We start from the raw sequence: 57,671 nt of genomic DNA, 5'->3' as shown, positions 1-57,671 counted from the left end.
GGGCAAGGTGGCATTCACAGGACTGTTCTACAATAAGGAACTCTTCGCAAAATATAATCTGGAAATCCCTACAACCTGGGATGAATTGCAACATGTTATCAAAGTGTTCAAAGACAATGGTGTCGAAGCGCTGGGTCTGGCGGGTAAAGATGTATGGCCAATAGGTCTTGCGGTGCAAGGGCTTCAGGCCTCTATTCATGAAGATCAGCTTGCTTATATCAAAGGTCTATGGACTGGTGAAACCAAGCTGACTGATCCGGTTCAACTTGAAGTCTTGCAGAAATCTCAGGATCTGATGAACAATGCAATGCCTGGTTTCATGGGTATTGACTACGGAACATTGCCCAGTTTGTTCGCTACAGGCAAGGTGGCTATGATTGCTGACGGTACTTGGGATGCAACAACAATTCAAACGGCCAACCCTGATCTGAAGTTTGGATATTTCCCAATTCCAGGTAGCAATGATGCAGCCAAGAACAAAAATCTGGCGGGTAAATACGATATGACCTGGATGGTGGTGGATAACTCACCGAACAAGGATTACGCAATGAAATGGCTTGATATGTTATCGGAGAAAGAGAACTACACGGAATTTGTGAATGCAGCCGGCTTCCTGCCTACACAGCCTGATGTGGAGATGACAAGTGAGTTTATCCAAGGCATTCAGCCTTACCTGGAGGACTTTAAACTATCTTGGGATCAGTTGTTCATTAACCGTCAGAATGTAGGACAGTACATTTCGGAGGCCAGCGTTCACGCAGAGATGCTCAAGCCAGCCGGACCGATTGCAACACCGGAAGAGCTTGCAGGTAAATCCCAAGCGGACTGGGATGCTGCTGCTCCAAAGTAATTCATAATCATTCATATTCATGGCACAAGTTGGCCGCATGCGCCGGAATAGCGCTCGGGTCTGAGCCTTCAGGCCAGACAAGGCTGTTATTCCGGTTTTCTTATGTCTTAGTTTTACCCCATGAAAGGTGTGAGGACGATGTATCCGTTTGGGAAAGGTAAGGCAAGACTTATTCCTTATCTGTATTTGAGCATTCCGTTGTTACTTTACGTCGTGTTTGGCTTCGGTCCATCACTTGTGACGATACTGTTTTCGTTTACAGATGCTACTGGTGTTCGGGGCCAGGAATGGAGCTTTATCGGCTTTGAAAACTATAAAACATTTTTTGGTGCATCCAATGCTGGAGACCGAATGGATGCTATTGGGCGATCCTTATACTTTGCGTTTGCTGTTGTGATCATACAAAATGCAGTGGGTTTGTTTATAGCGATTTTGATCAATAAAAAGCTTAGAGGCGATAAATTATATCGCGCGGTATTCTTTTTGCCAGTGGTGCTGGGGGTTACTGTGTCTGGGCTCATTTGGCAACTCGTTGCAAATCCGCTGGGCGGACCAGCCCAGTCCTTTCTGAATTTCTTGGGTACCAGTTCCAACTTTTTTGGTGATTATAATATCGCCTTTGAATTGATTATTTTTGTTCAGATCTGGATGTACATGGGTTACTCCATGACGATTTTTCTTGCAGGTCTGCAGTCCATTCCAAGCGATCTGTATGAGGCGGGTTACATGGATGGTGCTTCGGGGTGGAAAGCATTTACGAACATTACATTCCCCATGATTGCTCCTGCATTCACGGTTAACATGCTCTTGTCTATCATAGGGGCATTGCAAACCTTTGATATTATCTATGTACTTACAGGCGGCAAGTTCAATACAACGACGCTTGCGTTTGATGTTTATGCTACGGCATTTGGCACAGGAACGGCTGATTATGGTTTGGCTTCTGCTGTGGCGATGATTCAGTTCCTCTTTGTATTTACCATATCGATGGTCGCTTTATTTTACCTTCGCAGAAGAGAGGTGGAAGCGTAATGAAACAGAGCCAAACGTCCAGAATGGTCAGCTACGTTATCGTTCTGCTCATGCTTGCGTTGTACGTTTTCCCTCTATTCTATCTGTTCAATGTATCCATGAAGACACAGACAGAGTATCTGCTCGATCCTGTAGCTCTTACTGAAGGGATTCGGCTTGAGAACTTTTCCGAAGCATGGAACAAAGGGAACTTCTCTCAGTATATGTGGAACAGTGTGCTCTATACAGGGATGTCCACCCTGCTGACGTTGATTTTATCTATATTTGCTGCATTCCCGCTCGCACGCAGATATGTTAAATTCAGCACAATCATTTATATTTTCTTTCTAATTTCCATGTACCTTCCCAACCCGCTCATTCCGCAGTTTTCCCTGATCAATAATCTGGGTCTTTACAATACCCAAATCGGGTACATCTTATTGAAGACGACAGGTACGGGCATTGCCTTTCTCATGTTTGTGGGTTATATCAAATCAATATCGCGTGAACTGGATGAGGCCTCTGCCATGGACGGGTGCGGGTATACAAGGTATCTGTTCACCATCCTTGTTCCGTTAATGAAACCAATCCTGGCAACAGGTATTATTCTTACCGCGATTGGTGTATGGAACGATATTATCGGGCCGACCATTTATTTATCTGATCCGAATTATCAGCCGGTAACCAAAGGACTCTTTACATTTTATGGACAGTACATGAACAACTGGCCGCTGCTCGCGTGTGGCATTCTGATTGTTACCTTGCCACTGGTTGTTCTGTACGTTGCTTTGCAACGTTTCATTGTTGGAGGTGCTATGGCAGGGGCTGTTAAATCGTAAGTTAGAATCACTCCGCTTTAACTGAAAAGAAAAAAAGGCAAGCGACCCAAAAAAACATCATAAGAAAGCCACCCTCAACGCAATGAAGGTGGCTTCTATTATTTTCATCGTTATTTTGGTTTTATAACTCCACTAACATCAGAATAATGGAGGATAGACACAGACATGTGCTGACTAGATACAGCACACCCACCACCTGATTTTGATTCAATCCGGCACGCAGCAACCGATAATGGGCTTGACTTGCATCGGCCTGATAGATCGCTTTACCTTGAATGAAACGTTTGATAACGACAAAGATGTTGTCGAAGATCGGTACACCCAGCGCCAGAATCGGAATGAAGATGGACAACATGGTTGCTTGTTTGAATGCACCATCCAGAGCGATAACCGCCAGAATGAAGCCAAGGAACGTAGCGCCTGCATCACCCATGAACACTTTGGCAGGAGCTTTGTTGTACTTCAGATAACCAATCGTTACACCGACCAGAATGATCGACATGAGTGCGGAATCACTTTGACCTTTGGCAAGCGCCACGATGAACAGGGTAATTGCCGAGATGGCCGATAACCCGCCAGCCAGTCCGTCCATGCCGTCCGAGAAGTTGATGACTGTTGTCACCCCGAAGATCCACAGGATCGTGAGAATGAATTGCAGCCAGATCGGAAGCATGACATATTCCGCGTTGAAGGGATTCACAAATCCGGTGAACGCAATGCCAGAAGCAAATACGAGTACTGCCGCAGAGACTTGTACGAGCATTTTGGGCAGGGCAGGAAAATCTTTGCCTTTTGTTTTGTACCAGTCGTCGACGGTACCAATCGTTAGCAGAAGCATACCACCAGCGACCAGAGCCGCTGTTTCCCATGTGATTTCTTTCGTCAGAGCAATGTATGTCAGGAAAAATCCAGTAAATATCGCGTAACTCGCCGTGAGCGGGATAGGTTGCCTGTGTAGCTTACGCTCCACATCTTCCCGAGGCTTGTCCACAAAATCGAGCCGGTGAGCCAATCGACCAAGCGGTGGAATAAGCAGAACCACGACAGCAAAAGACACTATAAAAGCCAGTATGTATACCATAAACTCGCTTGTTTCACTCCCATCTACCAATTTCCCCTTATTATACGAGTTAAACAGGAAATCTGTCGATGTCATTATTGTAACCAGACGTATGCAAAGGTGAGCAAAAGTTCAGGTTTTATTGCATGTGAGGAAGATAGGAGCCGAAATAATGTTTTACGGCTTCTGTATGATATCCATCATCACCTTGCCAGGTTGCTGCAAAGACAAAATCGCTGGAACCACCTTTGCGTTTTCTCGGTTTATCTCCAGGAGCCAGTATGCCGGCTGCCGCCCAGATTTCCAGCAGGGCATCCCGCTCCTGTTTGCTGGAAGGGAAGAGATCCTTCCACTTCTTCTCAAGTGAGCGAGCACTGTCTTTGGGGTCTTCCGTCTGAGCTGCTTCAAGCAGGTTGACCAGGATGGCTTGGTCTTCAGGAGTTACTTCATAGTTCGCATCGTTGTCCTGAAGCAGTAATTCCAGATCCATCAGGCAATAGATAAGCCAGCCGTGACGCACGCCGCCCCACTTGATCCGTTCAAAATTAAGGACGTTTAAGTCGACATTGGAATATTCCTTGTCTGACTGCAAACGCAGGAAGTTACAATCTCCACAGGAACTGGTGTTAGGGTGAAGGGCAGGGCGCTCTGCATAGGTGTGTAAAGGCATGTTCGATGTTAAAGCCCAGCTGGATAATGCGCTGCGTAGATAGGCTTTTTTGGTGGACAGACTATGTAGAAATGCCGAAATCACCCGTTCCTTAAACGAGTCCTCCTGATGCATGTCGTATAGACGCTGGACAATCTCGTCATGCGTGATCGTGAGTGGATCGAACATGACACCTTTGCTTTTGGCATATTCAAATTCCTCCCCGGAGAAGGGTAGAGAGGTTGTTTTCCAGCCCCCACCTCCCCAGAAGGTGCTCAGCAGTATCTTTGCTGCCTTTTTGTCCATATGGTTAGCCTCCTTTATGGGAATTGCAATTATGATGAATGTGATGCTTTGATCTATAAGATTGAACTAAAGAGTTTTTATCCTTGCCACTTCGATGACAGAACAACCTTCCGATCGCTGTTATCGCCCGAATTTTCGATTTACTTTTAAAAGGTGAAATTCTGGTAATAGCGTATGCTTACGATGCAGCTTTCTTGCAGAAAGCTTTTAGCTCCGCTTCTTCAGGTTATTTCTGCCCTCTACGTTCTTGTCTAAAGGGTTAATTCAATTTATCTAGGGCCTATGTTACGTATTCCTCGTTTGTATTCAGAATCATGTCGACGAGGCCTGGAAAACGTACGTTTAGCTCTTCCTTTCGTAGGGAATAAAAGTGCTGTTTACCTTCAATGCGTGGCTGGATTACGCCAGCTCCACGTAAAATTTTGATGTGATGGGACAACGTGGATTTGGAAATATGGTCTACTTCGAAAGCGGAACAGTTTTTCTCGCCAGAACTGGCCAAACAGTGTGCAATTTTCATGCGGATCGGATCACCCAATGCATTGCAGACCGTGGTCAGCTTCAATTCCGAAGCCATAGGTATCGTTGGAATTCTCATATCTATGACGTTAGCATATTCGGCTTTCTCTTTCAATGTTTGAAGAATTTCGAACTATAGAAGTTGAACTACAACTATTACACATGGTTACTCCGATTGCAGTACCATCTTTCGATCGCTCTTATCCCCAGATTTTCTTTATTCCCTTGGTCCAAGGGAAAAATCCGGTGATAAATGCGCACGCTTCGCTTCTTCAGATTGGTTCTGCACTCTCCGTTTTAGTGTAAAAGTCGGTCTCAACTTATATATTTCTTGCGGGCAGTATAAGAAGTATGATACATTTCTTTTCAATTAGTTCGAAAATATTCGAACTGAAAGATTGGAAAATGGCTTTTTATTCTAGGAGGAATATAAATGAGTACCACTACACTGTTGAACAACTATTTCCGTTTATTTGATGCTTCACGCACAGACGAGCGCGCCATGCAGGATTTATTGTCCCTGTTTACACCGGACGCAGAGATTGTGCTTAACGGCACCAGCCGAACGGGATTCGACGGTTTTATGAAAGCTTTCTACGAGTACAATAAGGATGTAAAACATATGTGGGACGCGTGGGTGCAACAGCCTGACGGCAGCTACCAAACGAACTGGGCGGTATGCGGACAAGCGGCAGACGGAACGGTATATGCCAAAGCAGGCATCGATATCGCACGTGTAAATGATGCGGGGCAGATTGTATATCTGGAGAATGTACAGGCCGATCAGAATGCGTTCAGCAAGTATAATCAGTAATTAAAATCTAGGATTTCAGTTCTATAGTTGTTAGAAATCTGAATCAATAAAAGATAGGAAACCTTAACTCCACCGCTTTTTCATGCTGTGGGGTTTTGTTATACCCAACATGCTCAATCATTCTTTTTAGGGTAGGATTAGAATAAAGGGATGAACATTATAATTCTTATTTGTTGGAATAAAGAGGAGTGAACTACATGAACGAAGTTGGGAACCGAAACGTTATGGAACCTTTAGAGGTCATACCGATGGTCGGTATTGGACCATTTAAGTTGGGAATGAGTAAATCAGAGGTAGAAGAGATCATTGAGTGCATCACCCCGGAGATTAGTCAGCTCTACAACCAAATGGAGTATGATTTGGAACATAAACTCTATTTCATTGAAGTAACTAATCCACACGATTATCCACCTGATGAATCTGATGTTGTCCTTACATATGATAATATTGATGTTTTTCGAACAAAGGCTGATGATCTCGTTAAGCTAATAGATAGTAAGACACCATATACTCGAGACATCGATGCGGAGTTGGGATTTTCTTTTATTTTCAAAGACATCCAATTGGCTTTGTGGAGACCTAGCGTGATGACCGAAGAAATGATGAATTCAGTTGAGTTTCTGACCGAGTTTACGCCAGAGAATCAGGAACTTGAAAAGAGATTTTTCTATTTTAGGACGGTTGCTGTGGCGGCCCCTGGATACTTTAATAGAACATAAAGGGAAGCTCCAAGTATGATGAGAGATAAATTTGATCCAATCTAAATAGAGTTTATATAGTCTGTGCATGAAAAAAAGCCCATTCCCATATGGACATAACCATGGCGGGGTGGGTCTCTTTAACTTACGATATCTCGTATTAATTCTAACGAACCTGTGACGCGCTATTGGAGGATATTTGGAGAAAATAAATTTCTAACGAACCACATGGACCTATGTCAAAAAAGTAGACACTACGCTGCGGATTTGTCCGTAAATTTCATCGCAAAACGAGCAGGGGAAAGATACCCTAGCGCGCCATGCATTCGCTTGCGGTTGTAATAGAACTCGATGTACTGGTAGATGGCAGTATAAGCCTCTTCCGGTGTCTTAAAACGAGGGGTGCAGTAAATGAGTTCCTTCTTTAAAATACTGTGCCATGACTCAATACAGGCGTTATCATAACAGTTTCCTCGGCGGCTCATGCTTGATTCCATTCCGTATGATTTCAGTTGCTCCACGTATTCTTTGGACGTGTATTGAGAGCCGCGATCCGAGTGATGGAGTAATCCCGGAGCGGGGCGTTTGGCCTTGTAAGCTTCCTCCAGTGCACCCATCACCAAACTGGTTTCCATATGGTTATATAGACGCCAGCCTACAATTTCACGTGTGCACAAATCCAGAACGCTGGCGAGATATAGACGACCTCCTCGGCAAGGAATGTAGGTGATGTCGGTAACCCATACCGTATTCGGTTTGGACGTTTTAAATTGCTGATTCAGCGTATTTGGTGCAAGGGGATGGTTGTGTTTGGAATCCGTCGTCTGAACGCGATATTTGGGCATGACCACAGAACGTAGATTCATTTGACGCATGTATATACTGACGGTACGTGAAGAGATTCGCAACCCTTCTAAATGGAGCAGATACGTAATTTTAGGACTTCCACACCGCATCTGGTGGTCGTAAAAATGATAGCGAATACGCTTCATGACCTCTCCTTTGCGGTCCTGCCGCTTGCTGGTTCGGTCCATTCGCCATTTGTAATATCCGCTCCGTGATACTTGAAAGGTTCTGCACATCTTCTCCAAAGAAAACTCGGAGCGATGGTCTTCCACAAACTGAAATCTTAGCTCTTTGGTTTGCTGAAGATGTGCACTGCTTTTTTTACAATCGCCAGTTCTTCTTGTGTATCCGCAAGCGTGTGCTCTTTCTCTTGAAGCAACCGGCGCATCTCTTGGAGCTCTGCTTCCAGTTCCTTCACTCGATCTACGCTTGCAACAGGCTCATGTTTTAGTTCGCGGTACTTACTCATCCATTGGTGCAACGTACTTTTTGGAATGTTGAGTTCTTCTGCCAAATCTCCAAGTGTCTTCGTCTGCTCTTGAATAAATTTGACCGTTTGTTTCTTGAATTCTTCGTTATATCGTTGCCGCTGTTCTCCCATGTGGACACCTCCGTTAGTCTTATTATCCTTCCGTCCGTTAACGGGTGTCCACTTTTTATTCTAGCTCCAACAGACACGTTAATTGGCTACATATTAGGTTCTAGAGCAGTTTTGTGCCCATGTAAGCCGATATAAGGTGGCTCAGGTTCGTTAGATTTTGAAAACATGCTATAAACCTCATATAAGATGTCTACGATTCGTTAGCGTATTCCATGTTCGACTTTTTGAATCTCCGACGTGTAACATCCCACGCCTTCCCTACCCCTGCATCGTCTTATTTTGAAAGGCAGCGATATCCGCATACTCTTCTTCGAATTTGCGGGAGATGCGGATGAAGATCGGCAACAGTTCACGGTACACGCGGACACTGTCCGGGTCTGGTTGGTGCCGATGCGTTGATCCGATCATGCCGGAGACGGCACTCAGGGAATCGATGCGGCCAAGAGCGTACAAGCCCAGTACAGCAGCGCCGAGACAGGAGCTTTCAATACTTTCGGGGATGATGACATCCTGATCGAAAATATCGGCCATCATCTGGCGCCATAACTCAGAGCGGGCGAAGCCGCCTGTCGCCTGAATTTTTTTCGGACGGCCAATCTTTTCTTCGATCGCCAGCATGACCGTGTACAGGTTAAACAACACACCTTCGAGCGCAGCGCGAATCATATGTTCTTTCTTATGATGCAGCGTCAGGCCGAAAAACGAACCCCGTGCATTGGGATTCCAGAGCGGAGCCCGCTCACCTGTCATATACGGATGGAACAAGAGACCTTCCGAACCCGGAGGTACGTTTTCTGCGACACGAGTAAGCACTTCATATGGATCGATGCCAAGTCGTTTCGCAGTCTCCACCTCGGAAGCTGCAAACTCGTCCCGAATCCAGCGGAAAATAACACCGCCATTGTTCACCGGTCCGCCAATGACCCAGGCATCCTCCGTGAGCGCATAACAGAAGAAGCGTCCTTTGGGATCGGTCACTGGTTTATCTACGACTGTACGAATCGCTCCACTGGTACCAATGGTCACGGCCACGACGCCCGGATCAATGGCGTTCACGCCCAGATTGGAGAGCACACCATCACTTGCACCGATGACAAATGGTGTGGTGACCGCAATGCCCATCTCCTTGGCGTACTCCGGGTGCAACCCATGTTTCAGCACATGTGTGGTTGGGACCAATCGGGACAAGTGTTCCGGCGTAATGCCCGCTACATGCAGCGCTTCAGCATCCCAGTCGAGTTTCTCCAGATTCATGAGTCCGGTTGCGGAGGCCATGGAGTGATCAATGACGTATTCAGAAAATAATTTATAGAAAACATATTCTTTCATGGATATGAATTTGTGCGTCTGTCTGAACAATTCAGGCTGATCCCGGGTGAGCCACATGATCTTGGTGAGAGGGGACATCGGATGAATCGGCGTACCTGTTCTCAGATAGATTTCGTGACCATTCATCTCCGATTTGAGTACTTCCGTCCATTCTGCACTGCGATTATCTGCCCAAGTCATGGCCCGCATCAGCGGTGTGCCCTGTTGATCGACTGGCAGAATGCTGTGCATGGCCGAACTGAAGGATACAAACAGGATGTCCTCTGGCTTCACTCCCGCTTTGGAAGTGGCCTGTTTAACGGACTCGATGACTGCTTTGAAAATATCTTCCGCATCCTGCTCCGCAATCGCAGGTGTGGGGGTGTGCAGCGGATAATCGGCACTGCCTTGAGCCACAATGGTTCCGTTCTGTTCGAACAAGACGGCCTTGGTGGAGGTCGTGCCGATATCTACGCCGATCATATAGGGTGAAGAAGCCATTTTGTCATCCCTCTTTCTTAAATATATAAGTGAATGAATGCTTTTACACGTTAACACTTTGGGTACAGAAAGCCTTCCGATCGCCGTTATCCCCAAATTTCTTGATTCCCTCTTCAAAGGGAGAAATTTGGTTATAAATGCGAACATTCCATTTCTTCAGGCCCTTTCTGTCCCCTTCGTGCACGTGGTGCTATTCATCCAACTTATATGGCATCTGTTATTTCATCTATAGATAAGAATATCAGACTTGAGGGATGGATCAAAATGCCACAATCTTAGTCCTTCACCGCCCCTGCGGCAATATCCGAAATAAACTGGCGGCTGATAAACAGGAACATAACGATGAGCGGAATGACGGCAAGCAACGTACCAGCGATAACCATGGCATAGTCTGTGTTATACAACCCGTTTAATTGAGACAACGCAATCTGCAACGTGTATTTGCGTTCATCCGTCAGGACGATCAAAGGCCACAGATAATCATTCCATACGCCGATAAAGGTGAACGCGCCGAGGAAAGCAAAGGCAGGTCGCAGAATTGGCAGCGCCACGTTCCAATAGAGTCGGAAGAAATTACAGCCGTCGATGCGGCCCGCATCCAGCAGATCGTTGGGAATGGACTCTGTGGCATACTGGCGAATCCAGAAGATGCCGAAGGCGTTCACCATGCCCGGAATAATGAGAGCTTTGAAGGAACCGACCCAACCGAACGTAGCCATGAGTACGAAGGAAGGCACCAGCGACAGCTGGGAAGGTACCATCATGGTTGCGAGCAGCAAGATGAAGAGCCACTTTTTGCCGGGAAATTCAAACTTCGCAAACGCAAACCCCGCCAGTGAGTCAAAAAACAGCACCAGAATGGTCACGAGGCCTGACACAAACAACGTATTCAGAAAGGCGCCCCAGAAATCAATCTGCTGCAACACCCGCGTGATATTATTCCACAGTTCGCCCCCGAACCAGAGCTGGGGTGGAAACTTGTAGATATCGGACGTTGTCCGGGTAGACATTACAATCAGCCAATAGAACGGGAACATGGATATGAGCATGCCCCCGATAAGACCGGTATACAACACCAGCGATTTGAGGTGTTTGGTCGCCATGTGCGCTCCCCCTTATCACATCAGGATGATTTGCCTTGAACAAGCTTCCAGTTCACAATCGAGAACAGGGCGATAATGAGGAACATGCCCCAACCAACGGCAGCGCCATATCCGAAATAATTGTTAATGAAGGATTCACGGTAGAGGTACAGTACAATCGTCATGCCTGCTGCACCTGCGCCACCGTCATTGCCTACCAATACTTGTGGCTCGGTGAACAGTTGCATACCGCCAATCGTTGATGTAATGACCGTAAACAGAATCACAGGACGCAACATCGGAATTGTAATTCGGAAAAAGGACTGTATCGCTGATGCGCCATCAATCTTGGCCGCTTCGTATAATGTCTGCGGAATACTCTGAAGTCCGGCCAGATAGATGACGGCGTTATATCCGGTCCAGCGCCAGACCACCATGGAGGAGATTGCGACTTTAATGCCCCATGGTGCATTAAGCCACTCCACAACCGGTAACCCGACCGACTGCAACAGATAATTGAGAAAGCCATAATTGTTGGCAAATAAAGCACCGAAGATAATGGCTACCGCCACGATGGATGTGACGTTTGGCAGAAAATAACCGACCCGAAACAGGGTACGAAACTTCACAAATGGTGCATGTAGCAAAAAGGCAATAATCAGGGCGAAAAAGAGCATCGGAATCGTCGAATAGATCCAGATCATGAACGTGTTGCCCACGGCTTGCCAGAACTCGGCATCGGTCAGCATGTATTTGAAATTGTTGAGTCCGTTAAACGTCATGACACCGATGCCATCCCATTTATGAAAAGCCAGATAGAGTGAGAACCCAATCGGGAACAGCCCAAATACCGCAAACAGAATATAAAACGGCGATATCGCAACATAAAGTGCACGATGCTCCCACATTCTGGCCCACAGTGACTTCTGCCGATCCAGATCAGGTCTTGCATTTCCGGGATCGGGAGTAAGACGAGGTTCAGTTACAGCCATATGAATTCCTCCTTTGCGGATAACGAAACCACACGTTGTTCAGGTTAACGCTGCAATTCCCGCTCGACGCGGTGTACCGTATCCGTCCAGACCTGCTGTGGATCGGCATTTTGCTTCGCGACATCATTCAGCCGTCGAGTGATAATGTTGTGTACGGATGGGTATCTTTCGCCAAAGAAAGCATCCGGCACATCCTGTGCCGATTCGGCAAATACAGGCCCTGTCGCCTGTCCACCGAAGAAAGGTTCTTTTTCTTTCATGGCAGGATCATCAAACACACCTGGTGCAGAAGGGAACAGGTTCAGTGTCTGATATTGCTCCAGTTGATTTTCGGGACTTTGCAGCCAGCGAACCAGTTCAAAGGCTTCCTGAGGATGTTCACTCGACTTCAGGATGGACAGGAATGATCCTCCGTTGTTGCCATCTCCCTCTGGTGCTCGAGCGACCCGCCACTTCCCGGATGTATCCGGAGCGGCTTCCTGAAGAACTTGTTTCATCCAGACAGCGCCCACGAAAGAGGCGATTTCGCCATTATTCATCGCGGCGTTCCAGCTTGGAGTCCAGCCATCTGCATTGGCTAGCAGTCCCTTCTCTTTGAAAGCAACGGCCGTATCCCAGCTCTTGCCCACAATAGGGGAATCCATGCCGATAAAGGACCCGTCCGGCCGGAAATAACGCTCCGCAGACTGCGATATGACTTGATTGTAAACGGTTGCAATATTGTCGGTTAGAAAAACCTTGCCTCCGAATTTTTCCTTGAGCTGTTCTCCGGCAGCAACATATGCATCCCAACTGTTGATCTGGCGTGTAACGTCCTCGGGATCAGATGGCAATCCGGCCTCCTTGAACAGATCTTCTCGGTAGAAGAGGGCTGTTGGGCCCGTATCCATCGGGAAACCAATCATCTGTCCGCTTGGCGTAACGCCTTGCTTCCATTTCCACGGCAGATATTGGTCTTCAATATCTCCTGCACCGAGATCATACAGATTATAGAAACGGTCCTCACTGGGGAATAGCTCCATGATCCAGTCGTTCAATGCTACAATGTCTGGTTCACCTGAGCGTGCAGCGAGTGTTGTTTTGAGTTTTGCTTTGAAATCACCGCCGATTTTCTGAGCTGTCAGTTCGATATTGGGGAACTTTTCCTTAGCCCTGGCAATCAACTTATCATCGATGGAACGATTCCAGTACCATAATGTAAGCGCTACCTTTTTGTTGTTCGCTGAATCGTCCTGTCCGGGCCAGATGGAGCATCCGCTTATGAGCAGGACGCAGACCATCAGTATGGCTGTCCAGCATGTTCTTTTCCGGCGGATCATGTGTATTACCCCCTCATCATTAAGTTCGAGGCATGAAGTGCTTTGGACTACAACATTAGTGTATGAGCAGTTTATAAACTCATACCCAATATTCCTAAAATGAAACACATATTTGTGTCAATTGCGTAACATAAATTGGGTAGTTACTTTAAAAATAAAAGTTACTTGACACATTATAATTTTTATTCTAAACTAACTTACATAAAGTAACTAATGATGATGAGAATAATATAGATACGTACTATATAACGTCCAAGTGATCCATTTTCGCTTTGGATGCGAATCAATCAACAGACAAGTTGGCCTAAACAGGAGGAACGACAATGATCAATTCACATATTATTCAACTGCTTGCCCCCAAAATTCAGACTTTTCCGAGTGGAAAAGAGTTCATATACCTCGTGGGACCGATTAAGCTCCCGGTAAACCTTGATGGGGAGACCAAGACATTCCAGTGGTATAGCTGGATGAAGTCAGACAAAGCAATGGAGAGCGGCGAGTTAATCGAATCCCTTGCTGAGGCTGAACTGGCAGAGCGTCAACAATCCAGTGTTCTGGTGTATGGTGACTTTGCTGAAGCACAAGAAGCGCTGATCCGGATGCATAGCATCTGTCATACAGGCGACATCTTTGGCAGCAAACGCTGTGATTGCGGCTTCCAATTGGAGCAATCCATGAAAATGATCGCCGCTCACGGAGCGGGTGCACTGTTCTATCTTGCGAACCATGAGGGACGTGGCATTGGTCTGTTCAGCAAAGCCATGGCGTACATTTTGCAAGAAGAAGGTCTGGATACGGTAGATGCAAACTTGCAACTCGGATTCACAGACGATGCTCGTAATTATGACGATGCGATTGCTGTGCTGCGTACACTTCGCTCCGCACCGGTTACATTGATCACCAACAATCCACGGAAGCTGGCTGCTTTGCAGGAAGCGGGATTAAATGTGGGCGGACGTGTGCCACTATGGGGAGATCGCTCTGCTTTCAACGAGAAATATCTGCAAACGAAAGTGAACCGTTCCGGTCATTTGGCAGAAAGTGATGGTTGGGCTGGGGCAGAGACGCTGCTTCCGCATGCGCAGGGTTAATCATTATTTATAGACGTATACGAATAGATGGCTAGCCGTTGATGTACTCTCTGTTATGGAGAAGTACAACAGCGGCTTTTTGCTATGGATGATAGGGTAGCGATCAGGTTTTCCTGATTCACGGAATGGCTTGCCGTTCCCGCAGTGCGGATTATACAATATAGTCATCTGATGAATGCGGGAGGAACCAAGGTGCCATTTGAGGGACAACGTATATTGCCGGCTGCAAAGAGCATGAAGCAGTTTGAAGCGATGATTGAAGGCCCTTATACCTATGGGGTGATGCTGGAAACGCATATTGCACAGCTTCAGAGTGTAATGGACGAGGCTCGGCGGTACGACAAAAAGATACTTTTGCATGCAGATCTGGTCCAAGGATTGAAGAATGATGAGTATGCGGCAGAGTATCTGTGTCAGCACATTCGCCCGGCAGGACTGATCTCTACGCGAGCGAGTGTCATTCAGAAGGCAAAGCAGAAAGGCATTACAGCGATTCAACGTATTTTTCTGCTCGATACCCATGCACTGGAGAAAAGTTATCTGCTGCTGGCCAAAACCCAACCGGATTATATTGAAGTATTACCTGGCGTCATTCCGCATATTATTGCGGAAGTGTCTGTGCGTACAGGGATACCCATTATTGCAGGGGGATTGATCCGTTCACCGGAAGAGGTTGAACTTGCGCTTGGCGTCGGGGCTACGGCAGTGACCACATCCAACGCAGATCTGATCCGACACTTCGAGAAATCGCTTACACCTTAAAAAGAACCCACAACAGGAGGTTGGCTGTATGGAAAAATATATATTGGCTCTGGATCAGGGAACAACAAGCTCCCGAGCTATTCTATTTAACCGTGGCGGGGAGATTGTGCACATTGCACAGCAGGAATTCCCTCAATATTTCCCCAAACCGGGCTGGGTAGAGCAGAATGCCAACGAAATCTGGAGTTCCATTCTTGCCGTGATGGCTTCATGTCTGGCAGAGAGCGGAATCAAACCTGTTCAGATTGCCGGAATTGGAATTACGAATCAACGTGAGACCGTTGTTGTATGGGACAAAGAAACAGGCAGACCCATCTATAATGCAGTGGTATGGCAATCCAGACAGACCGCAGATATCTGTGAAGAATTGAAGACGCAGGGTCTCGGGGACCTTTTCCGCCGTAAAACAGGATTACTGATCGATCCCTACTTCTCGGGAACAAAGGTGAAGTGGATTCTGGATCATGTCCCTGGTGCCCGGGAGCGGGCAGAGAAGGGTGAACTGCTGTTTGGCACGATTGATAGCTGGCTGATCTGGAAACTGAGCGGGGGTACACATGTCACGGATATATCCAATGCCTCACGTACTCTGATCTATAACATCTATGATCTGCAATGGGATGACGAATTGTTGGATATCCTCGACATTCCCAAGGCTATGCTACCAGAAGTGCGAGGTTCATCCGAGGTGTATGCACACACAACAGACTATCATTTCTTCGGTCATCGGATTCCGATTGCGGGAGCGGCAGGAGATCAACAGGCAGCGATGTTTGGTCAGGGCTGTTACACCAAGGGTAGTATGAAAAATACATATGGTACAGGTTGTTTCATGCTTATGAACACGGGAGAGAACCCGGTACAATCCAATCACGGACTGATTACAACGATTGCCTGGGGGATGAATGGCAAGGTTGAATATGCGCTCGAAGGTAGCATTTTTGTTGCAGGTTCAGCGGTTCAGTGGCTGCGTGATGGATTAAGAATGCTTCGCTCTTCAAAAGATAGCGAGGATTACGCCTCACGTGTGCCTTCGACAGACGGTGTTTATATGGTACCTGCATTTGTGGGATTGGGCAGTCCGTATTGGGATAGTGAGGTTAAGGGTGCGGTGTTTGGCCTGACCCGAGGCACGACAAAGGAACACTTTATCCGTGCTACGCTTGAGGCGTTGGCGTATCAGACCAAAGATGTACTGGAGGCAATGGAATCCGACTCGGGTATTCCCGTGCATGCTTTGCGTGTGGATGGAGGAGCGGCGGCCAATGATTTCCTCATGCAGTTCCAGAGTGATATTCTGGGCATTCCTGTCGAACGCCCAACGGTGAATGAAACGACTGCATTGGGTGCGGCTTATCTGGCAGGATTGGCGGTAGGATATTGGACGAGTGCGGATGAATTGACGGATCATGAAAATACGGAGCGTGTCTTCCAGCCTGTTATGGCTGAGCAACAACGAACAGAACTGTATACAGGCTGGAAGCGTGCAGTGAATGCAGCAATGGCTTTTAAATAAAAGAAATGAAATGAATATTTCTTGGTGTGGGTATTTGTACTTTTTAACTAAACATATGTTATAAATGATATTTACTGGTGGAAAATGATGCATGATTTACAGGGTTATTCTTCCTGGAGGAGGCAAAATATATACCCACTATAAGGAAAAAAATAAGGTTAGTGGATTCATTTGAAATTCCATCCTTTGTCAGAACAACTTTTTGAATTTTTTTTGAATAATGTGTCATTTCAGGACTTCACGCCGTCAAAAATCTGTGATAGGATAAAGGCACAAGTTAAAAAAATGATGTCTGGAGATCGGGAGGGACCACGTGCCGCTCAGCAATTGCTGAGCGAATGACGTGGTCCTTTTTTTGTTTTTTTACGGAAATATTAAGGAAATCAATGGGAGGTTCAAGAATGACAGAAACGTTCTCGTCAGCACAACGGACCGAATATTTGCAAAATATGGCGAATGCACATTTTGACGTATTGATTATTGGCGGCGGGATTACAGGCGCAGGGATTGCATTGGATGCGGCTTCGCGTGGGTTGAAGACGGCGCTTGTAGAAATGCAGGATTTTGCAGCAGGTACATCCAGTCGTTCGACCAAGCTTGTCCATGGCGGATTACGTTATTTGAAGCAATATGAAGTGAAGATGGTTGCTGAGGTAGGACGGGAGCGGGCTGTAGTTTATGAAAATGGGCCACATGTGACAACACCGGAACCGATGTTGTTACCGATCTATACGGCTGGCACGTTCGGCCGCTTCAGCACATCCATTGGACTGATGGTGTATGACCGGCTCGCCGGGGTGAAGCGCAGTGAACGGCGCCAAATGTTGAATGCTGGAGCAGTGTCAGACAGTGAACCTCTGTTACGCAAACAGGGGTTGTTGGGTGGTGGACTCTATGTGGAGTACCGGACTGATGATGCCAGGCTCACCATAGAAGTTATGAAAGAAGCCGTTAAACGTGGGGCACAGGCAGTGAACTACGTTAAGGCGAAAGGTTTCCTGAAGGAGAATGGCAAGATTACAGGTATTGAAGCCATGGATCAGATCGATGGGCAGACTTATACGCTGAAAGCAAGCAAGGTGATCAACGCTTCCGGTCCATGGGTGGACGGTCTGCGGGAATTGGACGGTTCACGCCAGGGGAAAACGCTGCAGATGACCAAAGGCATTCATTTGGTCTTTGATGGTGAACGATTCCCATTAAGACAGGCCGTCTATTTTGATACACCAGATGGTCGAATGGTCTTTGCTGTCCCACGTGATGGAAAAACCTATGTAGGTACAACCGACACTGTATATCAGGATGATCCTGCACAACCGCAAATTTCCGACTCGGATCGCGATTATGTGATTGATGCAGTTAATGGCATGTTTCCAGATGTACACATTGGTACCGAGGACGTGGAATCCGGATGGGCGGGTGTACGTCCACTAATTCATGAGGAAGGCAAGAATCCTTCCGAAATATCACGTAAAGATGAAGTCTGGGTATCCGAATCCAATCTGATTACGATTGCCGGGGGCAAGTTAACCGGATACCGTAAAATGGCCGAGATGGTTGTTGATCTGGTCGCACGCCAGATGGAGCAGGAGAGTGGGCATTCCATAGGCCCTTGTGTAACGAAGAAGATGCCCATCTCCGGCGGTGATGTAGGGGGAGCGGCTGGATTTGTATCGTATGCGGAGCGCAAGATCAAGGATGGTGTTGCCTTGGGGCTTGCCCGACCGGCTGCGGAGCGGCTGGTTCGCACATATGGTTCCAATGTGGAGGCACTGTATGAGCGAATGCCCGATCCACGCACCAAGTCCGAGCTTCATGGCATGCCACAGGAGCTATTGCTTATGCTACATTACGCGATTGATGAAGAGATGGCTGTAACCCCATCTGACTTTTTGGTACGAAGAACAGGTGATTTATTCTTCCGTATTGATGAAGTTCGTCGCTATAAAGCAGCGGTTATCTCGTATATGGCAGGTCGTTTGGACTGGTCTGAAGAGGAAGAGGTTAAACATACACAGGAACTGGATCAGCTGTTGCTGGAAGCATCCGGCAAAATCTAAGGCAGGATTTCAAGATCGAGAGTCGAATGGAACATGTAAGCGTGTAACATAGAGAGGGGATTACATCCATGACATTACAGATCGGAATCATTGGAACAGGCTGGTTCAGTAAGGTACACGCGGATATTCTCGCACGGATGGAAGGTGTTCGTGTTGCGAGTGTCTGTGGAACATCGCTCGAAAAGGCAGAGGCTATGGCCTCCGTTTATGATGCTGTTGGTTACGGGGAACTTGAACATATGCTGGATGGTGAGAAGCTGGATGCGGTGTATATCTGTGTGCCTCCGATGTCTCACGGATCAATTGAGTCCGAATTAATCCGCCGCGGTATTCCATTCCTGGTGGAGAAACCGTTGAGCACCGGAATGGATGTTCCGCGTCAGGTGTTGGATCAGTTGCAAAAGAGTGGATTGTTAACCTCTGTAGGATACCATTTCCGTTATCAGGAGGCTGCGCAGGTTCTGCAGCAAGCGATGAAAGAACAGACGGTCGGCATGGCTCTTGGCCGCTGGATGGGCGGAATGCCAGGGGTCGCCTGGTGGCGGCGTCAGGACGGTTCAGGAGGACAATTCGTAGAGCAGACTACACATATTGTAGACTTGCTTCGGTATTGTGCAGGAGAAGTTACGGAGGTATATGCTGTAGCAGCTCAGCGAAGCATGCATGAGAAGCATGAGCATGTGACCGTAGCCGATGTGGCAAATGTGACGCTCAAGCTGGAAAGTGGAGCGATTGCCAGTATCGCCAATACATGTCTGTTGCCAGACGGAGAGGGCGGCGCAGGACTCCAGTTCTACACGGATGCAGGTGTGTGGGATTGGACGCCAGAACGTTTGCTTCTACCAAGTGCCGCAAAACATGCGATGGCAGGTCTGGAGATTCCGGCAGGACATAACCCATACGAGCGTGAGAATGAAGCGTTCATTCACGCCCTGCGTACGGGAGACCGTTCACGAATTCTGTCCGATTATGCAGATGCCTGCCGTACACAGGAGATTACGACGGCGGCGCTGGCATCGGCAGATTCCGGTCTGCCGGTACAGCTTCAGCCTTCAAAACATCTCTCTCATTAAAAGGTTGAAGGTAATATAAATACGCCTGAATCAGGGAATGATCCGCAGATCAGCCTGATTCAGGCGTATTTGTGTTGAGTAGAGATTATTAAGTAGCAATTCAACTACTCGGATTTCTGCTGTTTCAACCAGTCGGATGACCAACTGTAGATCTGATCAATGACAGGTTCAATGGCTCTGCCTTTCGGTGTCAATTCATACTCTACACGGGGAGGTATCTCGGGAAACATGTGTCGGGTTACGATACCTTCCGTCTCCATTTCCTTCAATCTCTCCGATAAAAGTCGTCCACTGATCGCCATCTCTGCTTCAAGTTCCGTAAACCGCTTGGGTCCGGACAACAGTTGGTACATGATTAACAGTACCCACTTCTTGCCTATGATGTCTATGGCTTGAGTGATCATACAGGGACTTGGTGATTTTACTTTTTTCAGCTTCAACGTGTTCACCTCGATTCATAATGATTTTCTTCAAAGTTGTATATGAAAGGACATGATTTCTGCCGCTTTAAGAATATAGGACATCCAAGTAAATGAGGGTTACTACAAAATATACTGTAACATACCTTTTGTATGTATTATACATCATACAGTGAAAAATTACTTGAAGAAATTATATTATTATTATATACTAACTTCACAAAAGTAAGTTGGTGATAAATAATACGTATAATATGAACGCGTACTATTCTGAAAATTGAACTGGGCTGAACGGTTGAAAACAGAGTGACCTTTGGGAACTTTTACATAGATTCTTTTTTTACAATGTGCAGCAAAAATAATCATTACATAGTAGGAACATATAATTTGTTACAGGAGGATCTACATATGAACAAGATTTTGGGTTACGTTTTTCTGGTTGTGTTAGCAGGTGTCTTCGTCATGACGGGGTTTAACAAGATTAGTGGGGCAGATATGATGATTCAGACATTCGAAAGTTTCTCTTATCCGACATGGACGATGTATCTGCTGGGCGCTGCGGAGTTGCTTAGTGCTGTAGGACTGCTGATTCCACGGACTCGCATCCTGGCTTCTGGCATACTGACCTTCATTCTGATTGGGGCCGTGGGAAGTCATCTGATCTATGCACAATACGCTGCTGTTCCGTTCCCGGCTGTGTTGTTGGTAGCTAACATTATTGTTTTGGTTGTGGGCATGCGCAGATTGGAAGCGGAAGAAGAAGGCCAGATGGACGCGATTCAGGCGTAAGTTAAAGATAAGAGGGAACGTAATTGGGCTGTTCAACGTGGAAAAGGTATTCCTGTCAAAAGGAATGTAAACGCGGATGCCTATGCAGAAGATGACCACTGCCAGTAAGCGGTGGTCATCTTTTTTTATGTCAGACTTCGCGTGGCACGTGTAACGATTCGCCGCGTATGTTTGGTATCCGACTGCTGAGTCCAAGTGGCACAGACCTGCCGCACCCACTCTGGATTGGTTTTGCTGGCGTCGTTCAGCCAGTTACTTACCGAATCCTGTACATACTTATGGGCATCGGATTTTACTGCGTCAAGCAAGGGAAGGGCCATGGCCGGATTTTCTTTTAACTCCTGAATATGCTTGGCCCAGACGCCACGAGGTCTGATTGATTCTATGGCAAATCGACGGATCAGTGGATCAGGGTCAACGCTCCATGGGATTAACTGCTGCAAGGCTAAGGATAATTCGGCAGAGATGGACTCCCGTACAGCCATCCAGGCGATTTCTCTTACACCAAAGTGATGATCTGCTGCAAAGGGCCGAATATGCTCCAACTTTTCAGTCAGGTTCAGACCGGAATCCAGCCCAATGATATAAGCCGCCCAGCAGCGAACACTGTCTGAACGATGCTCTGCAATGGAACAAAAGAGATTCGTTTTTTCATTGACTGATGGACGTTTCAACAGATCAAGCCATTGCATGGCTATGGCCGGGATGATTTTCATGATCCGCTGCTCATCCATCTGTGTTAACTGCTCTGTAATTGCTCTGGTTTCGGCATCCATTCCCCATTCATGGGTAACCTTCTGAAAAAGAGAAACATGATCTACAGCCAGCCATTCGGTCAGATTGACCGATTCGATATGTCCTGCTTGTAGCCAATTGCGGATATGCTCAGGAATTTCCGTTGCTTTACGGGCACCTTTGCGAAGAAAAATGTCTTCAGGGATAAATAGATCTGGCTTAGCATCCAACGGTATACTCCTCCTTGGTTGTATAACATCATGAGTTATACAGTACAACTTGCTGGAGAACAGGGATGTAAGGCATCTTACAAGTGGTCAGTGATTTTCCGGAGGTTAGCGATTTCGTCACGATGAAGGGAGACTGATTTGAATCCGGTACGAATACGGCCAGATTTTACCAAGTCTTGCATGACAATCGTAACCGATTCCCGTGTGGCTCCCGCCATCCAGGCAATCTCCTGATGGGTAAGCCCGAGTTGAATCCGGCAGTATTCATCTTCTTCGATCCATCCCATCTGTTCAGCCAGCCGGAAGAGATTATGTAACACCTTTTCATGCAGGTTTCCGAGTGCAAGCGTCTGTGTCAACTCGCTCATACGTTTGATCCGCTCGCTCAGTACGTTCATCAGTCTCATCATAAATTCCGGATGTTCAATCAGAAACTGTTCAAAACGTTGTTTGTTCATCAGGCAAATATCACACTCCTCCATCGTTTCGATATAAACGGCGCGTGTTCCGAGTGAGATTCCGTTCATTTCTCCAAACACGTTACCTTCCGTCAAAATATCGAGAGTGAACTGCTTGCCCTCCGGATTTAATGTATATAAACGAACCTTTCCCCGTTTTACAAAATAGAAACCTTCTGTAAACGTATCGGGTGTCTGGATCTGTTTGTTTTTAGGTATGGTCGTAATAGAAGTCATCCCATCCATTTCAATCAGGTCTGCCTCGGATAAGGAGGACATGAGGTCGAATTGTGATAAATACAGAATTTTATCCATAGAACTCCTTTCCATTACAATATGAATATAAAAAAAAAGAAGAACCCACGAAAAACAACGGGTTCTCTTGCAGCGGGACTTCCTGATCGGAAGGTCTTCTGACTATAAATGATCAAATGCCATTTTGATTATAGTAACTTTTTTAATTGAGAGACGCGTCCTTGGCTGATGCCAAGCTTTTCCGCAATTTGCTGTTGAGCCAAACCGGGATTCTGTTCAACAATTTCTTTCATCTGTTGCAGCATACGTGCCGTCTTTGGCCGCAGGTCCGGGTATTCTTGGTTGTCAGCTGTGGTCCCTTCTTCCCTAGCGGGAGATGAGACTGGGGCGGATTTGGAAGCAGGACGCTCCACGGGTGCAGGAGCCTGTTTGTTCTGAGGTACGAACCAGTCGGGAGAGTCATCCGGGTGTTTTAATTGAATTGCACAAGTCCGGCAGATGAATTGTTCTTTGAAATACATTTCCGTATCTACATCACCGCAAAAAATACATAATGTTGATTTGTACTTTCTTAAAATCAACTCTTTTCCTTCAATGAAAAACTCAAGCGGATCGCCGATATGGATTTCCATCGTATCCCGCATTTCTTTGGGAAGGACAATTCGTCCAAGACGGTCCAGAGATCTCTTCATTCCGGTTCTTTTCATCGCATCTCCCCCGCAATATTCACAATTAAAAACCTGTCCTTATTGTAAGGAAGAAAGGGCTTTAATACAACAATAATATTTCAAAAAAGTGGATAATTCCATCCATTATGGGAAAATAAGTTTAGAAAGCACGGGTGCAACCGCTAAAGTGAACAATGCAGCGAGCACCATGGAGATGCTGGAGATGGTACCGGTCAGGGAACTCAGTTCAAACGCCTTGGATGTTCCTGTGCCATGGGCACCGGTTCCAAACAGTGTGCCTCGTGCAATCTCCCCATCGATGCGCAGCATTTTGACGATGGAAGGGCCCATAATTACTCCGAGCAGACCAGTCATAATAACAAAAACAGCTGTCACTGCGGGTATGCCACCGATAGTGGCGGATACGTTCATGGCAATTGGGGTGGTAATCGATCTTGGGATCAGACTATGAATGAGACCGGAATCCAGGCGCAACCATTTGGCGAGCAGGGCAGAAGAAAGTACGGCAACGACCGAGCCGGTCATGACACTGAAGACAATCTCGGAAATATGTTTTTTGAGTACATGGAAAAAGGTATAGAGCGGTACGGCAAAAGCCACCGTGGCCGGTTGAAGAAGCAGACTCAGCCATTTGCCGCCACTGCTATACGTGGCATAATCCGTTCCGGTTGCAAGCAATATGCCAACAACAAGAAGCGGTGTAATGAGCAACGGAGACAGATATACTTTCGGCAGATTGCGATACATTCGTTTGGTAACCCAATAGATACCGACGGTTAACAACAGGCAGAGGAATCCAATCATCCGGTGTGACGCTCCTTTCGTTTGGCAATTCGTGTAGCCACTAGGCCTGTGCAGGACATGACCAGGAAAGTACTAAGTAGTACGATAAATAAAATTTGCAATCCGTCATGTTCCAACATGGGCATATAGTTCATAATGCCAACGGCTGACGGGATAAAAAATAACAATAGTTCACCGAGCAGCCAGGCAGCTCCAACTTCAATCCAGCGCAGCTTCACGACACGAGTCTGAAGCAGAATGAATAACACGACCATACCGAGTATTGAACCTGGTACAGGAAGATGGAGAGTACGGGCCAGCAGGTCCATCAGCAGTGAAAAAACCATTAAGAGCGCAACTTGTGCAATACCAAGGCCCCATTTTTTCACTTCAATCCCTCCTTGTATAATCAACGTAATCGTTTAAGTTATTATGAAAATGAAAATGATTCATTTGATATCACAAATTTTACATGGCTTCCTTTCATGAGTAAAATGCATATTAAGAATGTTTACTATTCCATTTGTCTATGAGAGGTGAGTATCAACCGATGGATATCCGCCATTTGCAATATTTTCTGGAAGTTGCCCGGCAGCAGAGCTTCACTAAAGCCGCCGAAGTCCTGTATATCACCCAGCCCACGATCAGCAAGACGGTCAAGAGTCTTGAAGAGGAATTGGGTATCACTTTACTGGACCGTTATGGGAAGAAAGTTGAACTAACCGATGCAGGCCATGTGTTTTTTCGGCAGGCACTTGAGATTGAAAAATCATTCCGCAGTCTGTCGTCCGAATTGGACGATCTGATGAATTTGAAGAAAGGCCATCTGCGGATTGGTTTGCCGCCGATGGTAGGGTCCAGCTTTTTCCCCATGATCATTGGTGAATTTCACAAAGCCTACCCGCAGGTGACCATTCAGCTGTTTGAGGATGGCGCCAAAAAAGTGGAGGCCGATGTGATCAGTGGTGCACTGGATATTGGCGTTGCCGTACTGCCAACCGTGGATGAGCTGTTGGATCATTTTGTGTTTGTGAAAGAGAAGCTGAATCTGCTCGTACACCCTTCACATCCGCTTGCGGGGAAAGAGTCGGTTGCGCTGCATGAACTGGAAAACGATGCCTTTGTGTTGTTTCGGGAGGATTTTGCGTTGCATGACCGGATTATTGTGGCCTGTCAGCATGCTGGGTTCCAGCCCCGTGTGGTATATGAGAGCTCCCAGTGGGATCTGCTCAGCGCGATGGTTGCTGCCAATTTGGGGGTAGCCTTACTGCCGGAGACGATCTGTCGTGAGGTGGACCATATGCGCGTGCGCATTATACCGGTGGTGGAACCGGTGATTCCATGGCAGCTCGGCATGATCTGGCGGAAGGACCGCTATCTGTCTTTTGCCACGAGAGAGTGGATCGGATTCACGCAGTCGATGCTGGGTGAGTAAGGGAAGCGATCGGAAGGTTGTTCCATTCTAGTGCCCAGTGTAAATACTCTTTTGTTGACCCCGGATCGTTGTTACAATGGAAGCATAATCATGATGGAGGTGTACGAACATGAAATTGCGGGTATCCGCTGTACAATACCAGCTACAAACAATCAGCTCGTTTGAGCAGTTCGCCGCTCAGGCTGAGCATTACATACGGACAGCGAGTGAATACGGAACCGAATTTGTGCTGTTCCCGGAATTTTTCACAACGCAGTTAATGTCCATTGGGGACAAACAAGGCAATGCACTGACAATTGAGGATCTGCCAAACTTTACGGAGCAATATGAACAACTGTTCACGTCACTCGCTACCAAGTACGGCATGCACGTCATCGGGGGAACCCACGTCATTCGACGTGAAGGGAAGCTGTATAATACAGCCCACATGTTCTACCCGGATGGTCGCATCGCGCGGCAGGACAAGATTCACATTACACCAACCGAAGTCCAGGAATGGAACATGGCTCCCGGAGAGGGACTTGAGGTGTTCGACACGGACAAAGGCCGTATTGCGATGCTGACCTGTTACGATATTGAATTCCCGGAAATTGTACGGATGGCCAAAGCCAAAGGCGCAGACGTAATTTTCTGTCCTTCCTGCACGGACGATCGTCATGGATTCTACCGTGTGCGTTATACGAGTCATGCCCGCGCGGTAGAGAATCAGGTGTATGTTGTGTTAACCGGAACAGTGGGTAATCTGCCGACCGTTGATTTCATGCGGGCCAACTATGGACAGGCTGCGATCATTACGCCAAATGATATTCCGTTCCCGCCACGTGGCATTCTGGCCGAGGGTGAGATTAACAACGATATGATCGTGACCGCCGATCTGGATCTGGACTTGTTGTATGAGGTACGTGAACGTGGATCGGTAACGACCTGGCGTGACCGCCGTACTGATCTATATACCGATTGGGAGTAGGCAACCTTATAGAGGTTGTTCAAAAAGCCCGCTTTTGATTACGAAGGATGCCTAGTGGCATCATCAGCATCGAATATGGAATTCAGCCGAAATGTCCGTTGCTCACGTAGTCTTCCCTACGCTCCGCTACTCCATTTCTAGCTTCATCCCATCTTCTCGGTACTGAAAACCGACCTCTTTGAACACATAATTAAAACCTAAGCGAAACAGAGTAGGGAATTCATTTTGTCAGTGGAAAGGGGTGAACAGGCAACATGTATACCAAAGAAATGCTGATCACCGATCCGGAGCGAAGTGGTAAAAGGGTAAAGGCAGTCGTTCGCAATTATGTTACTGCCGACTTTGAGGAACTCATTGGCATTCAGGCGGAGAGTTTCCCTCCTCCTTATCCGGAAGAACTGCTCTGGAGTCACGAGCAGCTCACCAGTCATGTACAGCATTACCCGGAGGGTGCCATCTGTATTGAAGTCGATGGAGAGTTGGCCGGATCAATGACCTCGCTACGGATGCAGTGGGACCCTGCACATCCAGCAAGTCATACCTGGGCCCAAGTAACGGATGACGGTTATATTCGTAACCACCAGCCGGATGGCAACACGCTGTATATTGTTGATCTCTGTGTTCGTCCAAAGTACCGCAAATGGGGACTGGCTCAGCTTATGATGCAGGCGATGTACCACCTTGTCATCGCTCAGGGGATGGATCGGTTACTGGGTGCTGGTAGAATGCCCGGTTATCATTTTGTTGCAGACCAACTGTCTGCGCAGGAATATCTGGATCAGGTAGCAGCGGGAGAGAGGCGTGACCCGGTGATATCGTTCCTGCTTCGCTGTGGCCGCATGCCTGTTGGTGTGACCGCAGACTATCTGGACGATGAGGAATCCTGCAACTATGCAGCCCTGATGGAGTGGCAGAATCCGTTCAGATAAAGAAATGTTAAATGAAATACATTATCAATCGAGGGGGTATTTATTCATGGAATTCACGCGTATTACATCCATTAAAGATCCATTGTTTGCCCAAATGCACAAGTTGATGCAGGAGATTTTCCCGCGGGAAGAAGTGCTTGACTTCCCCCTGTGGGAAGAACCACTGGAAGATCCGGGTATTCGGGTGTTCGTGGCTGTGCATGAGGGACAGGTTGTTGGAGCGACAGAGTACCGTTATTACGAGGATTGGAACGTAGCCATGACGGACTTTACGATTATTGGGCGCGAGGGACTGGGGATCGGCAGTTTCCTGGCGAATCACCGCAAGCGTGATCTTCAAAAGCTGGCTGCAACAAACGGGAAAGAATTGTTCGGTATGTTTGCCGAAATCTATAACCCTTATCTGAGTCAGGATCACGAGTTTGGCGGCATCAAGCCGATGGACCCGTATGTGCGTCGCGAAGTTCTGTCCCATCTGGGATATCAGCGTCTGGACTTCCCATATGTTCATCCATCTTGGCAAGGTGACGGTGAAGCGGTTGGCGGCTTGGACCTGTGCTTCATGACAGGTGATGAGTCGCTTGGTGAACTGCCAGCAAGCCTAGTGGCTGATTTCCTGAATCGATATTATGCAGTGCTTCCTAACAAACCACAAGAATGGCTTGCCATGGTAGAGCAATTGACTGCTCGCAAGTCGGTTGCGCTACTGCCGTTGTAAACTGGACGGGATAGAACATTAAATCATAGTGGCGTTGCAAGTACCTTGAAGAATGATGACAGATGCAAAAAGCCCGTAGAACAGGCCATTATTGGACCTGCTTTCTACGGGTTTTTTCTATTTAGTTCGAGGTTGAGATTGAGCCAATGTAAGTTGGTTTTAAAATATTTTCTTTAAGAAGTGGTTAATGAGCTCATGGATCTCTGTCACATGTGTTTCGAGAGCAAAATGCCCAGTATCAAGTAAATGCACTTCTGCAGATGGGATATCACGCTTATAAGCTAAAGCTCCAGCAGGAAGAAAAGCAGGATCATTTTTACCCCATACAGCTAGAAGAGGAGGTTGATAATTGCGGAAATAAGCCTGAAATTCAGGATAAAGATCCACGTTTGTTCTATAATCGAGGATTAAATCCAGTTGGATTTCTTCAGCTTCCGGGCGTGACATGTAGGCAATATCCAGTGAATATCCGTCTGGTGAAACAAGGCTAGCATCAGTTCCATGAAGATACTGAAAGTTACGGATAGTTTCGGGGGTTAAGGAATCACGACATGCTTCACGATTTTCAGGTGTTGGAGAGTGCCAATACATCTCCCAAGGTCCCCATGCGTCACTAAACCCTTCGACATATGCGTTGCCATTCTGACTAATAATGGCTTGAACTTGTTCCGGGTGAGCCACTGCCAAGCGATAACCGACAGGTGCCCCATAATCAAACACATACATTACATATTTCTTAAGAGCTAATGCTTCAGTGAAACCTTCAATAACTCGAAACAGGCTGTCAAATGTGAAGTCAAACTGACTACGGGGTGGAGTTGTTGTACGACCAAACCCAGCAAGATCAGGGGCAATGACACGGTATTGTTCTGCCAGTTTGGGAATAAGGTCGCGAAACATATGACTAGAGGATGGAAACCCGTGTAATAGTAAAATAACTTGGCCATCCTTAGGCCCGGCTTCACGATAAAAAACTTCGACATCTCCAACTTTCTGGTGCTGATAACTAATCTTCATTTTTTACATCTCCTTCTGGATTCATTAAGAAGTCCAATATTATTTCTCTTACTTACTTGTACAACTGGTGATGACGTGTTTTTATTGTATAATTAATATATTTATTTGAATAATGAATAGATTGAATGCTAGCTATTTTAAATCGAAATACAAAAGGGTGAAAGATATGATAAATTCCTTAGAGGGTCGTTTTTTTCAGGCATTTATTGCTTTGCTTGAAGAGAAGAGTTTCAGCCGAGCTGGGGAGCGCTTAGGTTATGTCCAGTCCACAGTAACAACTCATATTCAACAGCTGGAGAAGATCTGCGGACAGAAGTTGTTTCATCGATTTCCACGAGGGGTGGAACCTACGGAAGCTGGAAAAGTATTTTCCAAATATGCTTATCAGTATGTCCACTTAAGTGAATCCCTTAAAGAAAGTATGAATGATATGAATCAGCCGTGCGGAACAATAAATATTAGACTACAGGAATCCTTTTTTCTTACACGCATGCTTCCATTTGTACAGGAATATACGAGAAACTTTCCAAGCGTAAATTTACGTGTTGAACAAGGGGCGCATCAAGATATTCTAAAAAGTGTGCTGGATTATGCCCTGGATTTTGGCTTTGTCCCTCAAAACCCTGAACGACATGACATTCTCTTTTATCCGATTATGGAAGAGACTATTGTTTTTGTTGCATCTGAGGATTTGGTTTGGAAAGTAGAAAGTGTAGGGGCGCAGATTCTAAATGACGAGGTATTTATCAGTAACGGCACATCTTGTTTGTATCATACGACTGCTGTAGATGTTCTAAAGAATGAAGGGATTGTGGTTAAGGATGCGTTAGAGCTTTCAAGTCTTGAGATGATCAAGGAACTTGTATGCTGTGGTAAAGGTTTTGCCTTGGTCCCTAAAATAGCGATGAAAAACGAACTAAAGATGGGTAGATTAAAAATTCTTCCTTTTACTTCTAAAATAAGCTTTACGCATGGTCTGATTGTTCATAAAAATCGAGAGCGTAGTTTTACTGCTGAAAGTTTCCAATCGGAACTACTGAAATATTTTAAAGAATGTTGATCCATCAGCTCTTGTAGCTTTCTGAAATGGAAAAGGGTTGAATGCCGATTGTATGTAATTCAAATAACGCACATGTTCATCCTTGCAGGATTGATCATGTACGTTATAGATGTGTAATCTTGAAAAAACTTCAGTACTTGGTGATTCACTATGAAGCTCTTTTTAGAATATTAAAAAAATAAAATCAGTTCGCGCCCTTTCGATCCGGTAGTTGGCTCAAATAACTGTTGGACAAGTGTGCAAGATCCAATGCCCGATCATATTGTTCCTTCGTTATAAACCGTGAAGAGGGCACCACACTGTTATTGGGCGTGGCGATAGTTGGAGATTCCTCATCTCCCGAAATCTTCAGTATTTCTTCTGAAGGAACACCCGTCTGCTGTTGCTCGGCATCTTGTCTGCCCGCATCAGCTAGGGAATAATGTGTTCCGTCCCCGTATCCTTTCGCCGGTATGAAGAGAGAAGCATCGTTTAGTACCGACCCGGAAGGAAGGTAATAACGTTCGGGTAGCAGATTTCCACCTTCATGTAACAAATCCTGTCCGAAGTGTAATTGGTCCTTCAGCGATACTCCGGTGAGTCCCGCAATCGTTGGCAGAATGTCCACCTGGCCTCCGATCTGCTCCAGCTGTACACCGGGAGTAGCACCCGGGGCCGAGATAATGAGTGGAATATTAATCATATCTGCTGATGTGTATTCCCGACCATACAACTCTTTCATAAGGACTTTGTCATCCCGATCCAGTGAGTAGATAGGAAGCCCCAGGTGATCCCCGTACAAGACAAACAAGCTATTTTCCCATAATCCCCGTTCTTTCAATCCAGCAATCAACTGTCCAACTGCCTCATCCGCATAATGCTGTGATATCAGATAATTACCGGGCAACGTATCCTTGTAACGCTCTGGCAGCGTCAGCTTCACCTTGTTTTTAGGCAAAGTGTACGGGTGGTGGGCTGACATGGAGATGATATGGGCATAGAAGGGATCACCCGAAGACTGCATGGATTCCAGCTTATCCAGTGTTTTGGAATATAAGACTTCATCCGAGGCCGAAAAGGCGATAGAGTCCTGCATGCCGAAATAATCAATATCATAATACTGGTCGAATCCAAGCGCCTTGTATAACTGATCCCGATTCCAGAAACGAACATCATTTGTATGGAATGTAGCTGTCTGATATCCGTTTGCTGACATCAGCTTGGGTAGACTCGGCAGAGCTTTATCCGCATATACAGTTGTTGCTGCCCCGTTCGGCGGGGTGTAGAACGATGTGTTCACAACAAATTCTGCATCCGATGTATTTCCCTGTCCCACTTGCTGATAAAAGTTCGGAAAATATAGGCTCTGTCTAGCCAATTGATTCAGATTAGGCGTAATCTCTTGTCCATCTACCTCTAATCCAATCAGAAAGTTCTGGAACGATTCCAACTGGAGCATAATCACATTGCGTCCGCTCGCGGCACCCTGCTCCACAATCGCAGGAAGTTCGGTCGTTTGTTTCAGTTGGTCGATGTCAGTCTGATCAATGTGAGCGATGGGCACAGGTTTATCAGGTCGATCCAGGATGGTATACGCCTCGTAACCGAGGATGCCCATCTGTTCTGCTTGTGTAAGCTCACTCATGCTGGCCCGATTGGGATAGATGTTGAGCATGCACAGGATCATGGACAGGGTCAGAATGACCGAGGCAACCCGTCTTCTGGCACGTCGTTCAAGTGGAATACGGTTCGGGCGTTCTGTACTCCCGAGCTTGATCCGACGACGAATGAGTATCCCCCCGATAATCAGAACGTCTGCAAAAATAAACAAATAATAGGGGTCAAGCAAAGAGAACATGCTACTCTTGACCGAGGTCACCTGATTCACTTGTGCCAACGCATGATAGTTAACGATTACGCCATAGTATTTGTAGTACATGATGGCTGCAAAGAAAATCCCTGAGAGCAGCAAATTCATGGCAAGGTATATCCACATTCGCCGCTTGGCAGCAAACCACTCGATTAGACAGAAGCCGATCCAGATGAGCGGCAATTCGGTCAGCAGTGGTTTCCAGACAGGGATGTCATCAAAGATAACAATCCAGGCCAGTGAACTTTTGATCATCATGATAATGGTAAAGAATATAAACGGTCCGCTTAGAAATCGGGTGAGTGAACTGCGTGACAAGGTACCGCCTTCCCTTCCGAAGTTTCATTTAACAAGTATTATCCTATCTGAGCATGGCTGTGTCAAAAATGAGAGCCTTCTACAATTGACGGCAAAAAACCTCTTCCATGCAGGAAGAGGTTTGAAAAAACATGGGCCACTGCGATAAAAGCCAGATGCGACCCAATTTCGTTATTCTATAGTGTACGTTGTGACGTAAGAAGGTCTGGGGAACATGGTAGGCTTCTGTGCGGTCAGTCCTTCGCTAGTACTGCGGTTACGGTGAGCGTGACTATATGCTTGGGATTCCTGCCAGCCTTTGAAGTTTTCTTCCGACTGCCAGAGTGTAAGTACGACATATGTGTCATCCTTCAGAGGACGAAGCACACGAATACCAACAAAGCCAGGCTCGTCTTCTACCTTGCGGGCACGGTTCTTAAACCGTTCTTCGAAATCGTTACGACCATCCTCTGTGACAGGGATATTGTTGAGAACAGCGTAACCACCACCAGTCCAGGAGCCTGCGGCATCAAAAGCTTCATATGCGGCTATTTTATCATCAGACTCGATATTCATCAGGCGTTCTGCGGATTCAATAGCCAGGCGCACGTGCTCTTCGCTTCGCAATGTCAGATGCGGGTATGCAGCAAGTGCATCCGGAATCGGTGAAGGAACCAAATAGATATACATAGAAGCGGCCTCCTTATTAAGTACATTCTAACTCAACATAGCATATGGGATTGTGCGAGTCCAATCGGTTCACATGTATCGGACAGGTGGGCTAATTCCGTGCTGAGTAGTATAGGTTTGCCGCAATAGAAGATAAACAATGAATGACAAACACTGCAGTAATAATGAAAAAGGAAAGCGATATTCCGTCTAGCATAACTACGAGGATCCATGCCAGAGCAAGACAGATAGTGGTCGCATTCCAGGAGAAGGCTTTTGCTCTCGTGATACAATAGAGGTACCGCTCATCCAGTCCGTTGTGCTTTTTTGCAATCAACCTTGTGAAAAAAATAATGAGTATTGCAAATAACAAACCAGCTACAATTCCACCGATCCCGATCATCCGATTCAGTAATTCAGAACTCAATATTCTCATCTCCTTCAAAAATAAATAATTCCTCGATCTGACAGCCAAATAATTGGGCAAGCTTGTGAGCAAGCACAAGAGAAGGTTTGTACTTTCCAGATTCCAACGATATGATGGTCTGCCTGGAGACCTTTAGCCGTTGAGACAGTTCTTCCTGTGTGATGTGCATATGTATTCGTTTGTCTCTGATTAGATTTTGCAAGTATATCCTCCCATAAGTAAAGTTCGCTTTACGTAAAGTTAACTTTACTTATGCGACGATGGAATGTCAATCTCTCTTTATAATATTTTCCACTTCCTCGAGGTGGTGCTGTGTCCAAAAGCATATTTCATGATAAAGTATAATCACTACAAACAGAACGGGTGATCGTATGACAACAACAATTCGGATATCGGTTAGACCTTTGGTGGAGTATGTGTACCGCAGTGGCAGCATACGTCCAGGGTTCCGGACCAATGCCTCGATGCAAGAGGGGACTCGAATCCACCAGCGGGTACAGAAGGAGTACACCCAAGAGGATCTGAAAGAGATTGTGCTCGAAGCTGAGATTCAACATGGGGATCTGACCTATGTGGTGGAGGGACGGTGTGATGGCCTGATCCGGTTGGAGGGTCAGTTGACGGTGGATGAGATCAAATCAACTGCGGGCAATCTGGATGATCTGGGAGAAGGTCTTCCCGTACACTGGGCACAGGCCATGATGTATGCCTACATGTACGCCGTTCAGCAAGATGAACCACGTATGCAAGTGCAGTTGACGTATGTGCATTCGGTTACCCATGAAGAAAGACGGTTTCGCCGAATGGCAGAACGACAGGAACTGGAGCAGTTTGCGGCAGAAGTAATTGCCGGTTATGCGCCATATGCAGAGATGATCGCTGCATATGAAGAAAAGCGTGATATCAGTGTGAAAGAGCTGCCGTTTCCTTTTCGCAAATACAGGGAGGGACAGCGAAAGCTGGCAGGAGCCGTATACAAGACAATCCGTGAGGGTCAGGGATTGATGGCCAAAGCACCAACGGGCATTGGTAAAACGATGTCCGTACTGTTCCCCACGGTCAAAGCGATTGGCGAAGGTGAAGCCAGCCGATTGTTCTATCTGACCGCGAGGACGACGACACGGGTGGCGGCGGAAGAAGCTTTTGCCCGGATGCAATCGGAAGGATTGAAGATGCATGTGATCAGTCTGACCGCGAAGGACAAGATATGTTTTAAAGAAGAGGAAGCTTGTGATACGGGGCAATGCGGCATGTGTGAAGGATATTATGACCGTATTAACGGGGCCGTGCTGGACATGCTGGAACATGAGACGTTGATGACACGTCCGGTCATCGAGCAGTATGCGCGCAAACATCGGGTGTGCCCGTTTGAGTTTTCACTGGATGCGGCGTATGCAGCCGATGCGGTGATCTGCGATTATAACTATATTTTCGATCCGAGGATCTCTCTGAAAAGAATGTTGGAGGAGCAGAAACGCAAGACGGTGTTATTGGTGGACGAGGCTCATAATCTGGTCGATCGTGGCCGAATGATGTTTTCCGCTGAGCTGGAGAAGGCAGTATTTCTGGATGTGAAAAGAGAGTTCCAGTCGCTGGACAGCAGTGTGCCTGCTGCCAAAGCCATTGTTGACTACACCGGGGCCATTGATAAGTATCTGATTACCCTTCGGAAAAACGGTGGAGAAGAAGGAAAGATCATCCAGCAGGAAGCACCGGAGGAACTGATTGAACGACTGGAACCTTTTGTCATGGTTGCGGAGCAATGTCTTGTTGAAGGTGGTTCAGGGAATGCCGAGACGGATCAGCTGCTGTTGGATGCCTACTTCACGGCACAGAATTTCCTGCGTATTGCCAAGCTGTATGATGAACGTTTTATTACGTATGCAGAGTGTGTTCGAAGTGAAGTGAGAGTGAAGTTATTTTGTCTCGATCCTTCGGTACTGCTTCGTCAGACGGCCAAAGGATTCCGCTCCCTCATTCATTTTTCGGCCACATTGTCACCCCTTCGCTATTATCGGGATATGCTGGGTGCAGAGGAAGAGGATTATACATTGCAGATTCCATCGCCGTTTCAGCGTGAACAACTGGATGTAAGGCTTCTGCCCTTATCTGTGCGATATAAGGACCGGGAGCAATCCCGGCGCCCCATTGCGGAGATGCTGCAACAGCTGGTAAGTGAATGGCCGCGCAGCAATCTGATGGTCTTCTTCCCTTCCTACCCTTATATGCGCGAGATATATGAGACCTATGCACAGCTTCCAAGTGAAGCGGATACGGTTATACAAAAGCAAGGCATGAACGAACTGGAACGGGAGCAGTTTTTGGATGGTTTCCAACCCAATCCTGAACGAACACGATTGGTATTTGCCGTCATGGGTGGCGTATTCTCTGAGGGTGTCGATCTGCCGGGAGACCGCTTGAATGGCGTCGTTGTGGTAGGTGCGGGGCTGCCGCAGATTGGTCTGGAGAACAACGTATTACGTGATTACTATGATCGGACAGGACGCAACGGATTCAATTATGCCTATATTTTCCCTGGTATGAATAAGGTGCTACAGGCGGGTGGACGGCTGATTCGGACAGAAGAAGACAGGGGTGTGCTGGTGCTGGTCGACGATCGGTTCACGCAGGAACCCTATCGTTCCCTGCTGCCCGAGGAGTGGCGGGACTATAAACGAATTTGATGAACGAACTACGAATGAAATGATGCATGTATATAAGTTGAACTAATCATTTACACGATAACGGAGAGGACAGAAAAAACCTGAAAAAGCGAAGCGTTCGCCTAAAAGCTTTCTGAAAGAAAGCTACATCGGAAGCATACGCTATCCTCGGATTTTCCCCTTCGAAAAAGGGAATCAAAAAATTTGGGGATAACAGCGATTGGAAGGTTATTCTGTCATTGTAGTGTCAGTGTAAATAATCTTTGTTCAGCTTATACAGCATATATTTTTCGATTTTCTTTCCTTTATATGATTGAAGGGTAGGGTGAAAGGGTTATAACTTGGTTAGCAACGAACGAACAACGGCGATTACCCTATCCGTTCCGCGGTCCGCTTCGAAAGCAATCAAGGAGGTCGGTTATAATGAAGAGAAATCATACCATGATGCAGTTTTTTGAATGGCACCTGGCTGCAGACGGAGATCATTGGAAGCGACTGGCTGAAATGGCCCCGGAACTTAAAGCCAAAGGCATTGACTCGGTATGGGTACCACCCGTAACCAAGGCAGTGTCCGCAGAAGATACAGGTTATGGTGTATATGATCTGTACGATCTGGGCGAATTTGATCAAAAGGGTACCGTACGGACCAAATATGGCACCAAGCAGGAACTGGTGGAGGCCATTGCCGAGTGTCAGAAGAACGGCATTGCCGTCTATGTGGATCTGGTCATGAATCACAAGGCCGGAGCAGATGAGACGGAAGTGTTCAAAGTGATCGAGGTTGATCCCAATGATCGAACGAAGGAAATTTCTGAGCCGTTTGAGATTGAGGGCTGGACCAAATTCACATTCCCGGGTCGCGGGGATCAATACTCCTCTTTTAAATGGAACTCTGACCACTTCAATGGCACGGACTTTGATGCCAAGGGAGAACGAACAGGTGTATTCCGCATCGCAGGAGAGAATAAAAAATGGAATGAGAATGTCGATGATGAGTTTGGTAACTATGACTATCTGATGTTCGCCAATATAGATTATAACCACCCGGATGTTCGGCGCGAGATGATCGATTGGGGGAAATGGCTGATCGATACCCTCCAGTGCGGTGGGTTCCGGCTGGATGCGATTAAGCATATCAACCATGAATTCATTAAGGAATTCGCAGCAGAGATGATCCGCAAACGCGGTCAGGATTTCTACATCGTAGGCGAGTTCTGGAATTCAAACCTGGATGCATGTCGTGAATTCCTCGATACGGTAGACTATCAGATCGACTTGTTTGACGTGTCTCTTCACTACAAGTTGCATGAGGCTTCGCTTGCAGGTAGAGACTTTGATCTCTCCAAAATTTTTGATGATACCTTGGTTCAGACACATCCTACCCATGCGGTAACTTTTGTAGATAACCATGACTCCCAACCTCATGAAGCGTTGGAATCATGGATTGGAGACTGGTTTAAGCCAAGCGCCTATGCATTGACGCTATTACGTCGCGATGGTTATCCGGTTGTATTTTACGGGGATTATTATGGCATTGGTGGTCCTGAACCTGTGGATGGCAAAAAAGAAATTCTGGACATTCTGCTGTCTGCCCGTTGCAATAAGGCATATGGAGAGCAGGAAGATTACTTCGATCACGCCAATACGATTGGCTGGGTACGTCGTGGCGTAGAGGAAATCGAAGGTTCCGGTTGTGCAGTGGTCATCTCCAACGGGGATGACGGTGAGAAGAGGATGTTCATCGGAGAGCATCGTGCTGGTGAAGTCTGGGTGGATCTGACGAAGAGCTGTGATGATCAGATTACCATTGAGGAAGACGGCTGGGCCACCTTCCATGTGTGCGGTGGAGGCGTCTCGGTATGGGCTCTTCCTGAACAGAATGAGGACTGCGCTGACGCTGAGTAACGGCATGTGCCAGGCAGGATAAGAAAAGGTACACCGACCGCATAAAAACAGTATATAGATAGATCGTTATCGTTAAACCATCTGAACAGGAGAGCGAGCATACCTGTGTTCAGGTGGTTTTTTTGCATTTATCTAGGTACAACTAAAACTCCATCCTAACGAACCGAGGGCACCTTATTTGCACTGAATTAGCGTTATTGGCATTCTAACGAATCTCAGTAACCTTATTACTCTCAAAAACGATTGAAATAGCGCCAATTGGAGCAACATCACCAGATTAACGCGTTTGAGATTCGTTAGAATACTGGTAACTCGGATTTCAGCCTAATAAGGCCTCTCAGATTCGTTAGCTTAACGCGGGTTGAGGCTCGCCGCCATAGGCAAACGAATGACTGCTACAATTAAAAACATGAAATGAGAAAGAAACAGTTCGGTCCCACATCTTAATACATGGTACAATAATCCAAATATGGAGTGTTAGAAAACAAAATGAGAGAACGTAATAAGCGATATTCTTTGCAGAAGATTGGAGAAGAGGAGGGGCGGCATGAGTCCCAAAAGAGAGATGAACCGTTTCTTCCCGTTAGTCATGTACCTATGTGTAATAGCCGTGTGTCTGGGGGCTTGCAGTTTGGGACCAAACCAGGGGCCAGCGGGTGAACCGAAGCGAACCGATGAGTATACGTTGAATTCGGAGCGAAGAGATTTGAATGAGCGGGTTACGAAGAACCTTGAGTCTTTTCAGATGAACTCGCCAGATGATTATAATTTGACAGCAACGGTGGATGTGAGTCATGAATCCGGAGTTGATCGGATTACTTATGAGATTTTGGTGTATGAGGCTCGGGTGCCCATGGTTAATGTCATTCAGACCTTCACCCTCGATCCCAACATGATAAATCGAATAGATGCCGGAGAGATATTTCATTCCAATGTGAGCAATACACACGAGATTAGTTTAGAGTCTGACAAGGAACCTCTTGGATTGAGTCTGAGCAGAAGTTACGTCTTGAAGCCCAAGGCGGAGATCGACAGCAATATCCTCCAGCGTTATGCAGATATGTATATCAAAATTTCCTATGGCCCAAATGATCAGCGAACGGAAGATTATTTTCACATCCATGCCGAGCCCTCTCCGAGGACAATTGAGCATATGAAGTCATGGGAGAAAGAAAAATAGGAAAAAGCAACGCCCACCAGTTCCGTATGAGGAATCTGAGTAGACGCTGCCGGTTATCTATTTGAGATAATAAGGTTATTACTTTTCAAAATACTGATTCATCGTATCCCACATTCGATTGAACTCACTTCGTTCCATTGAAAATGCTCCAGGCTTTTCGGGTTTGTGGTTTTACCTACCCCAGTTCAAATGATTCCAACGTGCCAACCATCCGCAGATTATGCTCGCGGTTAAACTGTTCCCGTTTGTCCGCATCCGCGTACTCATCATGATAATGCATCAGTACGGTTTTCTGTCTCACTTCCGCGGGTAACTGCTCCAGATCCTTCAATGAGGTATGGGATTTGATCACCAGATCATGCATATGACATTCATGGAAAATCAGCTGCACATCAGCGGCAACTTGCTCCACCCGTTCCTGGTCGAGTGTACTGTCAGCACTGTAATAGAAGTAAGGCTTGGCGAGTAGCCCATTGCTGACCATACCGGGAACATGCTGTGTCCGAAACGTCTCAAACGTCACGCCGCCCAGTTCAAATGTGCCTCCATCTGGCAGGGGAACGACATCGTAGTAATCGCTCATGGTACGTTCACCATCCGTTGTGTAGCGCATGCCGGGGGATAGAATGTTCCAGAGCGGATCTACCAATTGTTCGTGGATGAACAGACGAGGTTTGCGATCGCCTACGATCTGTGCGTAATAACCCAGCATTTGTACACCGTTAATATGATCTTCATGCAAATGAGTAATGAACACGTTGTGGATATCGGTCATGGCGAATCCATATTCCTTGAGTGCTTTAGCATTTGATTCTGGAAAATCAATGACCAGATGCGTGTCTCCGAATTCAGCCAACATACTATTGTGGTGCTGCTCCACGCTGAACATATCTCCAGTGCCGAGAAAAGTGATTTTCAATTCATTTCATCTCCTTGTGTGATCTTCAGATCAGCATCCTTGCGTTAAATCCAGTATACCTTGTTCCCGAATATATGCCTAAATCAACCTTTTTTGATAACGCTATCATTTTATATTGAACTTTGATGATAAACAGTGTAGCGTAAAGATGGGAAGTGAACCCATATGAACGTAAACTCACCTAAAGGGAGCGTGCGAGGCGAATGAAATCTTTTCTGGATGAACAATTTTTGCTGCACAATGAAACGGCGATCAAGTTATATGAGGATTATGCCAAAGACATGCCGATTATTGATTATCATTGCCACCTCAGTCCTCAGGAGATCTACGAGAACAAAACCTTTGGCAATCTTACAGAGGCTTGGTTATACGGTGATCACTATAAGTGGCGGCTCATGCGCGCAAACGGAATTGAAGAGCAATATGTGACCGGCGGCGAGGGAGTAACCGATTACGATCGTTTCCTGGCTTATGCCAAAACGGTACCGATGATGATTGGTAATCCACTGTACGCCTGGTCTCATCTGGAATTACAGCGATATTTCGGCGTCTACGAAGTATTGAATGAGACAAGCGCACCGGCCATCTGGGAAAAAGTAAATGCCAAACTGAACAGTGACGGATTCGGTGCACGCGATCTGATTACCAAATCCAATGTCACTGTTGTGTGCACAACCGATGATCCAACGGATTCTCTGGAGTATCATCTGAAAATTCAGGAAATCGAAGGCTTTGATACGGCGGTATTACCTTCTTTCCGCCCGGATAAAGGCTTGGAATTGAACCGGGATACCTTTGTGGAATGGGTGGGCAAGCTGTCGCAGGCATCTGGCACTGCCATTTCAGATTATGAATCCTTCCTTGCTGCGCTGGAGTCACGTGTGGAATTTTTCCATTCCGTCGGCGGCAGAGTCTCTGACCATGCACTTGATTATGTTCCTTACGGCGTGGCTACACGCGAAGAAGCAGCTGCCATCTTTGCAAAGGTACTTGCGGGTCAGAAGGTAACTCGTGAGGAAGAGGACAAGTACAAGATGGTAACGCTGACGTTCCTTGGCAAACTGTATGCAGATCGGGGCTGGGTGATGCAGTTCCACATTAATGCAGCCCGTAACAACAACACACGGATGTTTGCCAAACTTGGGCCGGATACTGGTTACGATGCCGTGAATGATACGCCGCTTTCCGCAGCGATGATTGGATTGCTCGACGCGTTGGAGCAGCAACAAGCACTGCCCAAAACGATTCTGTATTCTCTGAATCCAAGGGACAACGAAGTGCTCGCGGCGATCATCGGCAGCTTCCAGGGCGGGGGTATTCCGGGCAAAATCCAGCTTGGTGCCGCCTGGTGGTTCAATGATACGAAGGATGGCATGCTCGCTCAGATGAAAGCCCTGGCGAATGTTGGTCTGCTCAGCCGTTTTGTTGGCATGCTGACCGATTCACGTAGCTTCCTGTCCTACACCCGGCATGAGTATTTCCGTCGTCTGGTCTGCAACCTCATCGGTGAATGGGCCGAACAAGGGGAGGCACCGCAGGATATGGATCTGCTTGGTCAGATCGTACAGGGTATTGCCTACAACAATGCAAAAGAGTATTTCCCGTTTGCCTCAGTGCCTAAAACAGTCTCTGCTTCACAGTCCTGATGAGTAACAAACGCACCTAATCATGCAATTTATGCAATAAGAAAGTTCTTTTGTGTCTACTTTTCAATCGTAATAAAATGCTCCCCTTCCTTACCTCCGGGCCATCATCCACCGGAGTAAGGAATGGGAGCTTCTTTGTAAGTTGAATTTATGGAATGGTACATAATAACTATAGTGGGCTCCAATGGAGGCCATATGACAAAACCCATAATCAAGCGCGTGTATGCTCTTGGTTATGGGTTTATGTTGGTTATTTTTAGATGTTTGACAATGGCTTCTTGCGATAATATACTTAGTACACCTAATTAATTGTGCATCTATTTAATTGTATTACTATTTAATAGATGTCCTATGATGTTGGATGTCTATGGAATGATAAAGAAAGAAGGAGGGACCCATTATGACTGGTATAGATCCGGTCGCTCAGAAGCTTTTGTACTCCATTATGCAGTTTAATAAAGGCAAATGGAGGCAACATAAACCTCATGGGCGCAATCACAATGAAATTATGGTGCTGGGTTGTTTACTCCACGGGATGCATCCGGGAGAACAATTGAACTGGCAGGACAATCCGCCTGATTTCAATGACACAATCGAATCCAATCATCCCGGGATGAAAGTCTCGGAAATCAGCGCATTGCTACGAGTGAAGTCACCGACCATTACACCTGTTATTCGTGGCCTTGAAGATGAGGGGCTGGTCAAACGGACGATGGACCCGGAGGATCGCCGTGCTGTCCGCATCACGATTACTGAAGCAGGTCGTGAAATTATTCGGGCTGCTCACCAAGAACGCATGGAAATATTCAATAAGTTAGTTGAGCATTTGGGTGAGCAAGATAGTACTCAGCTGGCTGAGTTGTTGACCAAGGTATACACCTTTTTTGATACATTAACTTCCTTGCAAAAGGATGATTCGACAAGAGGAGATGATACGCCATGATGAAACTGTTTCGCATGCTGAAGCCATACCAAATTCCGATTATTTTCATTCTGATTTTGGTACTGTTTCAGTCGCTTGCTGAATTGTACCTGCCTACGCTAATGGCAGATATTGTGAATGACGGCATCATTAAAGGAGATATTCCGTATATCTGGCAGATTGGTGGATGGATGTTGGTCATCGCGATTGGCGGAACAGCGTGTTCGGTGATTGCCAGTTATCTCTCATCTCGAACAGCGGGTGGATTTGCCAAACAACTGCGTAGCAGAGTATTCCGCCATGTGGAGAATTTCTCGCTCCAGGAGTTCGATAAGATGGGGACTGCTTCACTGATTACGCGTACGACGAATGACATCACACAGGTACAGAATGTACTTACAATGATGCTGCGCATGATGATTATGGCTCCGCTCATGTGTATCGGGGGTATCTTCATGGCGGTATCTCAGGACGCCAAATTATCTACGATTTTCCTGGTCGTGCTTCCGGTACTGGGTGGAGCCATTGCGCTGATTGGTGCCAAGGGTTTACCTTTGTTCAAAACCATTCAGAAAAAGCTGGACCGACTCAATCTGGTGCTGCGTGAGCAGTTAACAGGGATTCGGGTTGTTCGTTCCTTTAACCGTGGGCAGCATGAGAAAGTGCGCTTTAACGGGGCTAATACAGAACTGAGAGATTCATCGATCAAAGTTAATGTGCTCATGGCGACCATCATGCCTGTGATGATGCTGGTTATGAACTTTTCGATGATTGCCATCCTTTATTTTGGTGGAATGCGGATCGACACTGGTAATATGAACATCGGTGCATTGATTGCCTTCATCCAATATGCAATGCAGATCATGTTCTCACTTATTATGGTTTCGATGATCTTTGTCATGATTCCAAGAGCTTCAGCATCGGCAGAACGGATTAACGAAGTGCTTGATATGCAGCCGGATCTTAGCAACCCCGAGCAGCCTCGTGGTATGAAATCCATGCAGGGTATGATTGAGTTTGACAATGTAACTTTCCGTTATCCGGGCGCAGAGAATCCAGCTTTGTCCGATATCTCCTTCACAGCTCGCTCAGGAGAGACAACAGCCATCATTGGCGGTACGGGTTCTGGGAAATCGACATTGCTCAGCCTTATTCCACGATTTTATGATGTGACGGAAGGCAGTGTTCGGGTCAATGGTACGGATGTGCGTGAAATTCGGCAGGAAGATCTGCGTGCCAAAATTGGCTTTGTACCACAAAAAGCGGTCCTCTTTACGGGTACGATTACAGAGAATATTCGTCACGGGAAAGACGATGCCACAATGGATGAAGTTGTTCATGCGGCCCGCACGGCTCAGGCGGAGAACTTCATTACCGAGATGAAAGAGGGATATGACAGCCTTATCGCACAAGGTGGTAACAACGTATCTGGTGGACAAAAGCAACGTCTGTCCATCGCTCGCGCACTTGTTCGCCGTCCGGAAGTTTATATCTTTGATGACAGTTTCTCTGCTCTCGATTTCAAAACGGATGCTAAACTTCGTGCTGCGCTGAAGTCCGAAACGACAGAAGCAGCTGTGCTGATTGTTGCGCAACGCGTAAGTACAGTAATGGATGCAGATCGCATTCTGGTTATGGATGAGGGCCGAATTGTCGGTTCAGGAACACATAAAGAGCTGCTGGAGCACAATGAAGTGTATCGTGAGATTGTATCCTCCCAGCTGACAGAGGAGGAGATCGCATGAGTGAACGTACAGAACGCAAGTCGCCTCGTCCCCATGGTGGTCCAGGTCCAGGTCCCGGAATGGGCATGCGACCTCCCGCTGAGAAAGCAAAAGATTTTAAAGGCACACTGCGGCGCTTGATTCGTTATCTCCAGCCCCATAGTTCTCGTCTGTTAGGTGTGCTGGTTGCAGCCATTTTGAGTACCGTATTCAGCATCATCAGTCCAAAAGTTATGGCAGAAGGAACGGATATCCTCAGTAAAGGCGCCATTGCCATCCTCCAGGGTGTACAGGGAGCCGGGATTGATTTTCCTGCATTGATGAAAGTGTTATACCTGCTTGGCGGACTCTATCTGTTCAGTGCTGCATTTATGTATGTTCAGCAATACCTGATGGCCGGTGTGGCCCAACGTGTTGTGTATGACATGCGTGAGCAGATCAGTGCGAAGGTTGGACGTCTTCCTTTGAAATATTTTGACTCCCGCACAACTGGGGAGACACTTAGCCGTGCCACGAATGACGTGGACAATATCAGTAATACACTTCAGCAAAGTTTGGCACAGTTCATTACGTCCATCGTCACAATTGTCGGCGTAATTATCATGATGCTGACGATTAGTCCATGGATGACGCTGATCACGATTTTGACGTTGCCACTCAGTGTAGTTGTTGTCATGCTGGTTGCATCTCGTTCGCAAAAACACTTTGCGGGTCAACAGAAATCCCTTGGGGAACTGAATGGTCATGTCGAAGAGATGTACACGGGACACAAGGTCGTCAAAGCATTTGGACGCGAAGAACAATCCGTACAGCAATTTGAGAAGGTCAATGAAGAACTGTATGAATCTGGCTGGAAAGCCCAGTTTATCTCCGGTATTATTATGCCGCTCATGAGTTTTGTGGGTAACTTGGGTTATGTGCTGATCTGTGTGGTCGGTGGGATCTTCGTTACACGTGGTTCTATCTCCATCGGGGATATTCTGGCCTTTACACAATATTCCCGTCAATTTACACAACCGATTAACCAGATTGCAAATATCTCGAATATTATTCAATCGACGATTGCTTCGGCGGAACGTGTATTCGAGTTGTTGGATGAAGAGGAAGAAGTTCCGGAGTCCAAACAACCCGTGCAACTACAGCAGCCTAAAGGTGCGGTTGCATTCCAAGGTGTTAATTTTGGATATAAAGAAAATGAACTGCTCATTCATAACATGAATATTGATGTAAAACCGGGACAGACGGTAGCCATTGTTGGACCAACGGGAGCCGGTAAAACCACCCTGATCAACCTGTTAATGCGTTTCTACGAAATTCAGGATGGTCGGATTACGATTGACGGTTCAGACATTAAGGACATGGAGCGTGGTAAGCTGCGCAGTCTGTTCGGCATGGTGCTTCAGGATACCTGGTTGTTCAATGGAACGATTCGGGACAACATCGCCTATGGTCGAGAAGGTTCTACGGAAGACGATGTAATCAAGGCAGCCGTTGCGGCACATGCGGATCACTTTATCCGTACACTGCCTGATGGTTATGATACGGTGCTGAATGAAGAGGCGTCGAACATCTCTCAAGGGCAGAAACAATTGCTGACCATTGCAAGAGCGATTCTGGCGAACCCCGCCATCCTCATTCTGGATGAAGCGACGAGTAGCGTGGATACACGGACCGAAGTATTTATCCAGAAAGCAATGAATGATCTGATGAAAGATCGCACGAGCTTTGTCATTGCACACCGTTTGTCTACCATTCGCGGCGCTGATCTGATCCTGGTTATGGATCATGGTAACGTGATTGAACAGGGTAATCATGATGAATTGATGGCAAGTCAGGGCTTCTACGCCGATCTGTACAATAGTCAGTTTGCGGAGCAACAACCGCAGGCGATCTGATTACACTGTAACTAACTAGAATAGCCGGGAGCACTCTTAGGGGTGCTCCCGGCTATTTGTCGTGTATCCAGAGGAGTCGATTCTAATGTGGAGCAGATTGGATTCGTTTGGATACGATGGATCTATAAGATATGAAGGAACGTTGGCATAGTAATTGGGTTGTGGTGCTCATCAGCCTTTCAGTTGTTTGCGTGAGGTGCAGACAGGATGAGGGTTCATCCTTCGTCCATGCTAACGAATCGTAGACACCTTATATGGAGGATTATCAAGCACTCCCAATTCTAACGAACTTGAGACATGTTATTTCTCTGATAAGCAACACAAAGCGGTAAAATAAACTGCAGAATGCGGAAATAAAGTGTCTATGATTCGTTAGAACGCCGGTATTGTGGAATTGTGCCTATTAGAGTGTGCTGAGTTCGTTAAAATATTCTAATAAACCTTAGTCATAATTGTCTTACATATGCCATGCGTGCAAAAATAAAAACGGGACGAAGCGGTGTAACTACACTGCTTTGTCCCGTTTATTTATATTTTGAATTCATTGTACATCAATCTAGATACAAGCATACGAGCATAAGCTCACCGAGTGGGACATCCAGATTAGTCATAAGATACTTTGTAAGCCTCAGTTTGGGCATAGCATGACCCGCATTTTACTGATCCTTAGAATCGTTCGCAGGTTCATCAGTGTCATTGCTAGAGACCGACTTTACTTCTGCCTTCACGTCGTCGCTGTTGGCTTCCTCCAGCGCAGACGGAGCGGGTTCATCCGGGATTAATTCGCGCTGCTCAATCATGCGTTTGACAACCTCATAACAGTCATCCACATGTTTGTTACCCACATAGCGCATGGCTGTGAAGCTGAGTGCGGCAGCCAATCCCTGTCCTGCAAAGGGGACAAATTTGGCGACGGATTTGGTGGCTACGCGTACGCCGACTCTTTTCAGAACCTGTACCACCAATTCCTTGGTGATCATACGACCGATGACTTTGCTTCCGATGGACATCACGAATCCATAGATCATGGATTTGGTCTCGGGGTCCATGCCGTCCAACTGTTTTTGTGATAATGCGAATTTATTGTTAATGGCAGGCAACAGCTGCATCAGCATCCCCACATCAGCCAGTACGTCTGTACCGGGTAGCGGAACGAGTGTTGTACCGGCAGAAGCGGTAGCTCTTTTGCGAACCATGGTACGGCATTCCTTGCGAACTTGCTCCAATTGTTCCAACGTTGCCGGAATCATAGGGAATCCCTCCATTCGTATATGGTATAGATATAACCGTTTTGACTCAATTTGAATGGGTTCTCACCAGCAAAATTTGCAACCTTATGACATTAAGGTGCCGAGAAACCCTTTTTTCCATGCATACATCTGGTTAAAAAAGGAATTGGCTAGTTAGATAAAAGGGTTATCTATTTAAGTTTAACTATACATTTACACGAGAACGTAGAGGACAGAAATAACCTGAAGAAGCGAAGTGTTGGCCTAAAAGCTTTCTGAAAGAAAGCTACATCGGAAGCATACGCTTATCACCAGATTTTCACCTTTGTAAAAGTAAATCAGAAAAATCTGGGGATAACAGCGATCAGAAGGTTATTCTGGCATCGGAGTGGCATGTGTGAATATTCTTAAGTTGAACTTATATAGCTATTACGAATGAATGAGGATTAGGATGCATACCTGATTGGGAAACCTATTTGGAATCATGATGTGTACTTAGCGAAGGGCTTGTTTACGGCTTCAACCTTTGTGGGTAAAGGTTTACAAGCATTGGAATGGAGGAAGAGGGATGGAGTTTAACAAAGCGTTGTTAATTCATCATCATCATTCGGGCAAGGCCAATCGTGAGAATACAGTGGGCCTTGTGGCTGGTGTGCTGGCTCCTGCTGTTTATGAACTCGTCATTGTACGCACGGATGAACCGGGTGAGGGAGAGATGCTGTGTCGTGAACGCGGGGAGCAATTCGATGTGGTCTTCATCCTGGGTGGGGATGGCACGGTGCATGAATGCGTGAATGGACTGGCCGATCTGAAACATCCTCCGTTGATTGGTATATTGCCTGGAGGCACCTGTAATGACTTTGCGCGTTCGCTCGGGATTTCACCGGATGCAGAGATTGCGGCACAAGAAATGCTGGCAGGTCGGGTGGTATCTATTGATGTTGGACGAGCTAATGATCGGGTGTTCACGAACTTTTTTGGCATTGGCTTGATCAGTGATGCATCGCAGAATATTAACGAGAATCTGAAAGGCGCGCTGGGGAAGCTCAGTTATTTTATCAGCACTTTACAGACAATTAGTCATACAGAGCCGTTTCGTTACCAACTGGAGGCGGATGGGAAAGAGATGGAAGGCGAAGCGGTGATGATCTATGCAGCCAATGGCCGTTTTCTGGGAACAAATGCATTACCCTTTGCACCGGATGCGTTGCAGGATGGCGAACTGGACGTGCTCATTATTCATGAGACAGGCATTCCGCTGCTACGAGAGATTCTGTCGCACAAGCCAGAGGGAGAATGGCAACCTCAGAGTGAGAGTATTTCATACTTCAAGGCATCTACGTTAAAAGTGAAGACGGATGCGCCGATGTCAGCTGACACGGACGGCGAATTGTATATGGAGACACCCGCCGAGCTGTCGGTGCTGACGGGTCATCTGAAGTTTCTAACCGGGGAGGTTTATTAGATCCCCCGGTTTTTTAGTTTGATTTTAGTTGATCGAAAACTTAAACATTCCCTGGCTGATCTCTCATATCACGTTGCCTGAACTCATCCTCAAGCATGCTCATCTGAATGGCATCATGGTATTGATGATTGTAGAACAAGACATCCCGCTTCACACCCTCGCGCTGGAATCCAAGCTTCTCATACGTGCGAATGGCTCGCTCGTTGAAGGCGTACACCTCAAGCTCGATTCGATGCAGGTTACAGATTCCGAAGCCGTAGTCCAGCATAAGTAGCAACGCCTCGCTACCGTAACCTTTTCCTTGATGTTCCGACTGATCGATGGCAACCCGGATATGTGCACTGCGATTCTTGGCATGCATGTCCATCAGGACGACATCTCCGATGATCTGGTCATTTTCCTGTAAAGCAATAAGTAGCATGAGTCTGGTGTCATCTTGTGCAGCGCTCTCAACATAACGTTCGACCTGAGCGCGTGTGAAACTGTTCTGTGTTCCCGTCAGCCTACGCATCTCGGCGTCAAACAGACCGGGGAAGTATGCATCCACATCTGTAATCTCGAAGGGACGCAGATATATGCGCGACGTTTCTAGCAGACGTGGGATACGTGGGGAAGGTTTTGAATGTGACATTAGTTGTTCCTCCTATAGGTTCAAGGCGGGACTGATCGAGATGGCCCTGCCTCTTAAAGTTGGCGTTACACATTGATGATGACATGAGTATATCCCAATACTGTATACTTCCAAATATACAGTTTTAATTAATTTTGCAGGACAGATGAGGTGCATCATGATGATTACATTACCGAAGCTAGACGAGAACGATAGTGCGCCAATCTATGTACAGCTCTCGGATCATATCAAAAGGGAAATCATTCACGGGGATTGGGCTGAACATAGCCGATTGCCTTCGGTGCGAAAACTTGCCGAGATGCTTGGAATAAGCACTACTCCGGTGGAATGGGCCTATCAGCAATTGATCGCCGAAGGATATATATACAGTCAGCCACGTCGTGGCTATCATGTTCGTGCCATGGTGGACAGCGATCATGCCATGCAGATTGGGCAAACAGATAAACAGACAGCCGGACAAGCTCCCGTGGCCCAAAAGACGTGGTCAGACCATCAGGCAATACGCCCTGCCCGAGCAGTTCAATATGATTTTCATATGTCACGCAATGATTTCAGCCTGTTTCCAATTGCCAAGTGGCACCAATATGTTAATCGAATCTGGCGGGAAGAAGCGAAGGAGTTGTTGTTCTATGGAGACCCTCAGGGAGAATGGGGACTACGATGTGAGATTGCTGTCTATCTTGCGCAGTTCAGGGGAGTCAGCTGTTCTCCAGAGCAGATTGTTGTGGGTGCTGAACAGCATCTGCTAATGTCTCTATTAGCACAGACCCTTCTTCACAAAGGAGAATCAACGCATTCCATCGGTGTAGAGAATCCTGGATACCGACTGTTACCTGGTACATTCCGCAATTATGGTTATCGGGTTGTCCCGATCTCTCTGGGTCCTGATGGCATAAACTTAACGGAGCTGGAACAGGCCGGGGTAAAATTGGCGGGTGTGTCACCCTCTCACCAATTTCCACTAGGTATGACCATGCCGATCACTCGCAGATTGGCGTTGCTCGAATGGGCGGAACGAACAAAGGCATACATTATCGAGGATGATTACGATGGAGAGTTCCGGTATCATGGAAGACCAATCCCATCAATGCAGGGGCTACGCGAGAGAAGTCGCGTAATCTATATGGGTGGTTTCTCGCAGGTGCTCGCACCTGCTCTTTGTATCCATTACATGGTGCTTCCGAGAGAATTAATGGATGATTTTCGCGAAATGTATAAGAATGTTCTATTCGAGCAATCAGCCTCCCGACTCCATCAGCGAACATTGGAGATGTTCATGCGTGAAGGAGAACTGGGCAAGCATATCCGTAAAATGCGTAATGTCTACAAACGAAAGCATGACCTGATCGTTCAGGCCATTCAGATGCATTTTGGAGATCGGGTTGAAATAAGGGGTCAACATTCCGGATTCCATCTGGTATTGCGAATGGTAACCAAACAGTCAGCCACAGAATTGGTAACCGCAGCGATAGAGGCAGGGATACAGATCAGTTCAACGGAATATTTGTGGGCGAACGGGAGCAGACCAGCAGACGGCAAAAGAGAGTTCATTATCGGTTTTGTCGGAATAGAGCTGGAACGCATTGACCCGGGTATTGCCGCTTTGGCTAGAATCTGGAGCTAGATTCAGTTCCGTTTAACCGCTCCATCCAGAAACAGCGCCACCAGTTCCTGCGCAAGTTCCTCGATGCTGCCGCCATTCATGTTGCGTACATCTTCGCGGTTCGCGAGCATCAGCAGTGACGTAAATGCATGGGCAAGCAGCATAGGGTTCCCGACCCGCAAATAACCATTGTCCATCTCCTTCTGAAAATGGGTAGCTAGTACTTCGAATATGTGAACCTCTGCTTCCCGAATCTGAGCTAGTTGCTCCGTGTCCAGATGTTTCTCGGCTTCTCGCATCATGGTCTCCGTTTCAATATGGGAATGCTGCATCTTGGCTTCAGCAACCTTAACCAGTCGTTCTTGCAACGTACCAGGTTCATCCAGACGGAGCGAAGTCTGCTGCATGCCCATCGCCATCATGCGGGTAATGGCAACAGTGAACAGATCGGCTTTGCTGGTGAAGTGATAATAGATCGATGCTTTGGTTACATTGCATAAAGAAGCAATCTGCTGGAGAGAGACGGGCTCATACCCGTATTCCATAAACAATCGTGAAGCTGTCATCAATATGTTGGATTGCACAGATGCTTGATCCACAGTTGTTTTGGGTCTACCCGGTGAACGGGGAATGTTTGTTTTTTTGCTCATAAGTACATACCTCTTTACGTATTTAATTGCTTGTTAGAAGTGTTCACAAAATTAGGCATTGCAAAATTAACCTTCCGGTATATATAATTAACTCGATTATACTATGACCCGTGGTTCATTACTACACCATCATATATATTAGGGCTTCATAGAAACAGAATAGGGAGATGAAGAGACAATGCAGGAAGGTTCGGGTTACGGCCGCTGGGTTGCCGGCAAACGAAGTAAATGGATTACGCTGTTGGTATGGATCATTATCGCCGTTGTGCTTGGCATGGTATGGCCTGCTGTAGGTGATCGTGAAACCAATAACGCACAGGATCTGAGTGAATCCAAACCATCGGTTCAGGCAGCTGCACTTGCCGAGAAGGAATTCCCTGGTGGTGAAGGATTGCCCGCGCTGATCGTTTGGCGTCAAGCCGGCGGTCTGACGGATGAGCAGATTGAGAACATTCAGGCATTAACGGAGCGACTGGATCAAGATCCGGTAGAACAACAACAGTCCGTTGTGCCACTCTATCAATTGCCACCACAGGCATTGAAAGGCCAGCTTTCGGAAGACGGAAGTACTTTGGTTATGCCACTTTTCTTCAATGAAGGTGCCGATTCAGAACAATTGAAGGAAGCTATTGAAGCACTTGAGCAAAAAACACAAGACATCTTCGGGGCAAATCCGTTCGATGTAGCCATAGATGATACCAATACTCTGATTGCCCGTGTGACAGGGCCAGTAGGGATATCCATTGATGCGAGCGGGCTATTCTCCTCCGCCGATGTATCCTTGCTGATCGCTACGGTTGTACTGGTATTAGTACTGTTGCTGTTGATCTACCGCTCGCCGGTATTGGCGATTATCCCGATCATTGCCGTTGGATTCGCGTATATGGTGACAAGCCCCATTCTCGGATTCATGGCGGATCAGGGCTGGATTACGGTGGATGCACAGTCCATTTCGATCATGACCGTGTTGTTATTTGGAGCAGGAACGGATTACTGCCTGTTCATGATCTCCAGATACCGCCAGATTCTCTATCATGAGCCGGACAAAAAGAAAGCCATTTTCCAGGCAATTACCGGATCATCTGGCGCCATTGCCATGAGTGGATTCACGGTCGTTGCAGCACTACTGGTACTGTTGCTGGCTGAATACGGTGCATATCATCGCTTTGCCGTACCATTCAGTCTGTCCATCTTTATCATGTTTATTGCAAGTCTGACACTGGTTCCGGCGCTTCTGGCGATCTTCGGTCGGGGTTCATTCTATCCGTTCGTACCACGTACACATGAGATGGAAGTGGATCGTGCGAAGAAAAAAGGCAAACCGGCTCCTGCCCCGCGCAAAGTGAAGGAAAGCTGGATTGGCCGTGTTGTAGTAACAAAGCCATGGACCGTTCTTGCAATTACGTTGGTATTGCTGGGAGGACTGGCGGCATTCTCTACTCAGGTTAAATTCACGTATGATCTGTTGTCTTCCTTCCCGGAGGATGTGCCTTCCCGCGAAGGTTTCACCGTCATCGGTGAACAATTCTCCCAAGGTGAGCTGGCTCCAGTCAAAGTGATCGTTGATGCCGAAGCCAAAGAAACTGATCTGAAGCAGCGGCTCGAATCGCTGGATTACATTAGCAAAGTAGGCGATGCTCAGCAGGGTGCCGAGAATGCCAACATTACCGCCTTTGATGTGGAATTTAATCTGAATCCATATTCCATGGAGGCAATGCAGCATATTCCAGATCTGCGAGCTACTGCGGAACAGGCGCTTCAAGACGCTGGTGTAGCTAATGTGGACAGTCAGGTATGGATCGATGGTCAGACGGCTGAACAGTATGACATTGAAGTGACTGGAGAACGGGATGCCAAGATCATTATTCCGGTGGTCATCGGCATGATTACATTGTTACTACTGTTGTACTTGCGTTCAATCGTAGCCACAGCATACCTGATTGCAACGGTTGTTCTGTCGTATTTCTCTGCACTGGGTCTGGGTTGGATCATCATTCACTACGGACTTGGCGCAGATGCCATTCAGGGAGCGATTCCGCTGTATTCCTTCGTATTCCTCGTGGCACTGGGTGAAGACTACAACATCTTCATGATCTCTAGCATCTGGCAGAAACGCAAAACGATGCCGCTTCGTCAAGCGATCAGAGAAGGTGTTGGCGAGACAAGCTCTGTTATTACATCAGCAGGTCTAATCTTGGCAGGAACGTTTGCGGTTCTTGCTACATTACCAATTCAGGTGTTGGTGCAGTTTGGTATAATCACAGCCGTTGGTGTGATGTTGGATACCTTCCTGGTTCGTCCGTTCATGGTACCGGCGATCACCGCATTGCTGGGTAAATGGGCCTTCTGGCCAGGAAAGTATGTGCCGATTGCAGAGAAGAATGAAGAGAAACAGAACCAGTCCATGTAATGCATGGAATGGGTGAGATGGACGGCGGGGCTTCAAGCCTGCTGTCCATTTCTTTGTTTTCCGAACGCTGATGACCTATACCAGTTGTCCTCCTGAGATGGAATGGTGGAACTGTAAAATATCCGCAGGATGAGGCGTGATCCTTGTTTTCTTTGCATGGGGAAGGTTTACGTAACCAAGGTTTATGGGACATAATAGAGAGAGCGTCGGCCTTGGGCAGACGGATGATCAACATCAATGGGACAACCAGGGGAAGGATGAAAGCAAGCATGACGAACCAACTTAATGTGTATTTTAACCATGACGGCGGCGTGGATGACCTCGTATCGCTGTTCATGCTTCTGCAAATGGACAATGTACATGTAACCGGCGTATCGGTTATTCCGGCAGACGGATATCTGGAGCCAGCAACAGATGCCAGCCGTAAAATTATCGATCGTTTCGGTACATATTCCGTAGAGGTATCCAAATCCAACTCCAGAGGGAAAAATCCATTTCCTGCGGCGTGGAGACTGCATTCCTTCTATGTAGATGCACTTCCTGTACTGAACGAATCCGGCAAAATGGAAGCGCCACTTTCTGCTGTTCCGGCACACCAGCATCTGATCGAGAAAGTACGCAATACTGAAGGCAAAACGCTGCTCCTGTTCACAGGCCCACTGACTGACCTTGCGCGTGCACTGGACGAAGCACCAGACATTGAAGAGAAAATCGACAAGCTGGTATGGATGGGTGGTACATTCGAGCGTGGTAACGTAGAAGAGCCTGAGCATGATGGCACAGCAGAGTGGAACGTATTCTGGGACCCGGAAGCGGCTTACCGTGTATGGCAGAGTGGTATCCAGATCGATCTGGTTGCACTGGAAAGCACGAATAAAGTACCTCTGACTCCAGCCGTTCGTAACCGCTGGGCAGCAGAGCGTCGCTTCGAAGGCGTTGACTTCCTGGGTAACTGTTACGCAGGTTGTCCGCCACTGGTGTACAGTGAGACAAATTCCACATACTATCTGTGGGATGTGCTGACAACGGCTTCCGTTGGACGCGAGGACATCGTGAAGAAGAAAACCGTGAACTGTATTGTCATCCCGGATGGTCCTAGCCAAGGTCGCACAGTGGAGCAAGCAGACGGACGTCCAGTACAACTGGTGTATGATACCGATCCGGAAGCATTCTTTACGTATATGACGGATTTGGGTAAAAAAGCTGCTCCGCAGCGCTACTAATTCAGGCAGACTCAGGGCTTGCCAACATTAAAGGTACAAAAATAAAGCCGCAGGCAGTGTCCGGAAATGGGATTGACCCCCATGTTCCCGTCCCTGCCGTGCGGCTTTTTGTTTTAGGCTGATCTATATAGATTGATAACAGTGATCGGAAGGTTGTTCTGTCATCGAAGTGGCAAGTGTGAATATTCTTTAGTCCAACTATATAGTAATCTAGCTACCCGCTATATTTTAAATCGACTAATCAATCCGTTCAGCTCACTGGACAATACCCGCAGAGATTCGGCGGATGCACTCATCTCATCCATGGATTGCAGCTGGCTACCGGTAGCGTGCGACACCTTCTGGATACTTGAAGAGGAATCGCGTGAGATATGTTCCATATCCTCCACGGAAGCGGATACTTCTTCTGCACTGGCAGACAGCTGCTCGGATGCTGCGGATACTTCGTGCAGACGTTCATTCATCGTCTCAATCCCGGTATGAATGGATGTGAATGAACGGCCTGCCTCCTGAACAACAGCGAGACCGGATTGGACTGCTGATGTGCTGGCAGACATATGTTCTGACAACAGGGCAGTCTGGCGTGTCATCTCGGCGATCAGTTCGGTTACATGCTGGGAAGATTGCTCTGATTCCCCCGCAAGCTTGCGAACCTCTGAGGCAACCACGGCAAACCCGCTGCCATACTCTCCTGCACGAGCCGCTTCAATACTTGCATTAAGTGCGAGCAGATTGGTCTGTGAAGCGATGCCTTTCATCAGATGTGCTACCGACTCAATTTTACCTGAGTACTGCTCCAGCTGAGAGGTGGAGGCCACCATCTGTACATTTGCTTGATGAATTTTGTCCATGCTGTCAATCGCCGTGTTGATGTTGGCTTGACCTTGCACCGCATTATTGGTCGTTTCCTGTGATACATCGGCGACCATAGAAGAAGAATTCGCAATGTGCTGCATGCTGCGTGTGATCTCTTCCATGGCTACCGTAACTTCACCCGCACGAGCCACCTGTTCAGCAGCTCCACTGGCCGTATGATTGGTATGCTCGGCAATGCGCTGGCTGGCTTCAGCAGTCGCCTGTGAATGTTTCGATACTCCTTCAGCAGCTTGTAGCAGAGAGTCGGAGCTTTGACGGATGCCCGTCATGACATCACGGGTACCTGTAACCAGATGTTTGAACTCGGAAGCGAGCTGTCCCACCTCGTCCTTGCGACTAAGTTCAACGTTGACGGTCAGATCGCCTTTTCCTACCTGGCTAATTAACTTCTTCAACTTCACCAAAGGTCGGGTCAAGTAATGGGCGAATCCATACACCAGCAAGACACTCAGCAGAACAATAGCCAAGGCTGTCCAGATCATGGTCATACGGTTGCGGGACATCAGTTCATAGACTGCAGTAGAGTCCAGATCCGCACCGACCAATCCTAGTACTTTCCCGTCAGTCCCATGGATCGGCACATATGCTGTAATGGTAGCGCCATATTCATCCTGTGTGAGTTCACCCCGAATAGGCTCATTCTGTTCAAAAGCTTGCAGCATTCCTTCATAATGGGTCTCTTCTGCGGAACCGTAAGGGGAGAAGTCATCTTCTGCCACATCGGCAGCAGCCCCATCCACAACGTAGAAATATGTATTTGTTCCATTTTCTTCGCGTGTACCAAGGGTGTACAGATACTTGAGTCCATTGGCCTCGCGCAGCTGACTAAGCTGCTCACGCAATATGCCGTAATACGCTGTCTCGTCCTGTCCGGTACTGAGTGGTGCATACAGAGAGGTGTCAATTAATGCAGCTGCCCGTTCACCCACAGCCTGTGCTTGCATCCCCATGGATTGCTCGACCAGTTGGGCCGATGAACGGTACATGGTAATGCCAAGAACCGCACCCGCGGCCAGCATCAGACAGGAAAAAAATAAAAAGATCCTCATAAACAAACTGTTCATTGGTAAAAGTGTTCCCCCTTGATCTGTTAAATCAATCGTCTCT

At 47.0% G+C, this 57,671-nt stretch carries 52 protein-coding genes (1 of these 52 cut by a window edge); 27 read left to right on the top strand and 25 right to left on the bottom strand.

Annotated elements, in window-relative coordinates:
- The 3 genes from MHI52_RS29370 to MHI52_RS29360 form a co-directional block, all read left to right on the top strand.
- Positions 1-850: the 3' portion of an ABC transporter substrate-binding protein gene (locus tag MHI52_RS29370; RefSeq protein ID WP_405158118.1), read on the top strand. The gene continues 494 nt to the left of window position 1, outside the view; 850 of the gene's 1,344 nt are visible here — the last part of the coding sequence; its start codon lies off the left edge, out of view; it ends in the stop codon at positions 848-850.
- 138 nt (positions 851-988) lie between these two features.
- Positions 989-1,882 (top strand): carbohydrate ABC transporter permease, encoded by an 894-nt coding sequence (locus MHI52_RS29365; RefSeq protein WP_036613007.1) that lies wholly within the window; start codon positions 989-991, stop codon positions 1,880-1,882.
- Entirely contained in the window at positions 1,882-2,700 is an 819-nt protein-coding gene (locus MHI52_RS29360) for a carbohydrate ABC transporter permease (protein ID WP_405158117.1), read from the top strand. The genes MHI52_RS29365 and MHI52_RS29360 overlap by 1 nt, the downstream gene beginning before the upstream one ends.
- Before the next feature lie 121 nt (positions 2,701-2,821).
- Here the strand turns inward: MHI52_RS29360 and MHI52_RS29355 are convergent, their stop codons facing one another.
- The 3 genes from MHI52_RS29355 to MHI52_RS29345 form a co-directional block, all read right to left on the bottom strand.
- Complete coding sequence (locus tag MHI52_RS29355) at positions 2,822-3,781, bottom strand: MraY family glycosyltransferase (RefSeq protein ID WP_036613004.1); 960 nt, start codon at positions 3,779-3,781, stop codon at positions 2,822-2,824.
- 118 nt (positions 3,782-3,899) lie between these two features.
- Complete coding sequence (locus MHI52_RS29350) at positions 3,900-4,715, bottom strand: hypothetical protein (protein ID WP_076329267.1); 816 nt, start codon at positions 4,713-4,715, stop codon at positions 3,900-3,902.
- Positions 4,716-4,995: 280 nt separating this feature from the next.
- A complete protein-coding gene (locus MHI52_RS29345) occupies positions 4,996-5,313 on the bottom strand; it encodes an ArsR/SmtB family transcription factor (RefSeq protein ID WP_405158116.1) in 318 nt (105 codons plus the stop codon).
- A 354-nt stretch (positions 5,314-5,667) separates the two neighbouring features.
- On the opposite strand from MHI52_RS29345, the gene MHI52_RS29340 reads away from it, so the two are divergent.
- Positions 5,668-6,048: a nuclear transport factor 2 family protein gene (locus MHI52_RS29340; protein WP_076209652.1), complete on the top strand. Its 381-nt coding sequence runs from the start codon at positions 5,668-5,670 to the stop codon at positions 6,046-6,048.
- 197 nt (positions 6,049-6,245) lie between these two features.
- On the top strand, positions 6,246-6,767 hold the full coding sequence (locus MHI52_RS29335; RefSeq protein WP_405158115.1) for a hypothetical protein: 522 nt from the start codon (positions 6,246-6,248) through the stop codon (positions 6,765-6,767).
- Between the two features lie 233 nt (positions 6,768-7,000).
- Here the strand turns inward: MHI52_RS29335 and MHI52_RS29330 are convergent, their stop codons facing one another.
- The 6 genes from MHI52_RS29330 to MHI52_RS29305 all read right to left on the bottom strand — a co-directional run bounded on the left by MHI52_RS29330 (position 7,001) and on the right by MHI52_RS29305 (position 13,395).
- Complete coding sequence (locus tag MHI52_RS29330) at positions 7,001-7,864, bottom strand: IS3 family transposase (RefSeq protein WP_340983605.1); 864 nt, start codon at positions 7,862-7,864, stop codon at positions 7,001-7,003.
- Between the two features lie 11 nt (positions 7,865-7,875).
- Complete coding sequence (locus tag MHI52_RS29325; RefSeq protein ID WP_036673079.1) at positions 7,876-8,193, bottom strand: transposase; 318 nt, start codon at positions 8,191-8,193, stop codon at positions 7,876-7,878.
- Positions 8,194-8,451: 258 nt separating this feature from the next.
- Positions 8,452-10,002 (bottom strand): gluconokinase, encoded by a 1,551-nt coding sequence (gntK, locus tag MHI52_RS29320; RefSeq protein WP_315372185.1) that lies wholly within the window; start codon positions 10,000-10,002, stop codon positions 8,452-8,454.
- Between the two features lie 275 nt (positions 10,003-10,277).
- Positions 10,278-11,105, bottom strand: a complete 828-nt coding sequence (locus MHI52_RS29315; protein ID WP_036612996.1) for a carbohydrate ABC transporter permease — start codon at positions 11,103-11,105, stop codon at positions 10,278-10,280.
- A gap of 20 nt (positions 11,106-11,125) precedes the next feature.
- The gene (locus tag MHI52_RS29310; RefSeq protein WP_036613110.1) at positions 11,126-11,992 is read right to left on the bottom strand and encodes a carbohydrate ABC transporter permease; all 867 of its coding nucleotides are present in this window, start codon (positions 11,990-11,992) and stop codon (positions 11,126-11,128) included.
- 128 nt (positions 11,993-12,120) lie between these two features.
- Positions 12,121-13,395, bottom strand: a complete 1,275-nt coding sequence (locus MHI52_RS29305; RefSeq protein ID WP_405158114.1) for an ABC transporter substrate-binding protein — start codon at positions 13,393-13,395, stop codon at positions 12,121-12,123.
- Positions 13,396-13,718: 323 nt separating this feature from the next.
- On the opposite strand from MHI52_RS29305, the gene MHI52_RS29300 reads away from it, so the two are divergent.
- The 5 genes from MHI52_RS29300 to MHI52_RS29280 all read left to right on the top strand — a co-directional run bounded on the left by MHI52_RS29300 (position 13,719) and on the right by MHI52_RS29280 (position 19,897).
- Positions 13,719-14,486: a GTP cyclohydrolase II gene (locus tag MHI52_RS29300; RefSeq protein WP_315372491.1), complete on the top strand. Its 768-nt coding sequence runs from the start codon at positions 13,719-13,721 to the stop codon at positions 14,484-14,486.
- Positions 14,487-14,678: 192 nt separating this feature from the next.
- Positions 14,679-15,248, top strand: coding sequence for a glycerol-3-phosphate responsive antiterminator (locus MHI52_RS29295; RefSeq protein ID WP_026081418.1), 570 nt, complete (start codon positions 14,679-14,681; stop codon positions 15,246-15,248).
- A 28-nt stretch (positions 15,249-15,276) separates the two neighbouring features.
- Complete coding sequence (glpK, locus tag MHI52_RS29290; protein WP_036667919.1) at positions 15,277-16,764, top strand: glycerol kinase GlpK; 1,488 nt, start codon at positions 15,277-15,279, stop codon at positions 16,762-16,764.
- 401 nt (positions 16,765-17,165) lie between these two features.
- Positions 17,166-18,824, top strand: coding sequence for a glycerol-3-phosphate dehydrogenase/oxidase (locus MHI52_RS29285; RefSeq protein WP_405158113.1), 1,659 nt, complete (start codon positions 17,166-17,168; stop codon positions 18,822-18,824).
- A 68-nt stretch (positions 18,825-18,892) separates the two neighbouring features.
- Complete coding sequence (locus tag MHI52_RS29280) at positions 18,893-19,897, top strand: Gfo/Idh/MocA family protein (RefSeq protein ID WP_405158112.1); 1,005 nt, start codon at positions 18,893-18,895, stop codon at positions 19,895-19,897.
- A 104-nt stretch (positions 19,898-20,001) separates the two neighbouring features.
- Here MHI52_RS29280 and MHI52_RS29275 read toward each other — a convergent pair whose 3' ends face one another.
- Entirely contained in the window at positions 20,002-20,301 is a 300-nt protein-coding gene (locus MHI52_RS29275; protein WP_026081419.1) for a helix-turn-helix domain-containing protein, read from the bottom strand.
- A 423-nt stretch (positions 20,302-20,724) separates the two neighbouring features.
- Between MHI52_RS29275 and MHI52_RS29270 the strand changes: the two genes are divergently transcribed.
- Positions 20,725-21,105 (top strand): DoxX family protein, encoded by a 381-nt coding sequence (locus MHI52_RS29270; RefSeq protein ID WP_051447288.1) that lies wholly within the window; start codon positions 20,725-20,727, stop codon positions 21,103-21,105.
- A 125-nt stretch (positions 21,106-21,230) separates the two neighbouring features.
- Here the strand turns inward: MHI52_RS29270 and MHI52_RS29265 are convergent, their stop codons facing one another.
- The 5 genes from MHI52_RS29265 to MHI52_RS29245 form a co-directional block, all read right to left on the bottom strand.
- Positions 21,231-22,070 (bottom strand): DNA alkylation repair protein, encoded by an 840-nt coding sequence (locus MHI52_RS29265; RefSeq protein ID WP_084649982.1) that lies wholly within the window; start codon positions 22,068-22,070, stop codon positions 21,231-21,233.
- A gap of 77 nt (positions 22,071-22,147) precedes the next feature.
- Positions 22,148-22,843, bottom strand: a complete 696-nt coding sequence (locus MHI52_RS29260) for a Crp/Fnr family transcriptional regulator (RefSeq protein WP_405158111.1) — start codon at positions 22,841-22,843, stop codon at positions 22,148-22,150.
- A gap of 128 nt (positions 22,844-22,971) precedes the next feature.
- Positions 22,972-23,475, bottom strand: a complete 504-nt coding sequence (locus tag MHI52_RS29255; protein ID WP_405158110.1) for an AbrB/MazE/SpoVT family DNA-binding domain-containing protein — start codon at positions 23,473-23,475, stop codon at positions 22,972-22,974.
- Positions 23,476-23,595: 120 nt separating this feature from the next.
- Positions 23,596-24,276 carry a CidB/LrgB family autolysis modulator gene (locus tag MHI52_RS29250; protein WP_076251772.1) on the bottom strand — a complete coding sequence of 227 codons (681 nt, stop codon included), beginning with the start codon at positions 24,274-24,276 and terminating at the stop codon, positions 23,596-23,598.
- Positions 24,273-24,644, bottom strand: a complete 372-nt coding sequence (locus MHI52_RS29245) for a CidA/LrgA family protein (RefSeq protein ID WP_017691758.1) — start codon at positions 24,642-24,644, stop codon at positions 24,273-24,275. The genes MHI52_RS29250 and MHI52_RS29245 overlap by 4 nt, the downstream gene beginning before the upstream one ends.
- A gap of 161 nt (positions 24,645-24,805) precedes the next feature.
- Here MHI52_RS29245 and cidR point away from each other — a divergent pair, with 161 nt between their 5' ends.
- The 4 genes from cidR to MHI52_RS29225 all read left to right on the top strand — a co-directional run bounded on the left by cidR (position 24,806) and on the right by MHI52_RS29225 (position 28,304).
- The gene (gene cidR, locus MHI52_RS29240; RefSeq protein ID WP_047840818.1) at positions 24,806-25,690 is read left to right on the top strand and encodes a cidABC operon transcriptional activator CidR; all 885 of its coding nucleotides are present in this window, start codon (positions 24,806-24,808) and stop codon (positions 25,688-25,690) included.
- Positions 25,691-25,799: 109 nt separating this feature from the next.
- Complete coding sequence (locus tag MHI52_RS29235; RefSeq protein ID WP_282319988.1) at positions 25,800-26,657, top strand: carbon-nitrogen hydrolase family protein; 858 nt, start codon at positions 25,800-25,802, stop codon at positions 26,655-26,657.
- A 254-nt stretch (positions 26,658-26,911) separates the two neighbouring features.
- Positions 26,912-27,586 carry a GNAT family N-acetyltransferase gene (locus MHI52_RS29230; protein WP_405158109.1) on the top strand — a complete coding sequence of 225 codons (675 nt, stop codon included), beginning with the start codon at positions 26,912-26,914 and terminating at the stop codon, positions 27,584-27,586.
- A gap of 46 nt (positions 27,587-27,632) precedes the next feature.
- A complete protein-coding gene (locus MHI52_RS29225; RefSeq protein ID WP_405158108.1) occupies positions 27,633-28,304 on the top strand; it encodes a GNAT family N-acetyltransferase in 672 nt (223 codons plus the stop codon).
- 159 nt (positions 28,305-28,463) lie between these two features.
- On the opposite strand, the gene MHI52_RS29220 is transcribed toward MHI52_RS29225, so the two are convergent.
- Positions 28,464-29,321: an alpha/beta fold hydrolase gene (locus MHI52_RS29220; RefSeq protein ID WP_405158107.1), complete on the bottom strand. Its 858-nt coding sequence runs from the start codon at positions 29,319-29,321 to the stop codon at positions 28,464-28,466.
- 166 nt (positions 29,322-29,487) lie between these two features.
- On the opposite strand from MHI52_RS29220, the gene MHI52_RS29215 reads away from it, so the two are divergent.
- Complete coding sequence (locus MHI52_RS29215; protein WP_405158106.1) at positions 29,488-30,381, top strand: LysR family transcriptional regulator; 894 nt, start codon at positions 29,488-29,490, stop codon at positions 30,379-30,381.
- 184 nt (positions 30,382-30,565) lie between these two features.
- On the opposite strand, the gene MHI52_RS29210 is transcribed toward MHI52_RS29215, so the two are convergent.
- The 4 genes from MHI52_RS29210 to MHI52_RS29195 all read right to left on the bottom strand — a co-directional run bounded on the left by MHI52_RS29210 (position 30,566) and on the right by MHI52_RS29195 (position 33,825).
- Positions 30,566-32,548 (bottom strand): LTA synthase family protein, encoded by a 1,983-nt coding sequence (locus MHI52_RS29210; protein WP_405158105.1) that lies wholly within the window; start codon positions 32,546-32,548, stop codon positions 30,566-30,568.
- Between the two features lie 171 nt (positions 32,549-32,719).
- Positions 32,720-33,217, bottom strand: a complete 498-nt coding sequence (locus tag MHI52_RS29205; protein WP_211084637.1) for an antibiotic biosynthesis monooxygenase — start codon at positions 33,215-33,217, stop codon at positions 32,720-32,722.
- Positions 33,218-33,308: 91 nt separating this feature from the next.
- Entirely contained in the window at positions 33,309-33,623 is a 315-nt protein-coding gene (locus tag MHI52_RS29200) for a hypothetical protein (protein WP_076328673.1), read from the bottom strand.
- Complete coding sequence (locus tag MHI52_RS29195) at positions 33,613-33,825, bottom strand: helix-turn-helix transcriptional regulator (protein WP_036612923.1); 213 nt, start codon at positions 33,823-33,825, stop codon at positions 33,613-33,615. Before MHI52_RS29195 ends, MHI52_RS29200 begins: the two co-directional genes overlap by 11 nt.
- A 169-nt stretch (positions 33,826-33,994) precedes the next feature.
- Here MHI52_RS29195 and MHI52_RS29190 point away from each other — a divergent pair, with 169 nt between their 5' ends.
- From MHI52_RS29190 to MHI52_RS29180, 3 genes are all read left to right on the top strand, one after another.
- Entirely contained in the window at positions 33,995-36,307 is a 2,313-nt protein-coding gene (locus MHI52_RS29190) for an ATP-dependent DNA helicase (RefSeq protein ID WP_405158104.1), read from the top strand.
- A gap of 402 nt (positions 36,308-36,709) precedes the next feature.
- Positions 36,710-38,191, top strand: a complete 1,482-nt coding sequence (locus MHI52_RS29185) for an alpha-amylase (protein ID WP_405158103.1) — start codon at positions 36,710-36,712, stop codon at positions 38,189-38,191.
- Between the two features lie 547 nt (positions 38,192-38,738).
- On the top strand, positions 38,739-39,371 hold the full coding sequence (locus MHI52_RS29180) for a hypothetical protein (protein WP_405158102.1): 633 nt from the start codon (positions 38,739-38,741) through the stop codon (positions 39,369-39,371).
- Between the two features lie 175 nt (positions 39,372-39,546).
- On the opposite strand, the gene MHI52_RS29175 is transcribed toward MHI52_RS29180, so the two are convergent.
- Complete coding sequence (locus MHI52_RS29175; RefSeq protein WP_405158101.1) at positions 39,547-40,290, bottom strand: MBL fold metallo-hydrolase; 744 nt, start codon at positions 40,288-40,290, stop codon at positions 39,547-39,549.
- A gap of 203 nt (positions 40,291-40,493) precedes the next feature.
- On the opposite strand from MHI52_RS29175, the gene uxaC reads away from it, so the two are divergent.
- The 4 genes from uxaC to MHI52_RS29155 all read left to right on the top strand — a co-directional run bounded on the left by uxaC (position 40,494) and on the right by MHI52_RS29155 (position 46,477).
- The gene (gene uxaC, locus MHI52_RS29170) at positions 40,494-41,936 is read left to right on the top strand and encodes a glucuronate isomerase (RefSeq protein WP_405158100.1); all 1,443 of its coding nucleotides are present in this window, start codon (positions 40,494-40,496) and stop codon (positions 41,934-41,936) included.
- Positions 41,937-42,336: 400 nt separating this feature from the next.
- Entirely contained in the window at positions 42,337-42,879 is a 543-nt protein-coding gene (locus tag MHI52_RS29165) for a MarR family winged helix-turn-helix transcriptional regulator (RefSeq protein ID WP_074092645.1), read from the top strand.
- Positions 42,876-44,603 carry an ABC transporter ATP-binding protein gene (locus MHI52_RS29160; RefSeq protein WP_405158099.1) on the top strand — a complete coding sequence of 576 codons (1,728 nt, stop codon included), beginning with the start codon at positions 42,876-42,878 and terminating at the stop codon, positions 44,601-44,603. Before MHI52_RS29165 ends, MHI52_RS29160 begins: the two co-directional genes overlap by 4 nt.
- Positions 44,600-46,477 carry an ABC transporter ATP-binding protein gene (locus tag MHI52_RS29155; RefSeq protein ID WP_253503938.1) on the top strand — a complete coding sequence of 626 codons (1,878 nt, stop codon included), beginning with the start codon at positions 44,600-44,602 and terminating at the stop codon, positions 46,475-46,477. The genes MHI52_RS29160 and MHI52_RS29155 overlap by 4 nt, the downstream gene beginning before the upstream one ends.
- Positions 46,478-47,133: 656 nt before the next feature.
- On the opposite strand, the gene MHI52_RS29150 is transcribed toward MHI52_RS29155, so the two are convergent.
- Positions 47,134-47,727 (bottom strand): hypothetical protein, encoded by a 594-nt coding sequence (locus tag MHI52_RS29150; RefSeq protein ID WP_405158098.1) that lies wholly within the window; start codon positions 47,725-47,727, stop codon positions 47,134-47,136.
- Positions 47,728-48,274: 547 nt separating this feature from the next.
- Between MHI52_RS29150 and MHI52_RS29145 the strand changes: the two genes are divergently transcribed.
- A complete protein-coding gene (locus tag MHI52_RS29145; RefSeq protein ID WP_405158097.1) occupies positions 48,275-49,171 on the top strand; it encodes a diacylglycerol/lipid kinase family protein in 897 nt (298 codons plus the stop codon).
- A 40-nt stretch (positions 49,172-49,211) separates the two neighbouring features.
- Here the strand turns inward: MHI52_RS29145 and MHI52_RS29140 are convergent, their stop codons facing one another.
- Complete coding sequence (locus tag MHI52_RS29140; protein WP_036612892.1) at positions 49,212-49,802, bottom strand: GNAT family N-acetyltransferase; 591 nt, start codon at positions 49,800-49,802, stop codon at positions 49,212-49,214.
- 157 nt (positions 49,803-49,959) lie between these two features.
- On the opposite strand from MHI52_RS29140, the gene MHI52_RS29135 reads away from it, so the two are divergent.
- A complete protein-coding gene (locus tag MHI52_RS29135) occupies positions 49,960-51,426 on the top strand; it encodes a PLP-dependent aminotransferase family protein (RefSeq protein ID WP_405158096.1) in 1,467 nt (488 codons plus the stop codon).
- Positions 51,427-51,428: 2 nt separating this feature from the next.
- On the opposite strand, the gene MHI52_RS29130 is transcribed toward MHI52_RS29135, so the two are convergent.
- The gene (locus tag MHI52_RS29130; protein ID WP_340984015.1) at positions 51,429-52,055 is read right to left on the bottom strand and encodes a TetR/AcrR family transcriptional regulator; all 627 of its coding nucleotides are present in this window, start codon (positions 52,053-52,055) and stop codon (positions 51,429-51,431) included.
- Positions 52,056-52,233: 178 nt separating this feature from the next.
- Here MHI52_RS29130 and MHI52_RS29125 point away from each other — a divergent pair, with 178 nt between their 5' ends.
- Positions 52,234-54,465, top strand: a complete 2,232-nt coding sequence (locus MHI52_RS29125) for an MMPL family transporter (protein WP_405158095.1) — start codon at positions 52,234-52,236, stop codon at positions 54,463-54,465.
- Between the two features lie 269 nt (positions 54,466-54,734).
- Positions 54,735-55,688 (top strand): nucleoside hydrolase, encoded by a 954-nt coding sequence (locus MHI52_RS29120; RefSeq protein ID WP_017691781.1) that lies wholly within the window; start codon positions 54,735-54,737, stop codon positions 55,686-55,688.
- Between the two features lie 221 nt (positions 55,689-55,909).
- Here the strand turns inward: MHI52_RS29120 and MHI52_RS29115 are convergent, their stop codons facing one another.
- A complete protein-coding gene (locus MHI52_RS29115) occupies positions 55,910-57,628 on the bottom strand; it encodes a methyl-accepting chemotaxis protein (RefSeq protein WP_405158094.1) in 1,719 nt (572 codons plus the stop codon).
- Positions 57,629-57,671: the final 43 nt, after the last annotated feature.

It is taken from the genome of Paenibacillus sp. FSL H8-0283 (genome assembly GCF_045040675.1).
In the GTDB taxonomy this organism is placed as follows: Bacteria; Bacillota; Bacilli; order Paenibacillales; family Paenibacillaceae; genus Paenibacillus; species Paenibacillus amylolyticus.
Note: the sequence above shows the minus strand (reverse complement) of the source record. Positions and strands in the feature narration are given on the sequence as shown.

Excerpts from the sequence above, each read along its gene's own strand:
- MHI52_RS29355 (WP_036613004.1), bottom strand. The coding sequence starts at position 3,781 with ATGGTATACATACTGGCTTTTATAGTGTCTTTTGCTGTCGTGGTTCTG.
- MHI52_RS29350 (WP_076329267.1), bottom strand. The coding sequence starts at position 4,715 with ATGGACAAAAAGGCAGCAAAGATACTGCTGAGCACCTTCTGGGGAGGT.
- uxaC (WP_405158100.1), top strand. The coding sequence starts at position 40,494 with ATGAAATCTTTTCTGGATGAACAATTTTTGCTGCACAATGAAACGGCG.
- MHI52_RS29250 (WP_076251772.1), bottom strand. The coding sequence starts at position 24,276 with ATGATTGGATTCCTCTGCCTGTTGTTAACCGTCGGTATCTATTGGGTT.
- MHI52_RS29125 (WP_405158095.1), top strand. The coding sequence starts at position 52,234 with ATGCAGGAAGGTTCGGGTTACGGCCGCTGGGTTGCCGGCAAACGAAGT.
- MHI52_RS29180 (WP_405158102.1), top strand. The coding sequence starts at position 38,739 with ATGAGTCCCAAAAGAGAGATGAACCGTTTCTTCCCGTTAGTCATGTAC.
- MHI52_RS29280 (WP_405158112.1), top strand. The coding sequence starts at position 18,893 with ATGACATTACAGATCGGAATCATTGGAACAGGCTGGTTCAGTAAGGTA.
- MHI52_RS29145 (WP_405158097.1), top strand. The coding sequence starts at position 48,275 with ATGGAGTTTAACAAAGCGTTGTTAATTCATCATCATCATTCGGGCAAG.
- MHI52_RS29235 (WP_282319988.1), top strand. The coding sequence starts at position 25,800 with ATGAAATTGCGGGTATCCGCTGTACAATACCAGCTACAAACAATCAGC.
- MHI52_RS29345 (WP_405158116.1), bottom strand. The coding sequence starts at position 5,313 with ATGAGAATTCCAACGATACCTATGGCTTCGGAATTGAAGCTGACCACG.
- MHI52_RS29305 (WP_405158114.1), bottom strand. The coding sequence starts at position 13,395 with ATGATCCGCCGGAAAAGAACATGCTGGACAGCCATACTGATGGTCTGC.
- MHI52_RS29205 (WP_211084637.1), bottom strand. The coding sequence starts at position 33,217 with ATGTATATCTATTTGGTTCCTTCACCGATTCCGGATGCACTTGCTGCA.
- MHI52_RS29270 (WP_051447288.1), top strand. The coding sequence starts at position 20,725 with ATGAACAAGATTTTGGGTTACGTTTTTCTGGTTGTGTTAGCAGGTGTC.
- MHI52_RS29255 (WP_405158110.1), bottom strand. The coding sequence starts at position 23,475 with ATGAAGAGATCTCTGGACCGTCTTGGACGAATTGTCCTTCCCAAAGAA.
- MHI52_RS29155 (WP_253503938.1), top strand. The coding sequence starts at position 44,600 with ATGAGTGAACGTACAGAACGCAAGTCGCCTCGTCCCCATGGTGGTCCA.
- MHI52_RS29285 (WP_405158113.1), top strand. The coding sequence starts at position 17,166 with ATGACAGAAACGTTCTCGTCAGCACAACGGACCGAATATTTGCAAAAT.
- MHI52_RS29340 (WP_076209652.1), top strand. The coding sequence starts at position 5,668 with ATGAGTACCACTACACTGTTGAACAACTATTTCCGTTTATTTGATGCT.
- MHI52_RS29310 (WP_036613110.1), bottom strand. The coding sequence starts at position 11,992 with ATGTGGGAGCATCGTGCACTTTATGTTGCGATATCGCCGTTTTATATT.
- MHI52_RS29230 (WP_405158109.1), top strand. The coding sequence starts at position 26,912 with ATGTATACCAAAGAAATGCTGATCACCGATCCGGAGCGAAGTGGTAAA.
- MHI52_RS29275 (WP_026081419.1), bottom strand. The coding sequence starts at position 20,301 with ATGATCACTCAAGCCATAGACATCATAGGCAAGAAGTGGGTACTGTTA.
- MHI52_RS29360 (WP_405158117.1), top strand. The coding sequence starts at position 1,882 with ATGAAACAGAGCCAAACGTCCAGAATGGTCAGCTACGTTATCGTTCTG.
- MHI52_RS29220 (WP_405158107.1), bottom strand. The coding sequence starts at position 29,321 with ATGAAGATTAGTTATCAGCACCAGAAAGTTGGAGATGTCGAAGTTTTT.
- MHI52_RS29165 (WP_074092645.1), top strand. The coding sequence starts at position 42,337 with ATGACTGGTATAGATCCGGTCGCTCAGAAGCTTTTGTACTCCATTATG.
- MHI52_RS29135 (WP_405158096.1), top strand. The coding sequence starts at position 49,960 with ATGATGATTACATTACCGAAGCTAGACGAGAACGATAGTGCGCCAATC.
- MHI52_RS29225 (WP_405158108.1), top strand. The coding sequence starts at position 27,633 with ATGGAATTCACGCGTATTACATCCATTAAAGATCCATTGTTTGCCCAA.
- MHI52_RS29115 (WP_405158094.1), bottom strand. The coding sequence starts at position 57,628 with ATGAACAGTTTGTTTATGAGGATCTTTTTATTTTTTTCCTGTCTGATG.
- MHI52_RS29120 (WP_017691781.1), top strand. The coding sequence starts at position 54,735 with ATGACGAACCAACTTAATGTGTATTTTAACCATGACGGCGGCGTGGAT.
- MHI52_RS29335 (WP_405158115.1), top strand. The coding sequence starts at position 6,246 with ATGAACGAAGTTGGGAACCGAAACGTTATGGAACCTTTAGAGGTCATA.
- MHI52_RS29140 (WP_036612892.1), bottom strand. The coding sequence starts at position 49,802 with ATGTCACATTCAAAACCTTCCCCACGTATCCCACGTCTGCTAGAAACG.
- MHI52_RS29365 (WP_036613007.1), top strand. The coding sequence starts at position 989 with ATGTATCCGTTTGGGAAAGGTAAGGCAAGACTTATTCCTTATCTGTAT.
- MHI52_RS29130 (WP_340984015.1), bottom strand. The coding sequence starts at position 52,055 with ATGAGCAAAAAAACAAACATTCCCCGTTCACCGGGTAGACCCAAAACA.
- MHI52_RS29185 (WP_405158103.1), top strand. The coding sequence starts at position 36,710 with ATGAAGAGAAATCATACCATGATGCAGTTTTTTGAATGGCACCTGGCT.
- MHI52_RS29160 (WP_405158099.1), top strand. The coding sequence starts at position 42,876 with ATGATGAAACTGTTTCGCATGCTGAAGCCATACCAAATTCCGATTATT.
- cidR (WP_047840818.1), top strand. The coding sequence starts at position 24,806 with ATGGATATCCGCCATTTGCAATATTTTCTGGAAGTTGCCCGGCAGCAG.
- gntK (WP_315372185.1), bottom strand. The coding sequence starts at position 10,002 with ATGGCTTCTTCACCCTATATGATCGGCGTAGATATCGGCACGACCTCC.
- MHI52_RS29150 (WP_405158098.1), bottom strand. The coding sequence starts at position 47,727 with ATGATTCCGGCAACGTTGGAACAATTGGAGCAAGTTCGCAAGGAATGC.
- MHI52_RS29325 (WP_036673079.1), bottom strand. The coding sequence starts at position 8,193 with ATGGGAGAACAGCGGCAACGATATAACGAAGAATTCAAGAAACAAACG.
- MHI52_RS29190 (WP_405158104.1), top strand. The coding sequence starts at position 33,995 with ATGACAACAACAATTCGGATATCGGTTAGACCTTTGGTGGAGTATGTG.
- MHI52_RS29315 (WP_036612996.1), bottom strand. The coding sequence starts at position 11,105 with ATGGCGACCAAACACCTCAAATCGCTGGTGTTGTATACCGGTCTTATC.
- MHI52_RS29260 (WP_405158111.1), bottom strand. The coding sequence starts at position 22,843 with ATGGATAAAATTCTGTATTTATCACAATTCGACCTCATGTCCTCCTTA.
- MHI52_RS29215 (WP_405158106.1), top strand. The coding sequence starts at position 29,488 with ATGATAAATTCCTTAGAGGGTCGTTTTTTTCAGGCATTTATTGCTTTG.
- glpK (WP_036667919.1), top strand. The coding sequence starts at position 15,277 with ATGGAAAAATATATATTGGCTCTGGATCAGGGAACAACAAGCTCCCGA.
- MHI52_RS29300 (WP_315372491.1), top strand. The coding sequence starts at position 13,719 with ATGATCAATTCACATATTATTCAACTGCTTGCCCCCAAAATTCAGACT.